This is a genomic window from Pseudomonas sp., assembly GCF_030147005.1.
In the GTDB taxonomy this organism is placed as follows: domain Bacteria; phylum Pseudomonadota; class Gammaproteobacteria; order Pseudomonadales; family Pseudomonadaceae; genus Aquipseudomonas.
In genome coordinates this window covers 1-51,654 of sequence record NZ_JASLAW010000220.1, presented here as the reverse complement: position 1 = coordinate 51,654, position 51,654 = coordinate 1, and the positions used below count along the sequence as shown (strand labels likewise).

The 51,654-nt window shown below is 61.0% G+C and carries 44 protein-coding genes; 20 read left to right on the top strand and 24 right to left on the bottom strand.

The features are described from left to right. Window positions 1-229 precede the first annotated feature (229 nt). A complete protein-coding gene (locus Q1V60_RS20835; RefSeq protein WP_300634162.1) occupies window positions 230-1,693 on the bottom strand; it encodes a glyceraldehyde-3-phosphate dehydrogenase in 1,464 nt (487 codons plus the stop codon). A 340-nt stretch (window positions 1,694-2,033) separates the two neighbouring features. Between Q1V60_RS20835 and mfd the strand changes: the two genes are divergently transcribed. From mfd to Q1V60_RS20820, 3 genes are read left to right on the top strand one after another with little or no spacing between them, the layout of a single operon-like run. Continuing rightward, window positions 2,034-5,483: a transcription-repair coupling factor gene (gene mfd / locus Q1V60_RS20830; protein ID WP_300634159.1), complete on the top strand. Its 3,450-nt coding sequence runs from the start codon at window positions 2,034-2,036 to the stop codon at window positions 5,481-5,483. Window positions 5,484-5,494: 11 nt separating this feature from the next. Beyond that, a complete protein-coding gene (locus Q1V60_RS20825; RefSeq protein WP_300634156.1) occupies window positions 5,495-6,061 on the top strand; it encodes a CsiV family protein in 567 nt (188 codons plus the stop codon). Between the two features lie 9 nt (window positions 6,062-6,070). Further along, complete coding sequence (locus Q1V60_RS20820) at window positions 6,071-8,761, top strand: DEAD/DEAH box helicase (RefSeq protein ID WP_300634153.1); 2,691 nt, start codon at window positions 6,071-6,073, stop codon at window positions 8,759-8,761. A 104-nt stretch (window positions 8,762-8,865) separates the two neighbouring features. On the opposite strand, the gene nagZ is transcribed toward Q1V60_RS20820, so the two are convergent. Beyond that, window positions 8,866-9,876 carry a beta-N-acetylhexosaminidase gene (nagZ, locus tag Q1V60_RS20815; RefSeq protein WP_300634150.1) on the bottom strand — a complete coding sequence of 337 codons (1,011 nt, stop codon included), beginning with the start codon at window positions 9,874-9,876 and terminating at the stop codon, window positions 8,866-8,868. A 135-nt stretch (window positions 9,877-10,011) separates the two neighbouring features. Beyond that, the gene (locus Q1V60_RS20810) at window positions 10,012-10,719 is read right to left on the bottom strand and encodes a TetR/AcrR family transcriptional regulator (protein WP_300634148.1); all 708 of its coding nucleotides are present in this window, start codon (window positions 10,717-10,719) and stop codon (window positions 10,012-10,014) included. Between the two features lie 263 nt (window positions 10,720-10,982). Between Q1V60_RS20810 and lexA the strand changes: the two genes are divergently transcribed. Together lexA and sulA are read left to right on the top strand one after the other, a co-directional pair. Continuing rightward, a complete protein-coding gene (gene lexA, locus Q1V60_RS20805) occupies window positions 10,983-11,591 on the top strand; it encodes a transcriptional repressor LexA (protein ID WP_124403419.1) in 609 nt (202 codons plus the stop codon). A 10-nt stretch (window positions 11,592-11,601) separates the two neighbouring features. Next, window positions 11,602-12,075, top strand: coding sequence for an SOS-induced cell division inhibitor SulA (gene sulA / locus Q1V60_RS20800; protein WP_300634140.1), 474 nt, complete (start codon window positions 11,602-11,604; stop codon window positions 12,073-12,075). Between the two features lie 23 nt (window positions 12,076-12,098). On the opposite strand, the gene Q1V60_RS20795 is transcribed toward sulA, so the two are convergent. From Q1V60_RS20795 to Q1V60_RS20765, 7 genes are all read right to left on the bottom strand, one after another. Beyond that, window positions 12,099-12,332 carry a hypothetical protein gene (locus tag Q1V60_RS20795; protein WP_124361797.1) on the bottom strand — a complete coding sequence of 78 codons (234 nt, stop codon included), beginning with the start codon at window positions 12,330-12,332 and terminating at the stop codon, window positions 12,099-12,101. A 63-nt stretch (window positions 12,333-12,395) separates the two neighbouring features. Beyond that, on the bottom strand, window positions 12,396-12,917 hold the full coding sequence (locus Q1V60_RS20790; protein ID WP_300634135.1) for a DUF6586 family protein: 522 nt from the start codon (window positions 12,915-12,917) through the stop codon (window positions 12,396-12,398). A 191-nt stretch (window positions 12,918-13,108) separates the two neighbouring features. Beyond that, the gene (gene topA / locus Q1V60_RS20785; RefSeq protein ID WP_300634132.1) at window positions 13,109-15,730 is read right to left on the bottom strand and encodes a type I DNA topoisomerase; all 2,622 of its coding nucleotides are present in this window, start codon (window positions 15,728-15,730) and stop codon (window positions 13,109-13,111) included. 114 nt (window positions 15,731-15,844) lie between these two features. Beyond that, on the bottom strand, window positions 15,845-16,081 hold the full coding sequence (locus Q1V60_RS20780; protein WP_300634129.1) for a DUF1653 domain-containing protein: 237 nt from the start codon (window positions 16,079-16,081) through the stop codon (window positions 15,845-15,847). 95 nt (window positions 16,082-16,176) lie between these two features. Then, the gene (gene fadA, locus Q1V60_RS20775) at window positions 16,177-17,352 is read right to left on the bottom strand and encodes an acetyl-CoA C-acyltransferase FadA (protein ID WP_024074080.1); all 1,176 of its coding nucleotides are present in this window, start codon (window positions 17,350-17,352) and stop codon (window positions 16,177-16,179) included. 28 nt (window positions 17,353-17,380) lie between these two features. Then, entirely contained in the window at window positions 17,381-19,528 is a 2,148-nt protein-coding gene (gene fadB, locus Q1V60_RS20770) for a fatty acid oxidation complex subunit alpha FadB (protein WP_300634125.1), read from the bottom strand. Between the two features lie 497 nt (window positions 19,529-20,025). Next, a complete protein-coding gene (locus tag Q1V60_RS20765; protein WP_300634122.1) occupies window positions 20,026-20,463 on the bottom strand; it encodes a hypothetical protein in 438 nt (145 codons plus the stop codon). A 105-nt stretch (window positions 20,464-20,568) separates the two neighbouring features. Here Q1V60_RS20765 and Q1V60_RS20760 point away from each other — a divergent pair, with 105 nt between their 5' ends. Further along, window positions 20,569-21,009: a universal stress protein gene (locus Q1V60_RS20760; protein ID WP_300634119.1), complete on the top strand. Its 441-nt coding sequence runs from the start codon at window positions 20,569-20,571 to the stop codon at window positions 21,007-21,009. A gap of 178 nt (window positions 21,010-21,187) precedes the next feature. On the opposite strand, the gene Q1V60_RS20755 is transcribed toward Q1V60_RS20760, so the two are convergent. Further along, the gene (locus Q1V60_RS20755; RefSeq protein WP_300634116.1) at window positions 21,188-23,107 is read right to left on the bottom strand and encodes an ATP-binding cassette domain-containing protein; all 1,920 of its coding nucleotides are present in this window, start codon (window positions 23,105-23,107) and stop codon (window positions 21,188-21,190) included. 213 nt (window positions 23,108-23,320) lie between these two features. Here Q1V60_RS20755 and Q1V60_RS20750 point away from each other — a divergent pair, with 213 nt between their 5' ends. After that, window positions 23,321-25,249, top strand: coding sequence for a transglycosylase SLT domain-containing protein (locus Q1V60_RS20750; RefSeq protein WP_300634113.1), 1,929 nt, complete (start codon window positions 23,321-23,323; stop codon window positions 25,247-25,249). Window positions 25,250-25,573: 324 nt separating this feature from the next. On the opposite strand, the gene Q1V60_RS20745 is transcribed toward Q1V60_RS20750, so the two are convergent. Continuing rightward, a complete protein-coding gene (locus Q1V60_RS20745; RefSeq protein ID WP_300634111.1) occupies window positions 25,574-27,340 on the bottom strand; it encodes an ABC transporter transmembrane domain-containing protein in 1,767 nt (588 codons plus the stop codon). A gap of 245 nt (window positions 27,341-27,585) precedes the next feature. Between Q1V60_RS20745 and Q1V60_RS20740 the strand changes: the two genes are divergently transcribed. Next, on the top strand, window positions 27,586-27,759 hold the full coding sequence (locus Q1V60_RS20740; protein WP_300634110.1) for a PA1571 family protein: 174 nt from the start codon (window positions 27,586-27,588) through the stop codon (window positions 27,757-27,759). 52 nt (window positions 27,760-27,811) lie between these two features. Here Q1V60_RS20740 and pdxB read toward each other — a convergent pair whose 3' ends face one another. Beyond that, complete coding sequence (gene pdxB, locus Q1V60_RS20735) at window positions 27,812-28,954, bottom strand: 4-phosphoerythronate dehydrogenase PdxB (protein WP_300634107.1); 1,143 nt, start codon at window positions 28,952-28,954, stop codon at window positions 27,812-27,814. A 190-nt stretch (window positions 28,955-29,144) separates the two neighbouring features. Here pdxB and Q1V60_RS20730 point away from each other — a divergent pair, with 190 nt between their 5' ends. Next, on the top strand, window positions 29,145-30,539 hold the full coding sequence (locus tag Q1V60_RS20730) for an MATE family efflux transporter (RefSeq protein ID WP_300634105.1): 1,395 nt from the start codon (window positions 29,145-29,147) through the stop codon (window positions 30,537-30,539). Here the strand turns inward: Q1V60_RS20730 and tusA are convergent. Further along, on the bottom strand, window positions 30,536-30,778 hold the full coding sequence (gene tusA, locus Q1V60_RS20725) for a sulfurtransferase TusA (protein ID WP_300634103.1): 243 nt from the start codon (window positions 30,776-30,778) through the stop codon (window positions 30,536-30,538). The two genes, Q1V60_RS20730 and tusA, sit on opposite strands and share 4 nt — an antisense overlap. Before the next feature lie 126 nt (window positions 30,779-30,904). Then, a complete protein-coding gene (gene rlmM, locus Q1V60_RS20720; protein ID WP_300634101.1) occupies window positions 30,905-31,981 on the bottom strand; it encodes a 23S rRNA (cytidine(2498)-2'-O)-methyltransferase RlmM in 1,077 nt (358 codons plus the stop codon). A 192-nt stretch (window positions 31,982-32,173) separates the two neighbouring features. Between rlmM and acnA the strand changes: the two genes are divergently transcribed. Further along, entirely contained in the window at window positions 32,174-34,915 is a 2,742-nt protein-coding gene (gene acnA, locus Q1V60_RS20715) for an aconitate hydratase AcnA (protein ID WP_300634098.1), read from the top strand. Between the two features lie 63 nt (window positions 34,916-34,978). Here the strand turns inward: acnA and Q1V60_RS20710 are convergent, their stop codons facing one another. Then, complete coding sequence (locus tag Q1V60_RS20710; RefSeq protein WP_300634096.1) at window positions 34,979-35,914, bottom strand: aspartyl/asparaginyl beta-hydroxylase domain-containing protein; 936 nt, start codon at window positions 35,912-35,914, stop codon at window positions 34,979-34,981. 217 nt (window positions 35,915-36,131) lie between these two features. Continuing rightward, a complete protein-coding gene (gene cysK, locus Q1V60_RS20705; protein ID WP_300634093.1) occupies window positions 36,132-37,106 on the bottom strand; it encodes a cysteine synthase A in 975 nt (324 codons plus the stop codon). 124 nt (window positions 37,107-37,230) lie between these two features. On the opposite strand from cysK, the gene Q1V60_RS20700 reads away from it, so the two are divergent. The 3 genes from Q1V60_RS20700 to Q1V60_RS20690 all read left to right on the top strand — a co-directional run bounded on the left by Q1V60_RS20700 (window position 37,231) and on the right by Q1V60_RS20690 (window position 40,561). Continuing rightward, window positions 37,231-38,307 carry a DUF748 domain-containing protein gene (locus Q1V60_RS20700; RefSeq protein ID WP_300634091.1) on the top strand — a complete coding sequence of 359 codons (1,077 nt, stop codon included), beginning with the start codon at window positions 37,231-37,233 and terminating at the stop codon, window positions 38,305-38,307. 230 nt (window positions 38,308-38,537) lie between these two features. Then, window positions 38,538-39,383 carry a MoxR family ATPase gene (locus Q1V60_RS20695; RefSeq protein ID WP_003210690.1) on the top strand — a complete coding sequence of 282 codons (846 nt, stop codon included), beginning with the start codon at window positions 38,538-38,540 and terminating at the stop codon, window positions 39,381-39,383. Beyond that, a complete protein-coding gene (locus Q1V60_RS20690) occupies window positions 39,383-40,561 on the top strand; it encodes a VWA domain-containing protein (RefSeq protein ID WP_300634086.1) in 1,179 nt (392 codons plus the stop codon). Before Q1V60_RS20695 ends, Q1V60_RS20690 begins: the two co-directional genes overlap by 1 nt. 114 nt (window positions 40,562-40,675) lie before the next feature. Here Q1V60_RS20690 and Q1V60_RS20685 read toward each other — a convergent pair whose 3' ends face one another. From Q1V60_RS20685 to Q1V60_RS20675, 3 genes are read right to left on the bottom strand one after another with little or no spacing between them, the layout of a single operon-like run. Continuing rightward, the gene (locus Q1V60_RS20685) at window positions 40,676-41,584 is read right to left on the bottom strand and encodes a biotin-dependent carboxyltransferase family protein (RefSeq protein ID WP_300634083.1); all 909 of its coding nucleotides are present in this window, start codon (window positions 41,582-41,584) and stop codon (window positions 40,676-40,678) included. Next, the gene (locus tag Q1V60_RS20680) at window positions 41,581-42,285 is read right to left on the bottom strand and encodes an allophanate hydrolase subunit 1 (RefSeq protein WP_300634080.1); all 705 of its coding nucleotides are present in this window, start codon (window positions 42,283-42,285) and stop codon (window positions 41,581-41,583) included. Before Q1V60_RS20680 ends, Q1V60_RS20685 begins: the two co-directional genes overlap by 4 nt. Then, complete coding sequence (locus Q1V60_RS20675; RefSeq protein WP_300634078.1) at window positions 42,282-43,022, bottom strand: 5-oxoprolinase subunit PxpA; 741 nt, start codon at window positions 43,020-43,022, stop codon at window positions 42,282-42,284. The genes Q1V60_RS20680 and Q1V60_RS20675 overlap by 4 nt, the downstream gene beginning before the upstream one ends. A 177-nt stretch (window positions 43,023-43,199) precedes the next feature. Here Q1V60_RS20675 and Q1V60_RS20670 point away from each other — a divergent pair, with 177 nt between their 5' ends. Continuing rightward, window positions 43,200-44,120, top strand: coding sequence for a LysR family transcriptional regulator (locus Q1V60_RS20670; protein WP_300634075.1), 921 nt, complete (start codon window positions 43,200-43,202; stop codon window positions 44,118-44,120). A 171-nt stretch (window positions 44,121-44,291) separates the two neighbouring features. Here Q1V60_RS20670 and Q1V60_RS20665 read toward each other — a convergent pair whose 3' ends face one another. The 3 genes from Q1V60_RS20665 to Q1V60_RS20655 are packed head-to-tail and all read right to left on the bottom strand — an operon-like array spanning window position 44,292 to window position 46,179. Beyond that, window positions 44,292-44,834 carry a DUF2937 family protein gene (locus Q1V60_RS20665; RefSeq protein ID WP_300634072.1) on the bottom strand — a complete coding sequence of 181 codons (543 nt, stop codon included), beginning with the start codon at window positions 44,832-44,834 and terminating at the stop codon, window positions 44,292-44,294. Between the two features lie 10 nt (window positions 44,835-44,844). Beyond that, the gene (locus Q1V60_RS20660) at window positions 44,845-45,621 is read right to left on the bottom strand and encodes a class II glutamine amidotransferase (RefSeq protein ID WP_300634070.1); all 777 of its coding nucleotides are present in this window, start codon (window positions 45,619-45,621) and stop codon (window positions 44,845-44,847) included. Between the two features lie 30 nt (window positions 45,622-45,651). Continuing rightward, on the bottom strand, window positions 45,652-46,179 hold the full coding sequence (locus Q1V60_RS20655; protein ID WP_300634068.1) for an MFS transporter: 528 nt from the start codon (window positions 46,177-46,179) through the stop codon (window positions 45,652-45,654). Between the two features lie 24 nt (window positions 46,180-46,203). Between Q1V60_RS20655 and Q1V60_RS20650 the strand changes: the two genes are divergently transcribed. Both Q1V60_RS20650 and Q1V60_RS20645 read left to right on the top strand, forming a co-directional pair. After that, the gene (locus tag Q1V60_RS20650; protein ID WP_300634066.1) at window positions 46,204-48,246 is read left to right on the top strand and encodes a S9 family peptidase; all 2,043 of its coding nucleotides are present in this window, start codon (window positions 46,204-46,206) and stop codon (window positions 48,244-48,246) included. Between the two features lie 67 nt (window positions 48,247-48,313). After that, window positions 48,314-48,787 (top strand): cyclic nucleotide-binding domain-containing protein, encoded by a 474-nt coding sequence (locus tag Q1V60_RS20645; RefSeq protein WP_300634063.1) that lies wholly within the window; start codon window positions 48,314-48,316, stop codon window positions 48,785-48,787. On the opposite strand, the gene Q1V60_RS20640 is transcribed toward Q1V60_RS20645, so the two are convergent. After that, a complete protein-coding gene (locus Q1V60_RS20640; protein ID WP_065950521.1) occupies window positions 48,784-49,062 on the bottom strand; it encodes a hypothetical protein in 279 nt (92 codons plus the stop codon). The genes Q1V60_RS20645 and Q1V60_RS20640 overlap by 4 nt on opposite strands. 78 nt (window positions 49,063-49,140) lie before the next feature. On the opposite strand from Q1V60_RS20640, the gene Q1V60_RS20635 reads away from it, so the two are divergent. From Q1V60_RS20635 to Q1V60_RS20620, 4 genes are all read left to right on the top strand, one after another. Beyond that, complete coding sequence (locus Q1V60_RS20635; protein ID WP_300634058.1) at window positions 49,141-49,827, top strand: hypothetical protein; 687 nt, start codon at window positions 49,141-49,143, stop codon at window positions 49,825-49,827. 59 nt (window positions 49,828-49,886) lie between these two features. Then, on the top strand, window positions 49,887-50,261 hold the full coding sequence (locus Q1V60_RS20630) for a YajD family HNH nuclease (RefSeq protein WP_003210675.1): 375 nt from the start codon (window positions 49,887-49,889) through the stop codon (window positions 50,259-50,261). A 335-nt stretch (window positions 50,262-50,596) separates the two neighbouring features. Next, on the top strand, window positions 50,597-51,064 hold the full coding sequence (locus Q1V60_RS20625) for an RNA methyltransferase (RefSeq protein ID WP_003189607.1): 468 nt from the start codon (window positions 50,597-50,599) through the stop codon (window positions 51,062-51,064). Between the two features lie 67 nt (window positions 51,065-51,131). Further along, entirely contained in the window at window positions 51,132-51,482 is a 351-nt protein-coding gene (locus Q1V60_RS20620; protein ID WP_300634054.1) for a DUF2892 domain-containing protein, read from the top strand. Window positions 51,483-51,654 lie beyond the last annotated feature (172 nt).

Genomic DNA, 51,654 nt, shown 5'->3' with positions numbered 1-51,654 from the left:
GCGAGGGAGCTTGCTCCCGCTGGACTGCGTAGCAGTCCCATTTTTGGGGCCGCTTCGCGCCCCAACGGGAGCAAGCTCCCTCGCCACAGGTCGCAGGTTTTTCTGCTTTAGCGCTTAACTGACCGGCATTAGGGCCAGCCCGCTCCCACATGGAAATGAAGAGCGCCCCAAAACCTGACAGCCATAAAAAAAGCCCCGAACCAGTCGGGGCTTTTTCATTCAGCGAGGCTTAGCGCGGAAACGCCGGCGGGTTGACCCCGGCCATGTCTTCCATCACGCGAACCACCTGGCAGCTGTAGCCGAACTCGTTGTCGTACCACACGTACAGCACAACGCGGTTGTCCTGGCTGATGGTCGCTTCAGCGTCGACCACACCGGCGTGACGCGAGCCGACGAAGTCGGTGGACACCACTTCCTGGGAATTGACGAAGTCGATCTGCTTATGCAAATCGGAGTGCAGCGCCATGTAGCGCAGGTACTCGTTCATCTCTTCACGGGTGGCGGCTTTCTCAAGGTTCAGGTTGAGAATGGCCATCGACACGTTCGGCGTCGGTACACGGATCGCGTTACCGGTCAGCTTGCCGGCCAGTTCCGGCAGGGCCTTGGCGGCGGCAGTGGCGGCGCCGGTCTCAGTGATCACCATGTTCAGCGCGGCGCTGCGGCCACGGCGGTCGCCCTTGTGGAAGTTGTCGATCAGATTCTGGTCGTTGGTGTACGAGTGAACGGTTTCAACGTGGCCGTTGACGATGCCGAACTTGTCATTCACCGCTTTGAGCACCGGCACGATGGCGTTGGTGGTGCAGGACGCGGCGGACACGATCTTGTCGTCAGCGGTAATTTCTGCGTGGTTGATACCGTGCACGATGTTCTTCAGCTTGCCCTTGCCGGGCGCGGTCAGCACCACACGGTCAACACCCGGGCACGCCAGGTGCTGGCCCAGGCCCTCGGCATCACGCCATACGCCGGTGTTGTCCACCAGCAGGGCGTCCTTGATGCCGTACTGGGTGTAGTCCACCTCGGACGGGTTCTTCGCGTAGATCACCTGAATCAGGTTACCGTTGGCGGTGATGGTGTTGTTTTCTTCGTCAATGACGATGGTGCCGTTGAACGGACCGTGTACCGAGTCACGACGCAACAGGCTGGCGCGCTTGGTCAGGTCGTTTTCGGCGCCTTTGCGCACCACGATGGCACGCAGGCGCAGGCCGTCGCCGCCACCGGTTTTTTCGATCAGGATGCGCGCCAGCAGGCGGCCGATACGACCGAAGCCGTACAGCACCACGTCGGTGCCTTTGCGGGCAGCGGCGTTTTGCTGGCCGACGACTTCGCTCATTTCTTCACGCACGAACTGCTCGGCACTGCGACCCGCGCCTTCCTTGCGGAATTTATAGGCCAGCTTGCCCAGGTCGACCGAAGCCGCGCCGAGCTTGAGCTCGCTCATGGCTTTAAGCAGTGGGAATGTTTCGTGGACGGAGAGTTCGCTGTCGTCGGCAGAGCGGTGGCGCGCAAAACGGTGCGCCTTGAGAATCGCGATGACAGACTGATTGATCAGGCTGCGGCCATAGATCGAGCTCACCACATTGTTATTGCGGTACAGCTGGCCGATAAGCGGAATCATCGCTTCTGCGAGTGCTTCACGGTCGATCCATTCACCAAGACACTGGTCGGGCTTCTGAGTCACGGGAACCTTCCACATGTAGGGGCAGAAAAAAGGGGCTACATTATGTCGTCCGACTGCCCGTTGGGCAATGCGCGACAGGCAACAAAAACCCCTTGCAAAAAAATACCACCCCGCTACAGCCCAGGAAATACGCGGGTTCCAGAAGGCCACTAGTTTCGCGAGCAGGCCGACTTGTCCGTAACCCTCCTAAACATTCGCGCATTTTGGCACTACATATTGAGTCAAAACCTACGATTGTTTGTCTTAGCCACTACATTTCCAACAAACCGTAATAGGCACAGTCAGCAACTGACAGGCGGCACCTCTGGCCGCTACAATTACTGACTTTGTCGCAACGCTTGGAGCTCAACCTTCCGTGCCTGTTCTGCGTCTACCGCTACTCCCTGCCGCGGCAGGTAAACAGCACTGGGGCAACCTGCCCGGTGCCGCCCTGAGCCTGGCCATTGCCGAGGCTGCCAGCGCAGCCAAGCGCTTTACCCTGCTGCTCACCGCCGACAGCCAAAGCGCCGAGCGGTTGGAGCAGGAGCTGAGCTTCTTCGCCCCCGATTTGCCGGTGCTGCACTTTCCCGACTGGGAAACCCTGCCCTACGACCTGTTCTCGCCGCACCAGGACATCATTTCCCAGCGCATCGCCAGCCTGTACCGCCTGCCGGAACTGGCCCACGGCGTGCTGGTGGTGCCGATCACAACGGCACTGCACCGCCTGGCGCCGACCAAATTCCTGCTGGGCAGCAGCCTGGTGCTGGACATCGGCCAGAAGCTTGACGTGGAACAGATGCGTACGCGCCTGGAGGCCAGCGGCTACCGTTGCGTCGACACGGTGTACGAGCACGGTGAATTCGCCGTGCGCGGCGCCTTGATCGACCTGTTCCCGATGGGCAGCAAGTTGCCGTATCGCATCGACCTGTTCGATGACGAAATCGAGACGCTGCGCACCTTCGACCCGGAAAACCAGCGTTCCATCGACAAAGTCGAGTCGATCAAGCTGCTGCCGGCGCGGGAGTTCCCGCTGCAAAAAGACGCGGTCACGCGCTTCAAGGCACGCTTTCGGGAACGCTTCGACGTGGACTTCCGCCGCTGCCCGATCTTCCAGGATTTGAGCAGCGGGATTACACCGGCGGGTATCGAGTACTACCTGCCACTGTTCTTCGACGAAACTTCCACCCTCTTCGACTACCTGCCTCAGGACACTCAGGTGTTCTCCCTGCCGGGCATCGAACAGGCTGCGGAAAACTTCTGGAACGACGTGCGCAACCGCTATGAAGAGCGCCGCGTCGATCCGTCCCGGCCTTTATTGCCACCCGCCGAATTGTTCCTCCCGGTGGAAGACTGCTTCGCCCGCCTGAAAAACTGGCCGCGCGTAGTCGCCAGCCAGCAGGATGTGGACGCCGGCAACGGCCGCGAGCGTTTCCCGGCGGGCACGCTACCGGACCTGGCGATTCAGGCCAAGGCCACGCAACCGCTGGAAGCGCTGTCCAACTTCCTCGGCGACTTCCCCGGCCGCGTGCTGTTTACCGCCGAATCCGCCGGGCGCCGCGAAGTGCTGCTGGAACTGCTGGAACGCCTCAAGCTGCGGCCGAAGACCGTCGACAGCTGGCCGGACTTTGTTAACAGCAAAGAGCGCCTGGCGATCACCATCGCGCCCTTGGATGAAGGCTTGTTGCTGGACGACCCGGCCCTGGCCCTGATCGCCGAAAGCCCGTTGTTCGGCCAGCGCGTGATGCAGCGCCGCCGTCGCGAAAAACGCGCCGACGCCAACAACGACGCGGTGATCAAGAACCTCACCGAGCTGCGTGAAGGCGCGCCGGTGGTGCACATCGACCACGGTGTGGGCCGCTACCTCGGATTGCAGACCCTGGAAATCGACAACCAGGCCGCCGAGTTCCTCACCATGGAATACGCCGAGGGCGCCAAGCTCTACGTGCCGGTCGCCAGCCTGCACCTGATCGCGCGCTACACCGGCAGTGATGACGCGCTGGCGCCATTGCACCGCCTGGGTTCCGAGACCTGGCAGAAAGCCAAGCGCAAGGCCGCCGAGCAGGTGCGCGACGTGGCCGCCGAACTCCTCGACATCTATGCCCGGCGTGCGGCGCGCGAAGGTTATGCGTTCGCCGACCCGAAAGCCGACTACGCCACCTTCAGCGCCGGCTTCGCCTTCGAAGAAACCCCGGATCAGCAAACCACCATCGAAGCCGTACGCGCCGACATGCTCGCGCCCAAGCCGATGGACCGCCTGGTGTGTGGCGACGTCGGCTTCGGCAAGACCGAAGTGGCAATGCGCGCCGCGTTCATTGCCGTACACGGTGGCCGTCAGGTGGCTATCCTGGTGCCCACCACCCTGCTCGCCCAGCAGCATTACAACAGCTTCCGCGACCGCTTTGCCGACTGGCCGGTGAGCGTGGAAGTGATGAGCCGCTTCAAGTCCGCCAAGGAAGTGAATGCCGCCATCGCCGACCTCGCCGAAGGCAAGATTGATATCGTGATCGGCACGCACAAGCTGCTGTCGGACGACGTGAAAGTCAAGAACCTGGGCCTGGTCATCATCGACGAAGAGCACCGCTTCGGCGTGCGCCAGAAAGAACAGCTCAAGGCCCTGCGCAGCGAAGTCGACATCCTCACCCTCACCGCCACGCCGATTCCACGTACGCTGAACATGGCGGTGTCAGGCATGCGCGACCTGTCGATCATCGCCACGCCGCCGGCGCGTCGCCTGTCGGTGCGCACGTTCGTGATGGAGCAGAACAAAAGCACGGTCAAGGAGGCGCTGCTGCGCGAATTGCTGCGCGGTGGCCAGGTGTATTACCTGCACAACGACGTGAAGACCATCGAAAAATGCGCCGCCGACCTCGCTGAACTGGTGCCGGAAGCCCGCATCGCCATCGGCCACGGGCAGATGCGCGAGCGCGAACTCGAACAGGTAATGAGCGACTTCTACCACAAGCGCTTCAACGTGCTGATCGCCTCGACCATCATCGAGACCGGTATCGACGTACCCAGCGCCAACACCATCATCATCGAGCGCGCCGACAAGTTCGGCCTGGCCCAACTGCATCAACTGCGCGGCCGGGTCGGGCGCAGCCACCACCAGGCGTATGCCTACCTGCTCACGCCGCCGCGCCAGCAGATCACCTCCGACGCGGAAAAACGCCTTGAGGCGATCGCCAACACCCAGGACCTCGGCGCCGGCTTTGTGCTGGCCACCAACGATCTGGAGATCCGGGGTGCGGGCGAGCTGCTCGGCGACGGCCAAAGCGGGCAGATCCAGGCGGTGGGGTTCACCCTGTACATGGAAATGCTCGAGCGCGCGGTGAAAGCCATCCGCAAGGGCGAGCAGCCGAACCTCGACCAACCGTTGGGCGGTGGCCCGGAAATCAACCTGCGCCTGCCGGCGTTGATCCCCGAAGCCTACCTGCCGGACGTGCACGCGCGGCTGATCCTGTACAAGCGCATCGCCTCCGCCACCGACGAAGAAGGCCTGAAGGATTTGCAGGTGGAAATGATCGACCGCTTCGGCCTGTTGCCGGAGCCGACCAAGAACCTGGTGCGCCTGACCCTGCTCAAATTGCAGGCCGAGCAGTTGGGTATCAAAAAAGTCGACGCCGGGCCGCAAGGTGGGCGTATCGAATTCGAAGCGCAGACGCCGGTTGACCCGTTGGTGCTGATCAAGTTGATCCAGGGCCAGCCCAACCGCTACAAGTTCGAAGGGGCTACGCTGTTCAAGTTCATGGTGCCGATGGAACGCGCCGAAGAACGCTTCAATACCTTGGAGGCGCTGTTTGAGCGCCTCATTCCGAAATCTGCTTGAAGGACGCCTCTATGCGCGTGTTCCGCATTCTGAGCCTGTTGTTGGTGGTACTCGCGCCTTCGGCCTTTGCCGACAGCCTTTACCAGGTGGAAATGATCCTGGTGCGCCAGAATGCAGAGCCGGTGATCAACAGCCGCGCCGCCCCGGAAAACTGGGATGGCGGCGCGCAGCGCCTGGGCGAACGCATGAGCCCGCCGCGCCTGGGCAACATCGTCGACAAGCTGCGCGCCGATTACAATTACACCGTGCTCGCGCACAAGGCCTGGGAACAAAGCCTGGGCGAACAACCGGTGAAGATCGCGATCACCGACGGCCAGGAGCAATTCGGCCAGTTCCCTATCGAAGGCGTATTGAACCTGCAACTGGGTCGTTTCACGAACATCGACGCCGATTTCTGGATCAACCAGTTCGACGGCAACGGCAGCGTGATCGCCAGCGAACACTTGAGCCAGAAGGACGTGCGCACCAAGAACAACCAGCTCAACTATCTGGATGGTGGTCACTTGGCGCTGCTGATCAAGATCACCTCGCTGACCGCCAAGCCCCCCAGCGCACCACCGCCTGACCTGCAGGACTGATCCAGCGCCATGCCCCTGATGTCACCGCTGACCAAACCTCTGGCCCCTTCCTGGGCCAACCGCTTCAAAGAGCAAAGCCTGGAGCGCGGGCGACGTTACGCGCTGGAAAATCGCGTGCGCATCGTCGAATCCGGCGACAGCACCATCACGGCCAGCTGCGAAGGGTCGGGCGGCAACGTTTACCGGCAGACCATCTCGTTGCGCGAATCGGCCAAGGGCATGCTGATTCTAGTAGACAGCCGCTGTACCTGCCCGGTGCACACCAATTGCAAACATATCGCCGCGGTACTGCTCAAGGTTCAGGAAACCCTGGCCTTTCCGGCCGCGGCCCAGGACGCCGAGCTGCTGGGGAAACTTCAGGCGGTGCTGGATCACCGCGTGGTACTGCCGCAGGTGGTCATGGAGGATGTACACCCCGTGCCGCGCCTGTGGCTGGCCAGTGTGGAGTTCAGCGCGTTCGAGCCGCGCAATGGCAAGATGCAGCGCTACATTCAGCATCGCGCGGCGCTGTCGTTCAACTACCTGGGCAATTATGTCAGCGGGCAGAAGAACGCCGATATCATCGTGCGCCAGGAAACCCAAAGCCTGCGCATCAAGCGCCATCCCGAGCTGGAACAGCCCTATCGCGAGCACCTGCGCATGCTCGGCTTCAAGATCGCCACGCGCCAGAGCAAAGCCCTGCCGGAAAGCGCCGGCGAGCTGTTCGAGATGGTCAATGACAGCGCCTGGTTGAATTTCACCCTCAACGCTTCCCCCGCGCTGCGGGCCGAGGGTTGGGAGCTGCAAATCGACGAAGACTTCGGTTTTGACCTCAGCCCGGTGGACGACTGGTACGCCAGTGTCGATGAAGCGCCCGAGCGTGACTGGTTCGACCTGGAGCTGGGGATTATCGTCAACGGCGAACGGCTGAGCCTGCTGCCGATCCTGCTGAACCTGATGCGCTCCCACACCGAAATCCTCTATCCGGAGAAACTCGCACGGCGCCGCGATGATGAACTGATCCTGGTGAATATCCCCGGCCTGCCCAACGGCCATGGTCCGCTGCAAGTGGCGCTGCCCTACGGGCGGTTGAAGCCGGTACTGGCGACCCTCGGCGAGTTCTACCTGCAGGAAACCGGCACCACCACGTTGCGCATGGCCAAGGCCGATGCGATCCGCTTGAACCCGCTGGAAGATCTGCCGCTGCAATGGGAAGGCGGCGAAAAAATCCGCAACTTTGCCCAGCGCCTGCGGGATATCAAGGGTTTTACCTGCGCGGCGCCCGAAGGCTTGAACGCGACCTTGCGCCCTTACCAACTGGAAGGCCTGAGCTGGATGCAGTCGTTGCGCCAACTGGAGGTGGGCGGGATTCTCGCGGACGACATGGGCCTGGGTAAAACCTTGCAGACCCTCGCGCATATTCTTGCGGAAAAAAATGCAGGGCGTCTGGATCGACCGTGCATGGTCGTCATGCCCACCAGTCTGATCCCCAATTGGCTCGATGAAGCCGCGCATTTCACTCCGCAACTGAGGGTGCAGGCGCTGTACGGCGCCGGGCGCAAGAAACATTTCGCCAATCTGTCGGATTATGACCTGCTGTTGACCACCTACGCACTGCTGCCCAAGGACATCGACACGCTCGCCACCCTGCCCTTGCATGTGCTGATCCTCGATGAAGCCCAGTACATCAAAAACCCTACCAGCAAGGCGGCTCAAGCGGCCCGCGAACTGAATGCGCGGCAACGCCTGTGCCTGAGCGGTACGCCGCTGGAAAACCATCTGGGTGAGTTGTGGTCGCTATTCCATTTCCTGCTGCCGGGCTGGCTGGGCGATGTGAAAAGCTTCAACCGAGATTACCGCGTCCCCATCGAAAAACGCGCCAGTGAGGTGCGATTGCAGCACCTCAATGGCCGGATCAAGCCGTTCCTGCTGCGCCGTACCAAGGAACAGGTGGCAACGGAACTGCCGCCCAAGACCGAGATCATCCACTGGGTCGACCTTAATGAAGCACAGCGCGACGTGTACGAAACCATGCGCCTGGCCATGGACAAAAAGGTCCGCGACGAGATTACCCGCAAGGGCGTGGCGCGCAGCCAGATCATCATTCTTGAAGCTCTGCTCAAGCTGCGTCAGGTGTGCTGCGATTTGCGACTGGTCAACGGCGCCGCCCTACCCGCCCGCGGCAGCAGCTCGGGCAAGCTCGACAGCTTGATGCAGATGCTTGAAGAATTGTTTGCCGAGGGGCGCAGGATCCTACTGTTCTCGCAGTTCACCTCGATGCTGAGTTTGATTGAGGCAGAACTGAAGAAACGCGAAATCGCTTACGCACTGCTGACCGGTCAAACCCGTGATCGACGCACTCCCGTGAAGGACTTCCAGAGCGGCAAGCTGCAGATTTTTCTGATCAGCCTGAAGGCCGGCGGCGTCGGCCTGAACCTGACCGAAGCCGATACAGTGATCCACTACGACCCGTGGTGGAACCCGGCCACGGAGAACCAGGCCACCGACCGTGCGTATCGCATCGGGCAAGAGAAGCCGGTGTTCGTGTACAAGATGATTGCGCGAGGCACGGTGGAGGAAAAAATCCAGCACCTGCAAAAGGAGAAGTCCGACTTGGCGGCGGGCGTGCTGGATGGGCGCAGCACCGGGGACTGGCAGTTGGGCAATGAGGATATTGAAGCGTTGTTTGCGCCGTTGCCCAATAAGCAAGAAAAGCGCTGACAGTCAGGCCGCCTTCGCGAGCAAGCCCGCTCCCACACTTGAATGTATTCACAAATCAAATGTGGGAGCGGGCTTGCTCGCGAAGGGTACGCCGCAGCGTTCGCTCAGTCGACCAGCTGCGCATCGCGTAACGCAGTAAGCGCTGTCAGCCAACGCGGATCCTGTTTGTATTCCGTTGAGGCTATCGTCTGAGCCCGCATACGCCCAATGCGCGCCGACGGCGTGACCTTCATGCGCTGCGCTGCGGTGAGCGCCAGCTCGGCCGCCGCGCGGTCATTGCACACCAGCCCCATGTCGCACCCGGCGGTCAGCGCCGCTTCAATGCGACTGGCCGCATCGCCGACCACATGGGCACCGGCCATGGACAGGTCATCGCTGAAGATTACGCCGTCGAACTGCAGCTCACCGCGCAGGATGTCTTGCAACCAGCGGCGTGAGAAGCCGGCCGGCTGGCTGTCGACCTGTGGGTAGATCACGTGCGCGGGCATCACCGCAGCCAATTGCTTGCTCAGGCGTGCGAAAGGCACCAAGTCATTGGCGCGAATCTGTTCAAGGCTGCGCTCGTCATTGGGAATCGCGACGTGGGAATCGGCCTCGGCCCAACCGTGGCCCGGAAAATGTTTACCGGTAGCGGCCATGCCGGCGCTGTTCATCCCACGCATAAAAGCACCGGCGAGTACGGCAGCGCGCTCGGGGTCGCCTTCGAACGCACGGGTACCGACCACGGCGCTACGCTGGTAATCCAGGTCCAACACCGGCGCAAAACTCAGGTCCAGGCCCACGGCCAAAACTTCGGTGGCCATGATCCAGCCGCAGTGTTCGGCCAGGCACTCGGCGTTGGGGTTATCCGCCAGCGCGCGCATGGCCGGCAGGCGCACGAAACCCTGGCGCAGGCGCTGCACGCGTCCGCCTTCCTGGTCGACCGCCAGCAGCAAGTCCGGGCGCACCGCACGGATCGCCGCGCTCAGCTCGCGCACCTGGCGCGGGTGTTCGATATTGCGCGCAAAGATAATCAAGCCGCCCACTTCAGGTTGGCGTAACAGATGGCGATCCTCGGCCGTCAGCCAGGTACCGGCAACGTCGACCATCAAAGAACCTTGCAGGGCAGCAGTCATAAACCTTCCTTAAATAACGCGCACAACCCGTCATCCCTACCAGGCACGGTAAGCACGACGGGTTGTGCGTAAAGAGCTGAAATCGGCATGGCGGCTAGCTTAGCGGATGCAAGCGGCCGCGGACACCCGCTGCGGTCAAACCTTGGCGAGGGGCGGCGTGGATTTGCTGCGCGGGCGCAATTGTGCCGCGACCATCGCCTGATCGGTCACACCGGTTTCAGCGCGCATGCCCGCAGCGAGGAACGGCACCATCAGGCGCATCACCTGCTCGATGGACGTGTTGACGCCGAAATCGGTCTCGGCAATCGCGCGCAACGCTTTGATCCCGGACATGCTGAAGGCAGCCGCGCCGAGCATGAAATGCACGCGCCAGAACAGCTCGATGGGCGGGATACGCGGAGCGGCTTCATTGACCAACAACATATAGCGGCGGAACACCTTGCCGTACATGTCTTCCAGGTAACGGCGCAGGTGGCCCTGGCTCTGGCTGAACGCCAAGCCCAGAAGGCGCATGAAAATAGACAGGTCATTGCCGCTGCGCGGCTGAACCACCAGGGCTTGCTCAACCAGGATTTCCAACAGTTCTTCCAGGCTTGGCTTGTTATCGGCCTTGGCCTGGCGACGCTCCAGCTCGCGATCGAGACTGGCACAGAACGGCCCCAGGAAGCGTGAAAACACCGCCTGAATCAAAGCTTTTTTTGAGCCGAAATGGTAGTTCACGGCGGCGAGGTTAACCCCAGCCTTGCTGGTGATCAGCCGCAATGAAGTTTCAGCAAATCCTTTTTCCGCGAACAATTGCTCGGCAGCATCGAGAATGCGTTCAACGGTTTCCGACTGGGCCATGGCTACTCCGCCTGACAAACACTTGTTTGAAACATACGTTTCAGGGTATGTCTTGTCAAGCCTGCGGGTTTGTTTTCCGGCCGGGCAGTCATCTCATTCGTCGCTATTTAATCACATCCTTCACGGTCTGTAGGCAGCGCTGTCTCTGCCTTGTAGTACAGGTGATAAATGACCGCCCAGCGGAGTCGTGCAAAAGGATGATTGCCAAGCGCGATTCACTGTATATAATCCCAGTCACTGTATAAAAAGACAGAGCGATCAACATGCTAAAACTGACGCCACGCCAAGCTGAGATTCTGGCTTTTATCAAGCGATGCCTTGATGACAACGGTTACCCGCCAACACGCGCCGAAATTGCGCTGGAGCTGGGTTTCAAGTCTCCCAATGCCGCCGAAGAACACCTCAAGGCCCTTGCTCGCAAAGGCGCGATCGAGATGACCCCTGGGGCGTCACGCGGTATCCGCATTCCTGGCTTCGAAGCCAAGGCCGACGAATCGACACTGCCGATCATTGGTCGAGTGGCCGCCGGTGCGCCGATCCTGGCGCAACAGCACGTCGAGGAATCCTGCAATATCAACCCGACCTTCTTTCATCCACGCGCCGATTACCTGTTGCGGGTACATGGCATGAGCATGAAGGACGTGGGTATTTTCGACGGCGACCTGCTGGCCGTTCACACCACCCGAGAAGCCCGCAATGGCCAGATCGTCGTGGCCCGGATCGGCGATGAAGTCACCGTCAAGCGCTTCAAGCGTGAAGGCAGCAAGGTCTGGCTGCTGGCCGAAAACCCCGAGTTCGCGCCGATTGAAGTGAACCTGAAAGACCAGGACCTGATGATCGAAGGCTTGAGTGTCGGCGTCATACGCCGCTAAAGGAGACATCATGCAGCTCGTGCACACCCCACAACACACACAACTGTCGCTGTTCGAGGCCTTCCTGGCTCAGCCCCTTGCGCCCGCCCTCAAGGAAACGGTCGAAGCTCCGTGGAGCTGCGAACCCGAGGTATTCAGTGAATTGTCGTTGCGTGGTGCTGCCGGGAGCTGCTTGAGCCTGCTGGCGCCGATTCTGCGCGAACTGAGCGAGGAGCAGGATGCGCGCTGGTTGACGCTGATCGCCCCGCCCGCCAGCCTGACCCAGGCTTGGCTGCGCGATGCAGGCCTGAACCGTGAACGTATTCTGTTGCTGCAGCCACGGGGGGCGCAAAGTGCCCAGCAATTAACCTGTGAAGCCTTGCGCCTGGGTCGTAGCCATACGGTGGTGAGCTGGCTGAACCCTTTGAATGCGACGGCCAAGCAGCAGCTGATCAGTGCCGCACATACAGGTGATGCGCAGAGCTTGAATATTCGACTGGGATAAGGGGTAAGCGGGTTACACAGGGCTCAGTGAAGAACCTTCGGCCCGTCTTCCTTTTCCGGCTCGCCTTCAGCCAGGCGACCGGCCATTTGCACCCCAACACTCAACATGGCTTTAGCCACTTCAACATGCTGGCCTTGCAGGAACGCTTTCGCGTCTTCGGAAAAGTCCAGGATGACCAGAGAACCTTCGTCCTCAGCCCGACGCAGCTCGATTCGGCCGTCAGGCAGTTCAACAATTTCCAGAAAGGACGTTGGCATAAAAGTCTGTTCTCCACGAAAGCGAGGGATTATATCAGTGTTGTCGCGCGCAGACTTGCCCGCTCAGCACTCGCTCAAGCCTTCACGAAAGCGCAGTGCCAGCTTTTTCAGCTCCTGACGCCAGCTTTCCAGCTCTTCCCGGCTCAGAGGCTTGGGTTCATCCGCTTCCAATGTAACCGCCACGATCAATGGCTGCGTCACATCCCCCTTGGGTACATGGGGAACGCGAGGCGGCTGGAACATGTCGGCATGCGCCTTGAGCAGGCGTGCCACCCAACTGTCCGGGCTCTGGGCCATTTCCACCAGTTCGGCCAACTCCGGGATCGCCATGGTTTCCAGCACTTCCCGAGCCATGATCATTTCCGCACGGGGCGAACCTGCCTGGGGCAAACGATAGAACCCGGCGATTTCATGGCATAGCCCCAACAAGGCGCCGTACAGGTGAAACAGAGCGGCTTCACGCCCCGCCTGGACCAGCCCGATGGCATTCAGCTCCTTGCCCGCCTCGGCACGGCCAAGAGCCTCCAGGGACAAACCCGCAAAGTAAATTTTCTGATTGGTACGGGTATAGAGTTCGTTGGCCATGACGGCAATCTCCACAACGAATTAGGCCTGATGCTGGCTTGCAGGAGCGAGCTTGCTCACGAAAAACGTTAGAGCACCACTGTGTATCAGATTTCTCGCGTCATCGTTAACGACCTTCGCGAGCGAGCTCGCTCCTGCACCAAGAAAAGGCCGCCTGAAAAGGCGGCCTTTGTGTTTCCAGGATTAGTCGATCAAGCGCCCTGACGCTTGTCCTCGACCTTCCACTTGCCGCCGTCGTAGAAGGCTTTCCAGCCGGTAGGCTTGCCGTCGACTTCGGTCTGCACGTACTGCTCCTTGGTTTTGCGGCTGTAGCGGATCACGGCTGGGCGACCATCCGGGTCCTTCTTCGGCGCTTCGCACAGGAAGTGGTACTTCGGATCGATCTCGTCCTTGTGCGGCACGATTTCCATCACCAGCGGTGCACGAGTCTCGCGGTTTTTCGGGAACTGGCTGGCGGCCAGGAACAGGCCCGAAGCACCGTCGCGCAGGATGTAAGTGTCGTTGACCTTCTCGCACTTGAGCTCGGGCATCTTCACCGGGTCCATCTTCGGCGGCGCCGCATCACCGCTTTTCAGCAGTTTGCGGGTGTTCTTGCACGTCGGGTTGGTGCAACCGAAGAACTTGCCGAAACGGCCGGTCTTGAGCTGCATCTCGCTGCCGCACTTGTCGCACTCCAGGCTCGGACCTTCGTAACCCTTGATGCGGTAGGTGCCCTCTTCAATCTCGTAGCCGTTGCAATCCGGGTTGTTACCGCAGATGTGCAGCTTGTGCTTTTCATCCAGCAGATAAGCGTCCATCGCCGTGCTGCAAATCGGGCAACGGTGCTTGCCACGCAATACCAGCGACTCGGATTCACCCTCGTCATCGGCCGCGATTTCATCGCCCGGCACCAGGTTAACGGTGGCCTTGCAGCGCTCTTTGGGTGGCAGGCTGTACCCCGAGCAACCCAGGAACACGCCGGTGGACGCTGTACGAATCTGCATCGGCCGGCCGCAGGTGAGGCACGGAATGTCGGTCATTACCGGCTGGTTGGCACGCATGCCGCTCTCAGGGCTCTCGGCCACTTCGAGTTTTTTCTTGAAGTCGCCGTAGAACTCGTCCAGCACGCTCTTCCAGTCGCGCTCGCCCTGCGCCACGTCATCGAGGTTCTCTTCCATGCCGGCGGTGAAGCCGTAGTCCATCAGGTTGGAGAAGCTCTCGGACAGGCGCTCGGTAACGATGTCACCCATTTTTTCCGAATAGAAACGACGGTTGTGCAGCGCTACGTAGCCACGGTCCTGAATGGTGGAGATGATCGCCGCATAGGTCGAAGGACGACCGATACCGCGCTTCTCCATCTCTTTGACCAAACTGGCTTCCGAATAACGCGCCGGTGGCTTGGTGAAGTGTTGGGACGGGTCAAGCTTGATCAGCTTCAACGTATCGCCCTGAGCCATATCCGGCAGCACATCGTCGTCGCCCGGCTTGGCGATTTGCGGCATCACACGGGTATAACCGTCGAACTTGAGGATGCGGCCCTTGGCACGCAGCTCGAAGTCACCCGCCCCCACGCTGACGGTGGTGGACAGGTATTGCGCCGGCAGCATCTGGCAGGCCAGGAACTGGCGCCAGATCAGCTCGTAGAGGCGCTCGGCGTCGCGCTCCATGCCGCTCAGCTTGCTTGGCTCGGTGTTGGCGTCAGACGGACGAATCGCTTCGTGAGCCTCCTGCGCGCCTTCCTTGCTGCTGTAGACGTTTGGCTTTTCCGGCAGGTACTTCTTGCCGAATTCGCTTTCAATATAAGTACGCGCCATCGCCACCGCGTCTTGCGACAGGTTGGTGGAGTCGGTACGCATGTAAGTGATGTAGCCGGCTTCGTACAGACGCTGGGCCATCATCATGGTTTTCTTCACACCAAAGCCCAGGCGGTTACTCGCGGCCTGCTGCAGGGTGGAGGTGATGAACGGCGCCGACGGTTTGCTGCTGGTCGGCTTGTCTTCACGCTTGACGATGCTGTAGCTGGAGGCCTTGAGCTTCTCCAGCGCGGCCATGGCCTGGGCTTCATTCAGCGGCTTGAAGGCCTCGCCTTTTTCGCGGGCCACTTCAAAGCGCACGTTGGCGCCCTTGGCGGTGCCCAGATCGGCGTGGACTTCCCAGTATTCTTCAGGGTTGAACGCACGAATCTCGCGCTCACGCTCCACCACCAGCTTTACCGCTACCGATTGCACACGGCCGGCGGACAGGCCACGGGCGATTTTCGCCCACAGCAGTGGCGAAACCATGTAACCCACCACGCGATCGAGGAAACGCCTGGCCTGCTGGGCGTTGACGCGATCGATGTCCAGTTCGCCCGGCTTGGAGAAGGCTTCCTGAATGGCTTTCTTGGTGATTTCGTTGAACACCACACGCTTGTAGCGGCTGTCATCACCGCCGATGGCTTCCCGCAGGTGCCAGGCAATGGCTTCCCCTTCGCGGTCCAAGTCCGTTGCGAGATAGATGGTGTCGGCATCTTTGGCGAGCCGGCGCAGCTCTTCGATGACCTTTTCCTTGCCCGGAAGGATTTCGTACTTGGCCTTCCAGCCATGGTCCGGGTCTACCCCCATGCGTGAGACCAGCTGCTTGCGCGCTTTCTCTTTAGGGGTGAGCACCGGACCTTCGCCCGCGGCCGCCTTGCCGCGCTTGGCGGCAGGCTCCTTGCTGGCGCTAGCCGAACCGCTGGTGGGCAGGTCTCGGATATGGCCGATACTCGACTTCACCACGTACTCATTGCCCAAGTACTTGTTGATGGTCTTGGCCTTAGCCGGGGATTCCACAATGACCAGCGATTTGCCCATGGATCGGAAAATTCCTGAATTCGAGAAGTGAGAGGCAGTTGGCGCCTGTCGCGGCAACGCTATATATAGTGGCAACCGGGTGAGGTCAAGCGCAGCATTCTGCGCGACCTGCCGTTATTGCCCTTTAAAAAGACTGGGTTCGGCCTGGACCAAAGCAAAGCGCGGGACGTGCTCGCCGTCAACTTCGACGGTCTCCAGGAACATGCTCAAGGGGCGCACCCAAAAGCCGTAATCGCCATACAGTGCTTGGTAAAACACTACTTCTTCTTCGGTCTCGGAGTGCCGCGCCACACTGAAAACGCGGTACTGCGGACCTTTGTAATGCTGGTAGAGCCCTGGTTCGACTTTCATGTTCTGGCCCTCTTACAAAATTTGTTGAAAAAAAATTAAAAATTCCAAAAAACAAAAACCGGGGCACTGGGCCCCGGCTTCCGTCAACTCAGCGCTTAGACGCGTTCGAAGACGGTGGAAATGCCTTGGCCGAGACCAATGCACATGGTTGCAACCCCAAGGTTGCCACCATTTTGCTTCATCACGTTAAGCAATGTGCCGGAGATGCGTGCACCGGAGCAACCGAATGGGTGGCCCAGGGCAATCGCGCCGCCGTGCAGGTTAACCTTCTCATTCATCTTGTCGAGTACTTTCAGATCTTTCAGCACTGGCAAGGCCTGTGCGGCGAAAGCTTCGTTGAGCTCGAAGAAGTCGATATCGGAGATGGTCAGGCCCGCGCGCTTCAAGGCTTTTTGTGTGGCCGGTACTGGACCATAGCCCATGATCGCCGGGTCCACACCCGCCACGGCCATCGAACGGATCACCGCCAGCGGCTGGATACCGAGGTCCTGGGCACGCTGCGCCGACATCACGATCATGCACGAAGCACCGTCGGTGATTTGCGACGACGTACCGGCAGTCACGGTGCCGCCCTTTGGATTGAAGGCCGGCTTGAGCGCCGCCAGGCTTTCCAGGGTAGTGTCCGGACGAATGGTTTCGTCGTAGTCGAACAGTTTCAGGAAACCGTTCTCGTCGTAGCCGTTCATCGGGATAATTTCATCCTTGAACTTGCCTTCCACGGTCGCTTTGTGAGCGAGCTGGTGGGAGCGCAGGCCGAACGCGTCCTGGGCTTCACGGGTGATGCCGTGCATCTTGCCGAGCATTTCCGCGGTCAGGCCCATCATGCCGGAAGCTTTTGCCGCGTACAGCGACATATGCGGGTTAGGGTCGACGCCGTGCATCATGCTGACGTGGCCCATGTGCTCCACGCCACCGACCACGAACACATCGCCGTTACCGGTCATGATCGCCTGGGCGGCGGTGTGCAGCGCGCTCATCGACGAACCGCACAGGCGGCTTACGGTCTGGCCGGCCGCGGTGTGCGGGATCTGGGTCATCAACGACGCCATGCGCGCAATGTTCCAGCCCTGCTCCAGGGTCTGGTTAACGCAGCCCCAGATCACGTCTTCGACTTCGTTCGGGTCAACCTTGACGTTGCGTTCCAGCAGCTTGCTGATCAGGTGCGCCGACATATCTTCGGCGCGGGTGTTGCGGTGCATGCCGCCCTTGGAGCGGCCCATCGGCGTACGACCGAAGTCGACAATCACGACGTCTCTTGGATTCAAGCTCATAAATATTCTCGCTCTAGTCGATGGGCGCTTAACCGAAGAAGCTCTGGCCGTTCTTGGCCATTTCACGCAGCTTCGCGGTCGGGTGGTACAGCGGGCCCAAATCAGCGTATTTGTCAGCCAGGGCAACGAACTCGGCAACACCGATCGAATCGATGTAACGCAGCGCACCGCCACGGAATGGAGGGAAACCAATACCGTACACCAGGCCCATATCGGCTTCGGCGGCGGTCTCGACGATGCCGTCTTCGAGGCAACGTACGGTTTCCAGGCACAGGGCGATCATCATCCAGTTGATGATGTCCTCGTCGGATACCTCACGCTGTTCGTAGACGATCGGCTTGAGCACTTCCAGTACCGACGGGTCGGCGACTTTCTTTTGCTTGCCCTTCTTATCGGTCTCGTAGGCGTAGAAGCCTTTGCCGTTCTTCTGGCCCAGGCGCTTGGCTTCGTAGAGTGCGTCGACGGCCGAGCGACGGTCGTCTTTCATGCGGTCCGGGAAGCCTTCAGCCATGACGTCGCGACCGTGGTGGCCGGTGTCGATGCCGACCACGTCCATCAGGTACGCCGGGCCCATCGGCCAGCCGAACTTTTCCATCACCTTGTCGATGCGCACGAAGTCCACACCGGCGCTGACCAGCTTGGCGAAACCGCCGAAGTAAGGGAACAGCACGCGGTTGACCAAGAAGCCCGGGCAGTCATTGACCACGATCGGGTTCTTGCCCATTTTCTTGGCGTAGGCAACGGTGGTGGCCACGGCCAGCTCGCTGGACTTCTCACCACGGATCACTTCCACCAGCGGCATCATGTGCACCGGGTTGAAAAAGTGCATGCCGACAAAATTTTCCGGACGCTTGAGGGCTTTAGCCAGCAAGCTGATGGAAATGGTCGAGGTGTTGGACGCCAGGATGGTGTCGTCTTTGACCTGGGCTTCGACTTCAGCCAGTACCGCCTGCTTGACCTTCGGGTTCTCGACAACGGCTTCAACCACCAGGTCGACATGGCCGAAATCACCGTAGGACAGCGTAGGACGAATGCCGTTAAGCACTTCAGCCATTTTCGCAGCGGTCATACGACCTTTATCAACGCGGCCCACCAGCAGTTTGGCGGCTTCAGCCAGCCCCTGCTCGATACCGTGCTCGTTGATGTCTTTCATCAGGATCGGCGTGCCTTTGGACGCCGACTGATAAGCGATACCGCCGCCCATGATACCGGCGCCCAGTACGGCGGCCTGTTTCACGTCCTTGGCGATTTCGTCGTAAGCCTTGGCCTTTTTCTTGAGTTCCTGATCGTTCAGGAACAAGCCGATCAGGCTCTGGGCCGCCGAGGTTTTCGCCAGTTTGACGAAGCCTGCCGCTTCCACTTCCAGGGCTTTGTCGCGACCGAAGTTCGCGGCCTTCTGGATGGTCTTGATCGCTTCGACCGGCGCCGGGTAGTTCGGGCCGGCCTGGCCCGCCACGAAACCTTTGGCGGTTTCGAACGACATCATTTGTTCGATGGCGTTGAGCTTGAGTTTTTCCAGCTTCGGCTGACGCTTGGCCTTGTAGTCAAATTCGCCGCTGATGGCGCCCTTGATCAGGTTGAGCGCGGCTTCGGCCAGTTTGTCCAGAGCAACCACAGCGTCGACGGCACCGACTTTCAGCGCGTCTTCAGCGCTGTTTTCCTTGCCGGCGGCGATCCACTCGATGGCGTTGTCGGCACCGATCAGGCGCGGCAGACGCACAGTGCCGCCAAAACCCGGGTAGATGCCCAGCTTGACTTCAGGCAGGCCGACCTTGGCGGAAGCGGCCATGACACGGAAGTCTGCCGCCAGGCACATTTCCAGGCCGCCGCCCAGGGCGATGCCGTTGATCGCAGCAACGGTGGGTACGTTGAGGTCTTCGAAATCGCTGAAAATCTTGTTGGCTTCGAGGTTGCCAGCCACCAGCTCGGCATCGGGCAGCTTGAAGTTGTCGACGAATTCGGTGATGTCAGCGCCGACGATAAACACGTCCTTGCCGCTGGAGACGATCACGCCCTTGACCGAAGCATCTGCTTTGATGGTGTCTACGGCCTGACGCAGTTCGTTCAGGGTTAGACGGTTGAACTTGTTGACGGACTCACCCTTGAGGTCGAATTTCAATTCGACGATGCCACTTTCAAGAGCCTTAACCGTGATGGCTTTACCTTCGTAAATCATCAACTGATCTCCACGATATGGAAGCTGAACAGTACACACCGGACGCTGGCCTCTGGCTGGACATTGATAGCTGCATCAATGCTCACACCAATCCGCCAGGCACACCCGCCAGTGCGAGAGTCGGGGTTATGTCAGAGTCGCCTGTAGGACAAACGCTCAATTCATACGCCCGTTTGATTTGGGTACGCCACCTTCATCCAATTCCGGGCAATTGTCAATCGCTCCAAAGGCTAGGAAAAACGCGACTTTCCAGTCATTTCAGAACCCCAACCCTAAGCCCGCCAGCCGTCAATATTCAACTATTCACAAGATCAATAATGAACAAGCGTAGGGAAAGGACTGCACAGGAAGGAATAAGCGGCCAGGCTCGCTGCAACACTAATGCCTTGCGAAGAATACCTGCGGCGGGATATATCGAGTTACCGGCCTGCCTGGCCAACTCCAGCCCGATGCTATGTCGGGCTTTTTATTGGCGGTGATTTTGTAGAAGCGAGCCGTCAGGCCAATGCCTTGAGCAGCGCATCAATATCCTTCAACACGCTCGCCTCGCCCTTCTCCCCCCAATACAAGGCGATCATTTGTTTGTCGGCCTCAACCTTGTAGACGTTGGCAGGCAGCGTTGAAAAATGCGGCAACAACTTCTCATCCACGCACACCTCGCGCCATTGATTGACCCATACTCCCGGCTCCAACTGCCAGTAACTCCAGATGGCCGGCGTGCTGCCGCGTCGTGGCCGGCAGTATTGCGCGCAGGGGCTGGGCGGCTCCTGTTTGAGCCAGTGCGGCCATTCCTGGGGCGCCAGCTGCATCGCCAGCCCGATGCGGCGCGCCTCCATGCGCAGGGCCATGCGCCCGCTCTGATGGCGCGAAGGGCGCAGCCATGCCAGAGGGCTCAGAACCACAACAAGGATTGACACCACTATCCAGACCGTCATATGTGTACTCCCGAATTTCCTGATGAGCGGTTTTGATCTGACGCAAGCCGATCCGCTTGAAAGCAGCCATACTGAATCTATTGCAGTCCCCTGGAGGAACGCCCCATGTCCTACGAACATATTCTGGTCGCCGTCGACCTGACCGAAGAGTGCGACCCAGTGATCAAGCGCGCGAGGGACTCTGCGGTAGCCAATGGCGCCAAACTGTCACTGGTGCATATCGTCGAGCCCATGGCCATGGCCTTTGGTGGCGACGTGCCGATGGACCTTTCCCAGTTGCAGCAACAGCAATTTGACCAGGCCAAAGAGCGCCTTGACCGATTGATCCTCAAATACCCTGAAGTGAGCAAGGAAAACTCCCACCTTACCTACGGCCAACCGCGCCAGGAAATCCATCATCTGGCCAAGGAACAAGGCTGCGACCTGATCGTGGTCGGCAGCCATGGCCGACATGGGCTGGCGCTGCTGCTGGGTTCTACCGCCAATGACGTCCTGCATGGCGCGCCGTGCGATGTGTTGGCCGTGAAGCTGGTAAAGGCTCCGTAAGGCACTGAGGGTCAAATGTGGGAGCTGGATTGCGATAGTAATCGGTCAGTTGATGCATCCGGTGGCTGATACGCCGCTATCGCAGGCAAGCCAGTTCCTACATTTTGAATCGCGTTTTCTATAAAAAAGCCCGGCGCTCATAAAACGAGCGCCGGGCTTTTTATTGTCCCCGAATCAATCAGCCATCCAACTCGGCCCAACGCTCAACCAGCACTTCCAGCTCATGGTTCAGCTTCTCGAGGGAAGCAATAACCTTGGCCGTCTCCGCTGCCGGGCGCTGGTAGAAACCCGCGTCTGCCATTTCCGCTTCTACCGCGGCGATCTGCTGTTCCTTGGCGTCGATATCACCCGGCAAGGCTTCCAACTCGCGCTGCAGCTTGTAGCTGAGTTTTTTCTTGGTGGAGGGTGCGGCTTCCTGTACCGGAGCAGCGGCGGCCACGGGGGCGACGACTGCGGAGGTCAGGTCGGCCTTGCCGGACTTGCTCTCGGTCACGCCCAACAGACGCGGCGAGCCGCCCTGGCGCAGCCAGTCCTGATAACCACCAACGTACTCGCGCACCTTGCCTTCGCCTTCGAAGACCAGGGTGCTGGTAACCACGTTGTCGAGGAATGCCCGGTCGTGGCTGACCATCAGTACGGTGCCGTTGAAGGTCAGCAAGACCTCTTCAAGCAGCTCGAGGGTTTCCACGTCGAGGTCGTTGGTCGGTTCGTCGAGCACCAGCAGGTTTGCCGGTTTGCTGAACAACTTGGCCAGCAGCAGGCGGGCGCGCTCGCCACCGGACAAGGCTTTTACCGGCGTACGTGCACGTTGCGGGCTGAACAGGAAGTCGCCCAGGTAGCTGAGGACGTGGCGGCTCTGGCCGTCGATGTCGATAAAGTCGCGGCCTTCGGCGACGTTGTCGATCACGGTTTTTTCCAGGTCCAACTGGTGGCGCAGCTGATCGAAGTAGGCCACGTCGATACGCGTGCCCTCTTCCACCGTGCCGCTGGTCGGCTGCAAACCGCCAAGCATCAGCTTGAGCAAAGTGGTCTTGCCGGTGCCGTTGGCGCCCAGCAGGCCGATACGGTCGCCTCGCGCCAGGACCATGGAGAAGTCCTTGATCAGGAACGGGCCGTCCGGGTGATGGAAGCTGACGTTCTCCAGCACCATCACCTGCTTGCCCGACTTGTCAGCGGTGTCCAGCTGGATATTGGCCTTGCCGGTGCGTTCGCGACGTTCGCTGCGCTCAACGCGCAACGCTTTCAACGCACGCACACGGCCTTCGTTACGGGTGCGACGTGCCTTGATGCCCTGGCGGATCCAGACTTCTTCCTGGGCCAGTTTCTTGTCGAACAGGGCATTGGCGGTCTCTTCAGCCGAGAGCGCGGCTTCCTTGTGCACCAGGAAGCTGGCGTAGTCGCCGTTCCAGTCGATCAGGCCGCCACGGTCCAGTTCGAGGATGCGGGTGGCCAGGTTTTGCAGGAAGGAGCGGTCGTGCGTGATGAACAACACGGCGCCCTGGAAATCCTTGAGGGCTTCTTCCAGCCAGGCGATGGCGCCGATATCCAGGTGGTTGGTCGGCTCGTCGAGCAGCAGCAGATCCGGCTCGGACACCAGGGCCTGGGCCAGCAGCACGCGTCGACGCCAGCCGCCGGACAACTGGGCGAGGGTCTTGTCGGCCGGCAGTTGCAGGCGGCTCAGGGTGCTGTCGACCAGTTGCTGCAAGCGCCAGCCGTCGCGGGCTTCGAGGTCTTGCTGGACGTGCATCAGCTTGTCCAGATCTTCCTCGGTGACACAGTTCTGCGCCAGGTGATGGTATTGCGCAAGCAATTCGCCAACGCCGTCCAGGCCTTCGGCAACCACGTCGAACACTGTCCGCTCGTCGGCCACCGGCAATTCCTGGGGCAATTCGCCAATCTTGAGGCCCGGGGCGCGCCAAACAGAGCCTTCGTCGGGCTTCTGGTCGCCCTTGACCAACTTCATCATGCTGGATTTGCCGGTACCGTTGCGGCCGATGATGCACACCCGCTCACCACGGGCGATCTGCCAGGACACCTTGTCCAACAACGGCATAGCGCCGAAAGCAAGGGACACATCGCTGAATTTGAGCAGGGTCATACGCTTCTCCAAAAACTGGGCGCGCATTCTACCTGAGTTGAGAGTGGGATGCGGCCAGCATTTTCGCTGCAGGCACGTTCTTCAAGACATTTTCCGCGAACTTGAACCAACCGGCCGGCAAAGCTTTCGCCGGCCGCTGGCAAAAGGCTAAGCTAGGGGCAATCAGTGTCGGCGATGCCGGTGCTAGTCGTGATTTCTCTGCACGGACGTCTCATGCGCAGTCGCCTTTTCAACTTTTTATCCTGCCTGCTTCTCTCCGCCACCGCCGTTCAATCTGCCCAGGCCGTGGACCTCACCACCCAACGTCAATATTACGATGAAGCCAAGCGCGCCCTGGCCAGGGGTGACAGCGGCCCGTACATGCAATACAGCCAGGCGCTGGCCGACTACCCGTTGACGCCGTACCTGGCCTATGACGAACTGACCGCGCGCCTTAAAACCGCGAGCAACCAGGAAATCGAGCAGTTTCTCGCCAAAAACGGCGACCTGCCCCAGGCCAACTGGATGAAGCTGCGCTGGTTGCGCTGGCTGGCCGAGCGGGGTGACTGGCAGACCTTTGAAAAGTACTACGATACCAAGCTCAATTTCGTCGAGCTGGACTGCCTGCACGGCCAGTTCCAATTGGCCCACAACCTCAAGGCCGAAGGCTACAAGACCAGCGAAAAGCTGTGGATGACCGGTAAATCCCAGCCGGCCGCCTGTGACACGACCTTCAGCCAGTGGGCGGCTGACGGCCAGCTGACCGAACAAAAAATCTGGGACCGCACCAAGCTCGCCGCCGAAGCACGCAACTACGCACTGGCCAACAGCCTGGTAAAAACCCTGCCAACGCTCGGCGCCCAGGGCCGCCTGATGATCGACGTGGCGCAAAAGCCCGATATGCTCAGCGACCCGTCGCGCTTTTTGCCGGCCACCGAGGCCATGTCTGACGCCGTGGGCCTGGGCCTGCGCCGGCTGGCACGCCAGGACCCTGACAAGGCCATGGCCCTGCTCGACGGCTACGCGAGCAGCATGCGCTTCTCCCGCGACGAAAAAGTGTCGATCGCCCGGGAAATCGGCCTGACCCTGGCACGTCGCTACGACCCTCGCGCCTTGGACGTGATGACGAAGTACGACCCGGAGCTACGTGACAATACCGTCTCCGAATGGCGCCTGCGCCTGCTGTTGCGCCTGGCACGCTGGGAAGATGCGTACCAGTTGACCCGCAAGCTGCCGCAGGATTTGGCCACCACCAACCGCTGGCGCTACTGGCAGGCGCGCAGCCTGGAGCTGGCCGAACCGAAAAACCCTCAAGCGTTGGTGCTGTATAAAAACGTGGCCAAGGAGCGCGACTTCTATGGCTTCCTCGCCGCTGACCGCTCCAAGACCCCTTACCAGTTGAACAACAAGCCGCTGGTGATGAGCCAGGCGCTGCTCAATAAAGTGCGCAATACCCCAGGCGTACGCCGTGCCCTGGAGTTCTATGCCCGTGGCCAGATTGTCGATGGCCGCCGCGAGTGGTACCACGTCAGCCGTCACTTCAACCGCGATGAAATGGTCGCGCAGGCGAAGCTGGCCTACGACATGAAGTGGTACTTCCCGGCGATCCGCACCATCAGCCAGGCGCAATACTGGGACGACCTGGACATCCGCTTCCCGATGGCCCATCGCGACACCCTCGTGCGCGAAGCCAAGGTACGCGGCCTGCATTCAAGCTGGGTGTTCGCGATTACCCGCCAGGAAAGCGCCTTCATGGACGACGCCCGCTCCGGCGTCGGCGCCAGCGGCCTGATGCAACTGATGCCCGGCACCGCCAAGGAAACCGCGCGCAAGTTCAGCATTCCCCTGGCCTCCCCGGCTCAGGTGCTGGACCCGGACAAAAACATCCAGCTCGGCGCAGCCTACCTGAGCCAGGTGCACAGCCAGTTCAACGGCAACCGCGTGCTTGCCTCCGCCGCTTACAACGCCGGCCCCGGTCGCGTGCGCCAGTGGCTACGCGGCGCCGACCACCTGAGTTTCGACGTGTGGGTGGAAAGCATCCCGTTCGACGAAACCCGTCAGTATGTGCAGAACGTGCTGTCTTACTCGGTGATCTACGGGCAAAAGCTCAATTCACCGCAGCCGCTGGTGGATTGGCATGAGCGGTACTTTGATGATCAATAAGCAAAGAGGCTTCAAGCGGCAAGTGTGAAGCGAAAAAATGCCCGCATTGAAAAATGCGGGCATTTTTTATGAGGTCAGCAGCGGCTAATGCCGGTCAGTTAAGCGCTAAAGCAGAAAAACCTGCGACCTGTGGCGAGGGAGCTTGCTCCCGTTGGACTGCGTAGCAGTCCCATTTTTGGGGCCGCTTCGCGCCCCAGCGGGAGCAAGCTCCCTCGCCACAGGGATCGGTTCTGTCTTAACTGACTGCATTAGTCAGCAGCGGCTTTATTTTTACACTGCCTCGGCCAACGCCAGACTGCCCTGACGCACAGGCACACCGCAGCTTCATTCCACGTTATCCCCATCACTGAACTGCAACGCCGCCAACCGCGCATACAGCGGATTGCTCGCAATCAACTGCTGATGCGTGCCCACCGCCACCAGCTTGCCCTGGTCCATCACCGCAATCCGATCGGCGTTTTTCACTGTGGCCAGGCGATGCGCAATCACCAGGGTGGTACGGCCTTGCATCAACTGCGGCAGGGCTTGCTGGATCAGGTGTTCGCTCTGGGCATCGAGGGCGCTGGTGGCTTCGTCCAGCAGCAGGATGGGCGCGTCTACCAGCAACGCGCGGGCGATGGCCAGGCGTTGACGCTGACCACCGGAGAGGCCCAGGCCACCGTCGCCCAGGTGGGTCTGGTAGCCGTCGGGCATTTGCAGGATGAAGTCGTGGGCATGGGCGATGCGCGCCGCGGCTTCGACCTGCTCGCGGGAGGCCGTCGGGTTACCGTAGCGGATGTTGTCTTCGACACTGCCGAAAAACAGCGCCGGGCTCTGGGATACCAGAGCAAAATGGCGGCGCAGGTCGAGCGGGTCGAGGTCGGTCAGCGGTTGGCCTTCGAGCAGGATACGGCCTTGCCGGGGGTCGTAGAAGCGCAGCAGCAGGTCGAAGATCGTCGACTTGCCCGCGCCGGAAGGCCCCACCAACGCGAGGGTTTCACCGGGGTTGACGGTCAGGTTCAGGCCGTCGATGGCGTAGCTGTCGGGCCGTGACGGGTAGGAAAAGCGCAGGTCCTGAAGTTCCATGCGCCCGCTGACACGCTCCGGCAAGCGCACGCCGCCGCTGGCCGGCGCCGTGATTTCGTTGCTCGACTGCAACAGCTCGCCGATCCGCTCCGCCGCACCGGCGGCCCGCTGCAACTCGCCGAGCACTTCGCTCAAGGTGCCGACAGCGCTGCCGACGATCAGGCTGTAGAACACAAACGCCGCCAGCTCGCCGCCGGAAATGCGCCCGCTGATCACGTCCATCCCGCCGACCCACAGCATCACGCCCACGGCACCGAGCACCAGCATGATCACCAGGGTAATCAGCCAGGAACGTTGCAGGATGCGTTTGCGCGCGGTGGTGAACGCTTCTTCCACGGTCACGGCGAAACGTTGTTCGTCCTGGACCTGATGGTTATAGGCCTGCACCGTCTTGATCTGGCCCAATGTCTCGGACACATAGCTGCCGACATCGGCGATGCGGTCCTGGCTCTGGCGCGACAGGCTGCGCACGCGTCGGCCAAAAATGAGGATCGGCGCCAGCACCAGAGGCAACGCCACCACGACAATGCTGGTGAGCTTGGGGTTGGTGATGAACAGCAGCACGATACCGCCGATGACCATCAAGGCATTGCGCAGGAACAGCGACAGCGATGAACCGATCACCGATTGCAGCAAAGTGGTATCGGTGGTCAGGCGTGACTGGATTTCCGAGCTGCGGTTGTTCTCGTAGAAGCCTGGGTGCAGGTAGATCAGGTGGTTGAACACCTGCCGGCGAATGTCCGCCACCACCCGCTCGCCAATCCACGACACCAGGTAGAAACGCGTGAACGTGCCCACCGCCAGGCCCAGCACCAGCACCATGAACAGTGCGATGGACTGATTGAGCAGGTGCGGCGACTGGGTCATGAAACCCTGGTCGACCAGCAGGCGGATCCCCTGCCCCATGGACAAGGTGATGCCGGCGGTAACGATCAGCGCCAACAGGGCACCCAGCGCCTGCCAGCGGTAGGGCGCGATAAAGCGGCTGGCCAAGCGGATTGCGCGGCGTTGACGGGTTGAGAACATAAGGGATTCACCACTGACGGAGTCTATCCATCAACATTGGGGGAACTTGGGAGAATAACAATGAGTCAGGTTAATTATGCCCGCCGATAGATGCCGCTAGAGGCTATCGGTCTAAGACTGATCTGGAAATATGTGCCGGTTTCTGGTGGACTGGGTGTTCGAACCGATGATCGTGTAAGGAGTTGTAACAGCTCGGTCACGCGGGGGAATTAAAGTAGGTACACAACCTGAGGAGGAGACAGGCCATGACCTTGCAACACAGCAGCAGTGCCCAGATTGAAGTGATCCGCCAACCGCAGCAGCTGCCTTGCTCTTACATAGATGCCAAGGGCCGCGAAGTGCAGATTACCGAAGACATGATCCAGCAAGCGTGCAGCGAACTGGAACAGCGCCTGGTCAAGCCTGCACAGCAAGGCTGAAGCGCCGACGCTCTTGCAAACCCGGCCCAGGTGGCCGGGTTTTTTATGGGTGCTAAACCGCTTCGGCGCCAAGGGCGGCGACAATGCGGGAAAGGGCTGCGGACTCGCCATGGATCCGCACTTTCAAACCATCAATTTCACGACGCTCCGGGTAATGCTTGCGCAACAGGTCAAAAGCCTTGCGCTGCTCTTCTACCGTTCCCACCAGGCTGCGACGGAAATCCGCATCGTCCCGGCGCGGGTCGTACACGCTGCGGCATAGCGTCGCCAACGCCCAGGCCGGGTCGGTCGAGGCGTTCAGGTGCACCTCGGCCAGCCACGGCGCGGGCAACAAATCGCTCAACTGAATGCTCGGTTCCTGGCCCAGGTGCGCACAAAAGGCTTGATAGATCTGCGCGGTGCCGCGCTGCTTGCCGTCCAGGCTGTAGCCGGCGATATGCGGCGTGGCCAGCACGCACAGGTCAGCCAGGTCGGCATCCACCTGCGGCTCGCCCTCCCACACATCCAGTACCGCTTGCAGGTCTTCGCGCTCCAGCAACACTTCGCGCAGGGCGGCGTTGTCCACTACCGCGCCTCGGCTGGCGTTGATCAGCCAGGTGCCGGGCTTGAGCCGCTCAAGGCGCTGGCGATCGAACAGATGCCAGGTGGAACCATTGCCGGACTTGGTCAGCGGCGTGTGCACGCTGATGACATCGCATTGTTCGATGATCTGCGGCAGGCTCACGTAATCGCCGTCTTCAGCGATCTGCCGTGGCGGGTCACACACCAGCACGTTCCAACCCAGGCCCTTGAGCACCTTGACCAGCCGCCCACCGACCTCGCCGGCGCCAACGATGCCATAGGTGCGCCGGGCGAGGTCGGCGCCTTCGATTTCGGCCAGCGTCTGCAAGCTGCCCAGCACGTAATCCACCACGCCCCGAGCATTGCAGCCGGGTGCGCTGGCCCACTGGATACCGGCCTGCCTGAAATAATCGAGGTCCAGATGATCGGTGCCGATGGTGCAAGTGCCGACAAAACCCACCTTCGTACCTTCGAGCAAGGCCCGGTTGACGTTGGTTACCGAGCGCACCAGCAGCACATCGGCCTGCTCGACCGTGGCGCGGTCAATGGAACGGCCGGGCACGCGGCGAATCTCGCCAAATCCCTGGAAGAATGCATCGAGCAGCGGAATATTTTCGTCGGCAACAATCAGCATGGCAGGCTCCTTTGGCGGACCAGCAGTGTACAGAAGATCCGGACGACACCGCAGAGCCAATGTTGGAGCGGGCTGCCACAAGGGATAGGAGTGTTGCTTACAAATCCCCAACACAGGTTTTTTCCTGACCACTGTGTCAAGGCGTAGAATCCGCGGTCCTTGTGATTGCCTCTTTACGGGACACCTGTACGTGAACACTGCCACCGCTACCCTCACCCGCCCCGCCCGCATCAGCCGGGAAGTGCGCGGCCTGCTGACACTCGCCCTGCCGATCATCATCGGCCAACTGGCGACCACCGCGATGAGCTTCGTCGATGCGGTGATGGCCGGACGCGTCAGCCCCAAAGACCTGGCGGCGGTCGGCCTGGGTAACTCGATCTGGATCCCGGTATACCTGTTGATGACCGGCACCCTGCTGGCCACCACGCCGAAAGTCGCGCAGCGCTACGGCGCGGGCAAGTACAACGAAATCGGGCCATTGGTGCGCCAGTCACTGTGGTTGGCCGTGGTGGTCGGCCTGTGCGGCGCACTGTTGCTGCTTTGCGCAGAGCCGGTGCTGCACGCGATGAAAGTCGAGCCCGACTTGATCGAGCCTTCCATGGGCTACCTGTACGGCATCGCAGCCGGGATGCCGGCCGTTGCGCTGTATTACGTGTTTCGCTGCTTCAGTGATGGCCTGGGCCGTACGCGGCCGAGCATGGTCATGGGGTTGTGCGGGTTAGCGCTGAACATTCCGCTGAACTACATCTTCATCTACGGTCACCTCGGCCTGCCGGCCATGGGCGGCGCAGGCTGCGGCTGGGCCACGGCGATCGCGATGTGGGTGATGATGCTCGGCATGGCCGGGTGGACGCGCTGGGGGCAGGCCTATCAGAGCAGTGAATTGTTCAAGCGCTTCGACTGGCCGCAATGGGCGGTGATCAAGCGTGTGCTGGGGATCGGCCTGCCGATTGGCGTGGCGATCTTTGCCGAGTCGAGCATCTTTGCGGTGATCGCCCTGCTGCTCGGCAGCCTGGGGGCCACCGTGGTGTCCGGCCATCAGATCGCGCTGAATGTCAGCTCACTGGTATTCATGATCCCCTACTCCCTGAGCATGGCCGTCACCGTGCGCGTCGGCCAGGCCCTGGGCCGCGGCGAACCGCGTGAAGCCCGCTTCGCCGCCGGGGTCGGCATGGGCACCGCGCTGGCCTATGCCTGCTTCTCCTGCAGCCTGATGCTGATGTTTCGCGAGCAGATTGCGGCGATCTACACCCCTGACCCTGTGGTCATCCACCTGGCATCGATGCTGATCGTGTTTTCGGCGTTGTTCCAGTTCTCCGACTCGATCCAGGTGACAGCCGCCGGCGCGCTGCGCGGCTATCAGGACACCCGGGTCACCATGCTGCTGACCCTGCTTGCCTACTGGGGCGTGGGCTTGCCGGTGGGTTATGCCCTGGGGCTTACCGACTGGCTGGGCGAACCCAGCGGCCCAAGCGGTTTGTGGCAAGGCCTGATCGTAGGCCTGAGCTGCGCGGCAGGCATGCTGCTGGTGCGCCTGGCGCGCAGTGCGCGCCGGCGTATCCACGCCGACAAGGCACGGGGTTAATCGGCTTTCTTGCGAATCCAGTACAGGTACGTACCGGCCTGCTCCTGCTGATCCACCAGTTCATGGTCCAGGAACACGCAGAATTTGGGAATATCGCGGCGGGTCGACGGGTCGGTCGCGATCACCTTGAGCAGGCCGCCCGCAGGCAGGTCGCGGATGTGCTGGTGCAGCATCATCACCGGTTCGGGGCAGTTGAGGCCGGTGGCATCAAGGGTGCCGTCGACGGGTAAGTCACTCATACTTCACTCCTGAGAAACACCCGCCCCAGTGCGGAAGCGGGCGTGCTCGCGAAGACGCGGGCACATTCAACATACATTTCGACTGTTACACCGCGTTCGCGAGCAAGCCCGCTCCCACAGTTGATATCAGTGTCTTTTGGGTTTCTTTACATCTACCAGCCGGCGCAAGTGGCACGTCACTTCCTCGCGGTCGTGATACAGCTGCTTGCAGCCGATCTCCACACGAATGCCGCGTGCCTTGAAGCCTTCCTCGATCCGCTCCAGCAAACGCTTCACTTCGGCGTAACGCTGCTTCATCGGCAGCTTGAGGTTGACCACCGCCTCGCGGCAATGCCCCTCGCCGATCCAGGTTTCCAGCAAGGCTGCGTTGCGCGCGGGTTTCTCGACGATGTCGCACACCATCCAGTCCACGGGCTGCTTGGGCACGAAGGTGAAACCGTCGGCCATCAGGTGTTGCACCAGGCCAGTGTCCATCAGGCTCTCGGCCATGGGGCCGTTATCGATGGCGGTCACCAGCATGCCCCGGTTGACCAACTGCCACGTCCAGCCACCGGGGGCCGCGCCGAGGTCGACACCGGTCATGTCGCCGTGCAGGCGCTCGTCCCACTGCTCGCGGGGGATGAAGTGGTGCCAGGCCTCTTCCAGCTTCAAGGTTGAGCGGCTCGGCGCGTCGCGCGGGAATTTCAAGCGCGGGATGCCCATGGGCCACATCGCCGAGTTGTTCGACTCGGCCAGGCCCATGAACACTTCGCGGCCGCTCTTGAACGTCAGCAGCAGGCGCGGCTTGCTCGGGTCGTCCACCAGCTTGCCGGCGTTAAGCAAGGCTTTGCGCAGGTGCACTTCGAATTTCTTGCAGAAGTTCGACAGTTCCTTGCCGTCGTTGGTATCCACCATCTCCAGCCACAGGCTGCCGCACACCGGGAATTCACGCAGGTGGGCGAGGATCACGCTGATGCGGTCGGTTTCCGGCAGGTCGATAAACACCCCGCGCGCCCACTGCCTTGGGAAGATCAGCTCGGCGAAGCGCTGGCCGTGCATCAGGCGCTGCGCGCCGTCTTCCTCAGTGCAGACAAATTCGGCGCAAGCGCTGCCGGTCTTGGCCTTGGCGTAGCCGGAAACGTTCAAGCGCGCGGCGTGTTCCGCGATCTCGGAACAGACTTCGCCTTCAAAACCCGGGCGGCAGTGCATAAAAAGGGTGTTCAATTGAATCTCCTGGCAACTGGATTGCTCTATCGCAATACCTGTCATGAAAACGCGCGCATGATAGCCGAGTTCGGAACCTTGGACTTAGCGATAGAGTCCAGTTATTAGCCTGCTAATGAAAACAGCGCTAAGTTGAACGCTCTGTTCGTCCCGTCAGGTCCGTGGCCGTGCGGATCCAAAAGGAGTCATGTAATGTCATCCCTCGATAGCCTGAGAACCCTTAAGACACTGCAAATAGACAGCAAAACCTACCACTACTTCAGCCTGCCCGAAGCCGCCAAGAGCCTGGGTGACCTGGACAAGCTGCCGATGTCGCTCAAAGTGCTGCTGGAAAACCTGCTGCGCTGGGAGGACAACAAAACCGTCACGGGCACCGACCTCAAGGCCATTGCCGCCTGGCTCAAAGAACGCCAGTCCGATCGTGAGATCCAATACCGCCCCGCCCGCGTGCTGATGCAGGACTTCACCGGCGTGCCCGCCGTGGTCGACCTGGCCGCCATGCGCGCCGCCGTGGCCAAGGCCGGGGGCGACCCGCAGCGCATCAACCCGCTGTCGCCGGTCGACCTGGTGATCGACCACTCGGTGATGGTCGACAAGTTCGGCAACGCCGACGCCTTCGAGCAGAACGTCGACATCGAAATGCAGCGCAACGGCGAACGCTACGCCTTCCTGCGCTGGGGCCAAAGCGCCTTTGACAACTTCAGCGTCGTGCCGCCCGGCACCGGCATCTGCCACCAGGTCAATCTGGAATACCTTGGCCGCACCGTGTGGACCAAGGATGAAGACGGCCGCACCTACGCCTTCCCCGATACGTTGGTAGGCACCGATTCCCACACCACCATGATCAACGGCCTCGGCGTGCTCGGCTGGGGCGTGGGCGGAATCGAAGCGGAAGCGGCGATGCTCGGCCAACCGGTGTCGATGCTGATCCCGGAAGTGATCGGCTTCAAGCTAACGGGTAAATTGAAAGAAGGCATCACCGCCACCGACCTGGTGCTGACCGTGACCCAGATGCTGCGCAAAAAAGGCGTGGTGGGTAAATTCGTCGAATTTTATGGCGACGGCCTGGCCGATCTGCCCCTGGCCGACCGCGCCACCATCGCCAACATGGCGCCTGAATACGGCGCCACCTGCGGTTTTTTCCCGGTAGACGAGGTGACGCTGGATTACCTGCGCCTGTCCGGTCGCCCGGCAGAAACCGTCAAACTGGTCGAGGCCTACACCAAGGCCCAGGGCCTATGGCGCAACGCTGGCCAGGAGCCGATATTCACCGACACCCTGGCCCTGGACATGGGCAGCGTCGAAGCCAGCCTCGCCGGGCCGAAACGCCCACAAGACCGCGTCGCCCTGCCCAACGTAGGCCAGGCGTTCAGTGACTTCCTCGACCTGCAATTCAAACCCACCAGCAAGGAAGAAGGCCGCCTGGAAAGCGAAGGCGGTGGCGGCGTCGCCGTGGGCAATGCCGACCTGGTGGGCGAAACCGATTACGAATACGAAGGCAGCACCTATCGCCTGAAAAACGGGGCCGTGGTGATCGCCGCCATTACCTCCTGCACCAACACGTCCAACCCCAGCGTGATGATGGCGGCCGGGCTGTTGGCGAAGAAGGCCGTTGAGAAAGGCCTGACGCGCAAACCGTGGGTCAAAAGCTCGCTGGCGCCAGGTTCGAAAGTGGTCACCGACTATTACAAGGCGGCCGACCTCACCCAATACCTGGACAAACTTGGCTTCGACCTGGTGGGCTACGGCTGCACCACCTGCATCGGCAACTCCGGGCCGTTGCCCGAACCGATTGAAAAAGCCATCCAGAAAGCCGACCTCACCGTCGCATCGGTGCTGTCCGGCAACCGCAACTTCGAAGGCCGCGTGCATCCGCTGGTGAAAACCAACTGGCTGGCCTCGCCGCCCCTGGTTGTGGCCTACGCGCTGGCCGGTACGGTGCGTATCGATATCAGCAGCGAGCCGCTGGGTAACGATCAGCAAGGCAACCCGGTGTACCTCAGAGACATCTGGCCAAGCAGCCAGGAGATCGCCGACGCGGTGGCCCAGGTCAGCACAGGCATGTTCCACAAGGAATACGCCGAGGTATTTGCCGGCGACGAACAGTGGCAAGCGATTGAAGTGCCGCAGGCGGCAACCTATGTGTGGCAGGAAGATTCCACTTATATCCAGCATCCGCCATTCTTTGACGACATTGCCGGCCCGCTGCCGGTGATCGAAGACGTCAAGGGCGCCAATGTGCTGGCCCTGCTGGGCGACTCGGTGACCACCGACCACATCTCCCCCGCCGGCAACATCAAGACCGACAGCCCCGCCGGCCGCTACCTGCGCGAGCAAGGCGTGGACCCACGGGACTTCAACTCCTACGGCTCACGCCGGGGCAACCATGAAGTGATGATGCGCGGCACCTTTGCCAATATCCGTATCCGCAATGAAATGCTCGGCGGCGAAGAAGGCGGCAATACGCTGTACATCCCGACTGGCGAAAAGATGGCGATTTACGATGCCGCCATGAAATATCAGGCGTCGGGCACCCCGTTGGTGGTGATCGCCGGCCAAGAGTACGGCACCGGCTCAAGCCGCGACTGGGCGGCCAAGGGCACCAACCTGTTGGGGGTCAAGGCGGTAATCGCCGAAAGCTTCGAGCGCATCCACCGTTCCAACCTGGTGGGCATGGGCGTGCTGCCCTTGCAGTTCAAGCTGGACCAGAACCGCAAATCACTCAAGCTCACCGGCAAGGAAAAGATCGATATCCTCGGGCTGACCGATGCCCAGATCGAGCCAAGGATGAGCCTGACGCTGGTGATTACCCGGGAAGATGGCAGCAACGAGAAGCTCGAGGTGCTGTGCCGGATTGATACGTTGAACGAAGTGGAGTACTTCAAGGCGGGCGGCATTCTGCACTATGTATTGCGCCAGCTGATCGCCTCTTAAAAACGACGTAGAGCAAAAGTGGGAGCGGGCTTGCTCGCTCCCACAATTTCTATCGTGTTCGGATCAGAACAACCACTTCCACAGCAACACCAGCACCACCACCGCCAATACCGGCCGCGCAATGCGGTAGGCCTTGGGATGCTTGCGCTTCCATTGCTTGACCTGGCCGCTGAATTTGTCGCTGAAGGTCTTGCTCCAGGCATACGCCTGGTTGATCCCACCCACGCGCTCATCGTCCAGGTTCTGCGGCGCGGTAGCACGCCCCAACTGCTTGCTGACCCAGCGGTTGATGCCGGTCATCAGGCGATTGCTCAGCGGGCGTTCAATGTCGCAGAACAGAATCACACGGGTCTTTTCAGTCTCGTTTTTCACCCAGTGCACGTAGGTTTCGTCGAACATCACGTCCTCACCGTCGCGCCAGGCATAGACCTGACCGTCGACGAAGATGCGGCAGTCGTCGGAGTTCGGCGTGGACAGCCCCAGGTGATAACGAAGGGAGCCGGCGAACGGGTCGCGGTGCGGGTTCAAATGGCTGCCGCCCGGCAACAGCGCGAACATCGCGCCCTTGACGTTAGGGATGCTGCTGACCAGCGCCACGGTTTTCGGGCACAGGGCTTCGGCCGATGGCAGGGGTTTGTCGTACCACTTGAGGTAGAAACGCTTCCAGCCTTTTTTGAAGAACGAGCCGAAACCCGCATCATTGTTCTTTTCGGCGGCGCGGATGTAGCCCTCGTCGAACAGGTGCATGGCCTCTTCGCGGATCACTTCCCAGTTGTCCTTGAGCACGTCCAGTTCCGGGAACTTGCTGCGGTCCAGGTAGGGCTTGGACGGTACCGCGGAGAACAGGTACATCAAGGCGTTATAAGGGGCGAACAGCGCCGAATGGTTGACGAACTGGCGCAGCATCGGCAAGCGGGCCTTGCCGCGCAGGTGCACATACAGCGTGCTGCCGATAAACAGCAGCAACACCGACAGTTTGGCGGCCAAAGAAAAGGTCATGCAGCAACTCCTGGAAATAAGCGCCTGGCCAACAGCAGACGTAGCAGCCGGCCATGATAAACATTTGGGCCATTATGCAGAAGGCCTTGGCCGATCATCTGACACATATCAAGCCTGTGGCGAGGGAGCTTGCTCCCATTGGGCCGCGCCGCAGCCCTGAAAAAACGGGAGCGCTACGCACTCCAGCGGGAGCCGGCTCCCTCGCCACATGGCTTCATCAAGCCTGGGTTTCGTGCTCGGTGAACAAATCGCTGAACAGCATGCTCGACAGGTAGCGCTCACCCGAATCCGGCAGGATCACCACGATGGTCTTGCCCTGCATTTCCGGTTTCTCGGCCAGGCGCACCGCCACCGCCATGGCGGCACCGCATGAGATGCCGCACAAAATGCCTTCTTCCTGCATCAAGCGCCGGGCCATGGCCTTGGATTCTTCGTCGGTGACCAACTCCACGCGGTCGACCATCGACAGGTCGAGGTTTTTCGGCACGAAACCGGCACCAATGCCCTGGATCTTGTGCGGGCTGGGCTTGATCTCTTCGCCGGCCAGCGCCTGAGTGATCACCGGCGACACGGCCGGCTCCACTGCCACCGACAGGATCGGTTTGCCCGCGGTGTTCTTGATATAACGCGACACGCCGGTGAGGGTGCCGCCGGTGCCCACGCCCGCCACCAGCACGTCCACCGCGCCATCGGTGTCGTTCCAGATTTCCGGGCCGGTGGTTTTTTCGTGGATGGCAGGGTTGGCCGGGTTTTCGAACTGGGCCGGCATAAAGTAGGTGCCCGGGTCACCGGCAACGATTTCCCCGGCTTTCTCAATGGCGCCTTTCATGCCCTTGGCCGGTTCGGTCAGCACCAGCTCGGCGCCCAGAGCCTTGAGCACTTTACGGCGCTCGATGCTCATCGACGCGGGCATGGTCAGCAGCAGTTTGTAGCCCCGCGCCGCCGCCACGAACGCCAGGCCGATACCGGTATTGCCGGAGGTGGGTTCGACAATGGTCATGCCCGGCTTGAGTTTGCCGCTGCTTTCCGCGTCCCAGATCATGTTGGCGCCAATGCGGCACTTCACCGAGTAGCCGGGGTTACGCCCTTCAATTTTGGCGAGGATGGTGACCCCGCGCGGCGCGATGCGGTTGATCTGCACCAGGGGCGTATTACCGATGGAGTGCGCGTTGTCTGCAAAAATGCGGCTCATGACGGGTCCTGTTTGGCAATGTTCAGAAAGGTCCCAAGGGTATGCCTCGTGCCACAAGGCGTCCAGTCGGGAACGTTGCGCCTCTTGCCGCAGTCAATCTCCTACGAGCAAGGAGAACTGCCCCATGAAACGTCGCTACAGCTGGCCGCTCTGGACCATCGCCGGGTTGGTGCTGGTGCTGGTTGCCGTACACATCGCGCTGCCTTACCTGGTGCGTAATTACCTGAATGAAAAGCTCGCCGACATGGGCGATTACCGTGGCGAAATCGCCGATGTGGACCTGGCCTTGTGGCGCGGCGCCTACCGGATCAACGGTCTGCAAATCGTCAAGGTGGACGGCAAGGTACCGGTGCCGTTCGTCAAGGCGCCGCTGATCGAGTTCGCGGTAAGCTGGCATTCACTGTGGTACGACCATGCCGTCGTGGCCGAAGGGCATTTCGTACGGCCAGAGATAAACTTCGTCGACGGCGGCGCCAACAAGCAGGCGTCCCAGACCGGTAAAGGCACCGACTGGCAGGCACAACTGAGCAAGCTGCTGCCGATCACCCTCAACGAAGTGCGCATCGAAGACGGCAAGATCGCCTTTCATAACTTCAGTTCCAAGCCTGAGGTGAATATCAACGCCACCGAGGTCAACGCCAGTTTATACAACCTGACCAACGTGGTGGACGTCCAGGGCAAGCGCGACGCGCGCTTCGAGGGCAAGGCGCTGCTGCAAGGCCAGGCGCCGCTGGAAGCCAGCGCCACCTTTGACCCGCTGAGTGATTTCGAAGAGTTCGAGTTCCGCTTCCGCGCCCGCGACCTGCAACTCAAGCGCATGAATGACTTTGCCTCGGCCTACGGCAAGTTCGACTTCAAGGCCGGCACCGGCGACGTGGTGGTCGAAGCCCAGGCGGAAAAAGGCCAGCTGAGCGGCTATATCAAGCCGCTGCTGCGCGATGTCGAGGTATTCGACTGGCAGCAGGACGTGGAAAACAAAGACAAGAACATCTTCCGCTCGATCTGGGAGGCCGTGGTCGGCGCCAGCGAGACGGTGTTGAAGAACCAACGGAAAAACCAGTTCGCCACCCGCGTGGAGCTGAGCGGCAGCGTGCATCAGCAAAACGTCAGTGCGTTTTCAGCGGTTATCGCGATTTTGCGCAACGGCTTCATCCAGGCCTTCAATGCCCGCTACGAACAACCCAAGCCTAGCGCCGATTGAACCTGCTCCCTGTTGAACCTGCTCCCTGTAGGAGCGAGCTTGCTCGCGAAAAACTCGAAGACGCCGCGTTAAATCATGATGAGCGCGTTATCGTTGACGTTTTTCGCGAGCAAGCTCGCGCCTACAGCGGGATCGTGACCGGCCATTCAGAGACTGAATAACCCGTCTGCGTTCACAGTCGCCGGGGCTGCGCGGTATAGTCGGGCATTGATGAATTCGAGGAATGACCGATGAAGTTCGAAGGCACCCAGGCCTATGTGGCTACCGATGACCTGAAACTGGCCGTCAACGCCGCCATCACCCTGGAGCGGCCACTGCTGGTCAAGGGCGAACCGGGCACCGGCAAGACCATGCTCGCCGAGCAACTGGCCGAGTCCTTCGGCGCCAAGTTGATCACTTGGCACATCAAGTCGACCACCAAGGCTCACCAGGGCCTCTACGAGTATGACGCGGTCAGCCGTCTGCGCGACTCGCAGCTGGGTGTGGACAAGGTGCACGATGTGCGCAACTACCTGAAGAAGGGCAAGCTCTGGGAAGCCTTCGAGTCTGAAGAGCGGGTGATCCTGCTGATCGACGAAATCGACAAGGCTGACATCGAGTTCCCCAACGACCTGTTGCAAGAACTCGACAAGATGGAGTTCTACGTCTACGAAATCGACGAGACCATCAAGGCCAAAAAACGCCCGATCATCATCATTACTTCCAACAACGAGAAAGAGTTGCCGGACGCGTTCCTGCGTCGTTGCTTCTTCCACTACATCGCCTTCCCCGACCGCACTACCCTGCAAAAAATTGTCGATGTGCACTATCCGGACATCAAGAAAGACCTGGTCAGCGAAGCGCTGGACGTGTTCTTCGACGTGCGCAAGGTGCCGGGCTTGAAGAAAAAACCCTCCACCTCCGAGCTGGTGGACTGGCTCAAGTTGCTGATGGCCGACAATATCGGCGAAGCCGTGCTGCGCGAGCGTGACCCGACTAAAGCCATCCCGCCGCTGGCCGGTGCGCTGGTCAAGAACGAGCAAGACGTCCAACTGCTGGAACGTCTGGCATTCATGAGCCGTCGCGGTAATCGATAATGTTGCTCAACCTGTTCAATGAAATGCGTGCCGCCAAGGTGCCGGTGTCGGTGCGTGAGCTGCTCGACCTGATCAACGCGCTGAAACAGCGCGTGACCTTCGCCGACATGGACGAGTTCTACTATTTGGCGCGGGCGATCCTGGTCAAGGACGAACGGCATTTCGACAAGTTCGACCGAGCCTTCGGCGCCTACTTCAACGGCCTGGAAAAGCTCGACGACCATCTGCAGGCGTTGATCCCCGAAGAGTGGCTGCGCAAGGAATTCGAACGCTCGCTGAGCGAGGAAGAACGCGCGCAGATCCAGTCCCTCGGCGGCCTCGATAAACTGATCGAGGAATTCAAGAAACGCCTGGAAGAACAGAAAGAACGCCACGCCGGGGGCAACAAGTGGATCGGCACCGGCGGCACCAGCCCCTTCGGTTCCGGCGGCTACAACCCGGAAGGCATCCGCGTCGGCGATGCGGGCAAGCGCCAGGGCAAGGCGGTGAAAGTTTGGGACCAACGCGAGTACAAGAACCTCGACGATCAAGTGGAACTGGGCACGCGCAATATCAAGATCGCCCTGCGCCGCCTGCGCAAGTTTGCCCGCCAGGGCGCGGCCGAAGAGCTGGACATTGACGGCACCATCGACCACACCGCCCGCGACGCCGGGCTGCTGAATATCCAGATGCGCCCCGAGCGGCGCAACACCATCAAGCTGTTGCTGCTGTTCGATATCGGCGGCTCGATGGACGCCCATGTGAAGATCTGCGAAGAACTGTTCTCTGCGTGCAAGACCGAGTTCAAGCACCTGGAGTACTTCTACTTCCATAACTTCGTGTACGAGTCGGTCTGGAAGAACAACCAGCGCCGCACCTCGGAGCGCACCTCCACCCAGGATTTACTGCACAAGTACGGCGCCGACTACAAAGTGATCTTTATCGGCGATGCGTCCATGGCACCCTATGAAATCACCCAGGCCGGCGGCAGCGTCGAGCACTGGAACGAGGAGCCTGGGTATGTGTGGATGCAGCGGTTCATGGCCAAGTACAAGAAGCTGATCTGGATAAACCCGTACCCCAGGGATACCTGGGGGTACACGGCGTCGACGGGAATCGTGCGGGAGTTGGTGGAGGATCAGATGTATCCGCTGACCTTGCGCGGCCTGGAAGAAGGCATGCGCTTTCTCTCCAAATAAAAACCCATGTGGGAGCGGGCTTGCTCACGAATGCGGTGTACCGGTCGCCGAATTGGCAGACTGAAGCACCGCCTTCGCGAGCAAGCCCGCTCCCACACTTTTTGGACTGCGGCGTTATTTGAACCGGCGCAAATACTCGACATGCTGCCGATGCGCCGTCTCCTGCACCACCGGAGCCAGGCGCACCTTCTCCCCTGGCAGGCACTGCGCCAAGCGCGCCAGCGATAACGGCGTCAACGCTCCTAAGCGTGGATAGCCACCGATGGTCTGCCGATCATTGAGCAATACGATCGGCTGCCCATCCGGTGGCACCTGGACGGCGCCCAGGGGAATGCCTTCGGAAATCAACGACGGGCCCTGGTACTGCAACGGCGTGCCCAGCAGGCGCATGCCCATGCGGTCGGCGCGGCTGTCGAGGGCCCAGTCGGTATTGAATGCGTCGAACAGGCTTTGGCCGCTGAACTGGCCGATCTGTGCGCCGACGATCACGTCCAGCGAGGCAGCGGATTGCAAACCCGGCTCACTCAGCACTTTCATCGCCCCGCCCGTCCCGGAATAGGCCAAGCGCCCGCCTTCGGCCAACGCCTTGCCGAAACCATCCACGCCGCCCAGTTCCTCGCGCACCACCGTCGCACAACTGCCGAGCACCTGCGGCGCGTCAAAGCCACCCGGCGCCGCGAGGTAAGCCCGCGCGCCCTTGAACGGTTGGGTAAAGCGCAAGCGCTGGCCTTTTTGCAGGATAAAGCTGCGCCCTGGGCTGATTGCACGCTCATCGATACAGGCGCCCAGGTCGGCGCCGGCCAGGGCCAACAGGCAATAGTCCTCGGCCTGCACGGTAAAGCCGCCCAGGGTGATTTCCACCACGGGCGCATCCAGCGCATTGCCCAGCAGCCAGTTGGCCCACGACATCGACACCCAATCCAACGCACCGCCCTGGGTTACGCCCAGGTGGCGTACGCCAAAACGCCCGGCATCCTGCAACAGGCACAGCGGCGTGCTGGCCTCGATCATCAAGCGACTCATGCCTGTGCCTCCAATGGCGTGTCATCGCCCCCCAGGTTGACGAACTCAGCGTGGTCGACCGCCTCGAAGCGCACCGTGTCGCCCGGCTGCATCAGGCTGTAGCCGTCGCGTTCGCGGTCGAACAGTTTGGCCGGGGTGCGCCCGATCAGGTTCCAGCCACCGGGGGACATCACCGGGTAGGCGGCGGTTTGCCGCTCGGCAATGCCCACGCTGCCGGCCGTCACGCGTTTACGCGGGGTGCCGAGGCGCGGCGTGGCAAGGCTTTCGTCCACCAGCCCCATAAAGGCAAAGCCGGGGGCGAAACCGAGGGCGAACACTTGATAAGGATGGGTGCTGTGGCGACGAATCACCTCAGCCACCGCAAGCCCACTGCGCTGTGACAGCAAGCTCAGTTCCGGCCCGACGCTCAGGTCGTACCATACCGGCAGCACATGGCAGCGGCCGCCGCCCTGAGCCTGGGGCTGCAGGTCGGTCAGGGCCTGGTCGATCAGTGCCCGTGCCTGGGCCGGGGCCAGCGTGGCGAGGTCGTAATGCACCATCAAGGTGGTATAGGACGGCACCAGATCAACCAATGCACTGCCGAACCCGCTGCGCAAACGCTGGGTGGCGGCGAGCATCCATGGCATGTTGGCTTCGGCAATCACATCGAACAGCCGCACCATCAAGCAGTCGATGGCCACCACTTCAATCCGTGGCTTCATGCTGGCTTCAACGCCTCGCGGATACGCTGCACCGCGGCCACCGAGCTGGCGTTATCACCGTGCACACACAGCGTGTTGGCCTGCAAGACCAGGGCGCTGCCGTCGCTGGCGGTCAGGGGCTCGCCTCGGGAGAGGGTCATCGCCTGATTGAGGATGGTGTCGGTGTCGTGGTGCACCGCACCGGGCAATTGGCGGGAAACCAGATGGCCCTGGCTGTCATAGGCGCGGTCGGCAAAAGCTTCGAACCACAGGGTCACGCCGTATTCGTCACCCAAGGCCTGGGCCGCGCTGTTGTCGCGAGTGGCCAGCACCATCAGCGGCAGGTCGCCGTACGCGGCCACGGCCTGAACCACCGCGCGCAGCTGGGCGGGGTTGGCCATCATGTCGTTGTACATCGCGCCATGGGGTTTGACGTAACTGACGCGGCCACCCTGTGCCCGGCAGATCCCATCCAGCGCACCGATCTGGTAATGCAACAGGTCCTGGATTTCCTGGGCCGTGTACTGCATGGAGCGCCGGCCGAAGCCTTGCAGGTCCTGATAAGCCGGGTGTGCGCCCACTTGCACGCCGTGCTTGAGCGCCAGGCTGACGGTTTTGCGCATGATGCTCGGGTCGCCGGCATGGAAACCGCAGGCCACGTTGGCGCAATCGATGAACGGCATGACTTCGGCGTCCAGACCCAGGGTCCAGTTGCCGAAGCTTTCGCCGATGTCGCAATTCAATAGCAGGCGGCTCACGGGGTCGCTCCTGTAGGCTTTGTTTTTTTGTAGTGTGGGATCTTTTACCAACATCTCGCAACGATGTTGTCCTGAAACCCAACGACGCTTATCGTGGAACGGCTCGATTTTTGGCGCCGGCACGGTGCGGCGTCCAACTAATAAAAACCGATCCATGCATAAGAAAAAGTTGATCCCATGAATTTGAAGTTCCTCGAAACCTTCGTCTGGGTGGCCAAGCTCAAGAGTTTCCGCCTGACCGCCGAAAAGCTGTTCACCACCCAGGCGTCGATCTCCAGCCGCATCGCCGTGTTGGAAAGCGAGTTGGGGGTGAAGCTGTTCCTGCGCGATTCGCGTGGCGTGAGCCTGACCCCCGAAGGCGTGAAGGTGCTCGATTATGCCGAGCAGATGATGGTGACCATGCAGGGCTTGAAGCAGTCCCTGGAAACCACCAGCAGCAAAGTCGGACGGATTCGAATCGGCGCGATGGACACGGTGATCCACACATGGCTCAGTCCGTTGGTGGCTGAGCTGATGGAGCTCTTCCCGCGAGTGGAAATCGAGCTGGTCGCCGATACCGCGCTGAACCTCAGCGATCAACTGCAAAAAGGCTTCCTCGACCTGATCCTGCAAACCGACCTGCTGCGCCATGAAACCGTACGCAGCCTGGAATTGGGCAGCCACCCCATGGCCTGGATTGTCGCCAGCCACTCGATCTACAACCGCGACTACGCCTCCCTCGCCGAATTGGCTCAGGAGCGCATCATCACCTACTCGAAAAACTCCTGCCCCCATCAGGATGTGTTGAGTTTGATGCAGGCCAATGGCGTCGCCGCACCGCGCATGAACTGTGTGAATTCGGTATCGGCGATCACTCGCTTATTGCGCGATGGGTTTGGCATCGGCGCGCTGCCGCCGGTGCTGGTCAGCGAAGAGCTGGCACGGGGGGAGCTGGTGATGCTGCCGATGGCGCAGCAACTGCCGAATCTGCAGGTGGTGGTGTCGTGGCGGGTGGGGGTGGAGCTGGTGGAGGAAATTGTGGGATTGTGTCAGAAGGTGGTTGCCAGGTATGCCGAGGAAGTCGGCAAAGAGCACATGGTTCTCAGCCGGACCGATTAACCTGGCTGCCAGGCCGCCTTTGCAGGCAGGCCACATTTGGATTGCGGGGTGTCAGGCAGATAGTTATGGGCTGTAAGGCCGACACGGGAGCAAGCTCCCTCGCCACAGGTTCAGCGTCGCTTCCAGGGTTGTGTAGAAACCTATGGCCTCTCACAGTTGCCCGAGCCCGTTTTAGAGGCCTTTCAAGTCGCGCTCTTCAATCGGCCGGCTCTGGCGCAAGCGCCGGCCGCCCAGCACCACCCAGTCAATCAGTCGGAACAGGCATTCGATGCCGAACGACAACAGCATCGCCCCACCCAGGCCCCAGCCCATGGCTTCGGGCGTCAGCAGGATCTGGTAGCTGTAGCCATTCCAGGTTTCCAGGCGGATATCCGGATCGGCGGCCACCGCCACTTGCAGGGCGCGGATGTACCAGGGGCCTTGCATGGCCTGGAATTGCTTGTCCAACGCCAACTGGCGATCGAGCATCGCGCCCAGGCTGCTGGCGTCGCTCTGGAACACCGGGTCATCGCTGGCCCGGTAATGCGCCACCAGGGCTTGCATGTCACCGTTGAAGAACTGCTGCGCGGTGGACTCAAACCCGCGCAGGCCCGTCCCGGCCTCGATCAGGTGGGCTTCGACGCGCTTGGCGTAATCGTTGATAAACCCCGGCACTTGCACGCCGACCAACAAGCCAATGGCAAACAGCACCAACCGCAGATAGCTGAGCAACATGGTCGATTCCTTACTTGGTAACGCCCTGGCTGACGCATTCACCGCGTCGCCACAGGCTCCATTGGCCCGGTTCGTAGCGGGTCCAGTTTTCGTTGTCGGTCAGCGGCTCGGTGGCGATCACCGTTACCACGTCGTTGGGGGTGGTTTCGGCCTGAAAATCGACGATCACGTCGACATCTTTCAAGCGGGCCGGGCCAAACGGCGCGCGCCGGGTAATCTGTGCCAGTTTGGTCGAGCAATAGCAAAACAGCCAGTCGCCATCGCTGAGCAGGCAGTTGAACACGCCTTTGCTGCGGTATTCGGCACAGGCGGCGATCAGGTCCGGCAGCATCTGCTCGATGTCCACCGGCTCCGGGAAGGCTTCGCGCACGCGGTTGAGCAGGTCGCAAAACGCCGCTTCGCTGTCGGTGTCGCCGACCGGTCGATAGAAGATGGCGCGGGGGTTGAAGTCCGCCAGTTGGCCATTGTGCGCAAAACACCAGTTGCGGCCCCACAGTTCGCGCACGAACGGGTGGGTATTGGCCAGGCTGACCTTGCCCACATTGGCCTGGCGGATATGGCCGATCACCACTTCGCTCTTGATGGGATAACGCTGCACCAGCAGCGCGACTTCCGACTCGCTGCTCGCGGCCGGGTCCTGGAACAGTCGCAGGCCACGGCCTTCGTAGAAGGCGATGCCCCAACCGTCGCGGTGGGGGCCGGTACGCCCGCCCCGCTGCATCAGCCCGGTGAAGCTGAACACGATATCGGTGGGGACGTTGGCACTCATGCCCAATAATTCACACATGCCAGGGCTCTCGCAGCAGGACGGACAACGTTAAAGGCGCGGTTCGACCCGCATGCCACCCACAGGCGCCGGGCGACGGAACGGTTCGTCTTCTTCCGGTTCGACGGCCAACGCGGCATCCCTGGCGGCCTCGCGTTCGCGGCGGGCCTTGGCGCCGCGCTCGATGGGCCAGCGGATCAGCACGAACACGATGTACAGCGCGAACACGATCATCGTGTACATGAACAGATCGGAGATGGCGCGCCAGGCGTTGTTGCCGACCTTGAGCAGCAGGTCCAGGGCGGTGATCGCCACGGCCGGCGCGAACTGGGTCTTGATCGGGTCGACGATGGTGGGGCTGAGCAACAGCACCGCCATCAGCAACTGCAACGGCTCACGCAGCCAGCGCCAGATCCAGCGGGTCATGCGCCACCACACCAACAGGCAGCCCAAAGCGGCGAAGGCGTAAAGGCCCCAAGCGGTCAGATAGTCGTTCTCGGTCATGGTGTCCATGGCAAGGCTGGCAAAGAGGCGGCTATGATAACGGCTTTTGCGTGTGGCGGCTGCAATGCCGGCCACCGTCCGCCAGATAGAGAATTATCCATGCCTATTTCATCCGCACCGATTGCCCGCAAAGCCCCAGGCCCAGACCCATACGCCTGGCTGCAAGAACGAGACAGCACAGAGGTGCTCGATTACCTCAAGGCGGAAAATGCCTGGCAGCAAGCGCAGCTCGCCGACCAGCAGGCGCTGCGCGAGACCCTGTTCGAAGAGATCAAGGGCCGTATCCTGGAAACCGACTTGTCCCTGCCCTCCCCCTGGGGCCCGTATCTGTACTACACCCGCACCACCGCCGGTGACGAATACGCGCGTCACTACCGCTGCCGCCGCCCGGCCGATGACAGCAACCAGGTGGATGACAGCAGCGAAGAGCTGCTGCTGGACCCGAACGTGCTGGCCAATGGCGGCTTTTTTTCCCTCGGCGCGTTCAGCATCAGCCCCGACCACCAGCGCCTGGCCTACAGCCTCGACACCAGCGGTGAAGAGATCTACACCCTGTACGTGAAGGAATTGGCGACCGACAAGGTCAGTGAACTGGTATTCGACAATTGCGACGGCAGCATGACCTGGGCCAATGACAGCCTCACGCTGTTCTTCGGCGAACTGGACGACACCCACCGCCCGCACAAACTCTACCGTTACCGCCTGGATGGTACGGCGGCGCAGGAAGTGTTCCACGAACCCGACGGACGCTTCTTCCTGCATTGCTACCGCTCCAGCTCCGAGCGCCAGTTGCTGCTGGCCCTGGGCAGCAAGACCACCAGCGAAATCTGGGCGCTGGACGCCGACCAGCCGCACCTGGGCTTCACCTGCCTGGCGCCGCGGGTGGAAGACCATGAATACGATGTCGACCACGGCCAATTGAACGGCCAGTGGACCTGGTTTATCCGCAGCAACCGCGACGGTATCAACTACGCGCTGTTCGTCGCCCCTGACACCGGCACGGTACCCACCGAAGCCGACTGGCAGAACCTGATCCCTCACAGCGACGAAGTGATGCTTGACGGCGTCAGCCTGAATGCCAGCGCCATGACCTTGAGCCTGCGCATGGGTGGCCTGCCGGTGATCGAAGTGCACCCCCAGGGCGTACCGGCCTATCGCGTGGAACTGCCTGACGCGGCTTACAGCCTTTACGTACAAAACAGCCTGGAATTTGCCAGCGACAAGATTCGCCTGCGCTATGAAGCACTCAACCGTCCGGCCCAGGTGCGTCAGTTGGAACTGGCCAGCGGTGCACAGCAGGTGCTCAAGGAGACCCCGGTACTCGGTGTGTTCAACGCCGACGATTATGTCAGCCAGCGTCTGTGGGCCACGTCCGCCGACGGCACCCAGGTGCCGATCAGCCTGGTGGTCAAGCGTGACCAGCTCGGCAAGCCGACGCCGCTGTACCTGTATGGCTACGGCGCGTACGGATCGAGCCTTGACCCTTGGTTCTCCCATGCGCGCCTGAGCCTGCTCGACCGGGGCGTGGCATTTGCCATCGCGCATGTACGCGGCGGCGGCGAACTGGGCGAAGCCTGGTACCGCAATGGCAAGCAGGAACACAAACAGAACACCTTCAGCGATTTTATTGCCTGCGCCGAACACCTCATCGCCCAGGGCCTGACCACGTCGCGTCAACTGGTCATCAGCGGCGGCAGCGCCGGCGGCCTGTTGATCGGCGCCGTGCTCAATCAGCGCCCGGAGCTGTTCCAGGCGGCGATTGCCGAAGTGCCGTTTGTGGATGTGCTCAACACCATGCTCGACCCGGAACTGCCACTGACCGTCACCGAATACGACGAGTGGGGCAACCCGCAGGAGCCAGAAGTGCATGCGCGCATCAAAGCGTATGCGCCATACGAAAACGTGCGAGCCCAGGCCTACCCGCACATGCTGGTGATCGCCGGTTACAACGACAGCCGCGTGCAGTACTGGGAAGCAGCCAAATGGGTGGCCAAACTGCGCGACACGAAGACGGACGATAACCTGCTGCTGCTCAAGACCGAGCTGGGCGCCGGTCACGGGGGCATGAGCGGTCGTTACCAGGGATTACGTGACGTAGCGCTCGAATATGCATTTGTGTTCAAGGCGCTGGGCTTGATTTGAGAACTTAGTGGCGCGGCCCTGTCTGAACACAGGACCGCCTACCTTTTGATGGACCAAGATTGCAGCTATGTCACAACCTACCCTGCTTAACGACGAAATCCGCGACATGCTGATGGACTGCGGCCTGTTCGACCCGCTGCTGCCAGAAGATTTTCATATCGCCGCGGGCTACTTCAATATCAGCAGCATTGCCCAGGATGAGGTGATTTTCCTCGAGGGCGATGCCGGCACCTTCATGTGCATCCTCCACAGCGGCCAGGTGGCGGTGCAGAAAACCAACCACACAGGGCAACCCTTGACCATCGCCACCCTGCGCAGCGGCCGGGCCTTTGGCGAAATGGCGGTGCTCGACGGCGAACGGCGTTCAGCCAGCTGCATTGCGGCCACCGACTGCGTGCTGCTGAACCTGGGCAAGGACGCCCTGGAGAAAATGCTCAACGAAGCGCCCAGGGTGGCGGCCAAGATCATCCGCGCAATTGCCATCGCCCTGTCCAAGCGCCTGCGCATGGCTGATGGGCAATTACTCGCGCAGCAGTTCTAACCGCCTGGGGTCTTCGGCTTGCTGTCGTTCTGTTGCAAGCCGGGGACGGTCTGGTCCTTTGGCGGCGCCGGCAGCACGATGGGCGCCAGCGGCGGCGAACCGTTGGTTTTGGGCACGACGGGCGGAGTGACCTGCGGGTACAACGTCGGCGTCGGCGTGCCCGGCGCACCGGGGGTTGGCGCGGGTGCGACCGGCACGGTTTGCAACTCCTGCGCCTGCGCCGCGCCCAATGTGAGCGCGCCAAGCACAATGACCGTTAGAATGCTGCACTTCATCGATGGCTCCATGGCCTGACCGTAATGTCGTAAGGCTACTCCCAACCGCGCAAGAATGCCCTTCCCAATGAGATTTCCATGAAACGTTTCGTTCTGCTGGACACCACCCCGATCCCCGACAACGGCGGTGCCTTGTGCCTGTTCGAATACGGCGAGGATTTTGTCATCAAGATCCAGGGCGGTGACGGTGGCCAGTTGATGAACACGCGCATGCACGGCTCCGAAGACGCCCTGGCGGAAATTCCGTGCCGCAAAGTCGCCGGTCGGCCCGGCTCGCGGGTGTTGATTGGCGGCTTGGGCATGGGGTTTACCCTGACCTCGGCGCTCAAGCATTTGGGCAAGAGCGCCGAAGTGGTGGTGGCCGAATTGGTGCCGGGCGTGGTGGAGTGGAATCGTGGGCCGCTGGGTGAAAAGTCCGGCCGCCCCTTGCTCGACCCGCGCACGGTGATCCGCCTGGAAGACGTGGCCAAGGTGCTGCAGGCCGAGCCCCAGGGGTTTGATGCGATCATGCTCGATGTCGATAACGGCCCTGAGGGCCTTACGCAAAAAGCCAACAGCTGGTTGTATTCCGCCGGTGGCCTGGCCGCCTGCGCCAAGGCCCTGCGCCCCAAGGGCGTGCTTGCCGTGTGGTCAGCCAGCGCCGACAAACTGTTCAGCGACAAACTGCGCAAGGCCGGTTTCAAGGCTGAAGAAGTGCAGGTGTTTGCCCATGGCAACAAAGGCACGCGACACACCATCTGGATTGCGGAAAAGCTCAAGGGCTAATTGCGCTGTGATTAGCTAGAATCAACCTGACCGTGACCACCCAATAGCCAGGAGCCATGATGAGCTCGACTAACCCGCCCTCCCACACCGCCAAGCTGGACCGCATCCTCGCCGATGCCCAGCGCGACCGGGAAATGGGCTACCGCGACAAAGCCCTGAAAATGTACCCCCATGTGTGCGGCCGCTGCGCCCGTGAATTCGCCGGCAAGCGCCTGAGCGAACTGACCGTGCATCACCGCAACCACAATCATGACGACAATCCCCAGGACGGCTCCAACTGGGAATTGCTCTGCCTGTACTGCCATGACAACGAGCATTCGCGCTATACCGACCAGCAGTATTTCGGCGAAGGCTCCACCAGCAGCCCGACGATTGCCAAGGCCACGCACAACCCGTTTGCTGCGTTGGCCGGGTTGATGAAGAAAGACGACTGAAGATTTTGTTGTCAGTACCCGCTCATCGGCGGCAAGCCCCTCCCACCTTTGCAATCCATCATCCCGTGGGAGGGGGCTTGCCCCAATGCCGGTCAGTTAAGCGCTAAAGCAGAAAAACCTGCGACCTGTGGCGAGGGAGCTTGCTCCAGTTGGGGCGCGAAGCGGCCCCAAAAATGGGACTGCTACGCAGTCCAGCGGGAGCAAGCTCCCTCGCCACAGGGACCGGTTCTGTCTTAACTGACTGGCATTAGGGCTTGCCCCCGATAGCGATCGCCCAAGCACCACAGTGCCCGAGACCGTATAATCCCGGTTTTTCCTGCAAGGCACCTTTCCCCGTGGGCAATAAACGTTACAGCTGCATCGGTCTGTATAACCCAAAATCCCCGGAAAACGTCGGTTCGGTAATGCGCGCCGCCGGCTGCTACGGCGTGGCTTCGGTGTTCTATACCGGCGTGCGTTACGAGCGCGCGCGGGATTTCATCACCGACACCAAGAAGGTTCACCACGACATTCCGCTGATCGGCATCGATGACCTGAAAAAGATCCTGCCCCTGGGCTGCATCCCTGTCGCCGTGGAACTGGTGGAAGGCGCCCGCCCGCTGCCCGAATACACCCACCCCGACCGCGCCCTGTATATCTTCGGCCCCGAAGACGGCTCGCTGGATAAAGAGATTCGCGACTGGTGCGAAGACGTGGTCTACATCCCAACCACCGGCTGCATGAACCTCGCCGCCACCGTCAACGTGGTGCTTTACGACCGCCTGGCCAAGGGCAACAACACCCGCTCCGGCCCCAAGTACTGAAATATCGGGAACATCCGGCCCTCGGGAACAGTCAGCTATTTACACTTGCCTCTGTTGGAGACCGATCATGAGCGACAGCAAAACCCTGCGACCTGTCATTGAACACCTGCAACCAGACACCCAGCGCACGCAGAATGTGCACGGTTGGGAACGCATCGGCTCGGTAGCCGGTGGCGCGATGATGGTAGGCAAAGGCCTGCGCCGTGGCGGGATTTTTGGGCTGATCCAGGTGGCAATTGGTGGCGTGGCGCTGGTACGTGGCTTCACCGGGCACAGTTCACTCAAGGACAAGCTGGAGCAAGGCCGCCAGGAAATGAACAGCGTGCGCACGAAGATCGAGCGGGCGGGCGAAGAGCTGAAGAACTTGAAGACCAAGGCCGAAGTGGCGGCTGAAAATGCGGTAAAAACCACAGGCTAAGCCAGGTTATCGGGCTGCCGGTGATTCAAATGTGGGGTGGGGCTTGCCCTAATGCCGGTCAGTTAAGCGTTAAAGCCGACACCAGTAACCTGTGGCGAGGGAGCTTGCTCCCGCCGGGTCGCGATGCGGCCCCAGAAAATGGGACTGCTACGCAGTCCAGCGGGAGCAAGCT

What these genes read in the sequence shown, in the direction of transcription:
- lexA (WP_124403419.1), top strand. Translation starts at nt 10,983, where the DNA reads ATGCTAAAACTGACGCCACGCCAAGCTGAGATTCTGGCTTTTATCAAG.
- Q1V60_RS20760 (WP_300634119.1), top strand. Translation starts at nt 20,569, where the DNA reads ATGTCCTACGAACATATTCTGGTCGCCGTCGACCTGACCGAAGAGTGC.
- topA (WP_300634132.1), bottom strand. Translation starts at nt 15,730, where the DNA reads ATGGGCAAATCGCTGGTCATTGTGGAATCCCCGGCTAAGGCCAAGACC.
- Q1V60_RS20745 (WP_300634111.1), bottom strand. Translation starts at nt 27,340, where the DNA reads ATGTTCTCAACCCGTCAACGCCGCGCAATCCGCTTGGCCAGCCGCTTT.
- tusA (WP_300634103.1), bottom strand. Translation starts at nt 30,778, where the DNA reads ATGAGTGACTTACCCGTCGACGGCACCCTTGATGCCACCGGCCTCAAC.
- Q1V60_RS20660 (WP_300634070.1), bottom strand. Translation starts at nt 45,621, where the DNA reads ATGTGTGAATTATTGGGCATGAGTGCCAACGTCCCCACCGATATCGTG.
- Q1V60_RS20670 (WP_300634075.1), top strand. Translation starts at nt 43,200, where the DNA reads ATGAATTTGAAGTTCCTCGAAACCTTCGTCTGGGTGGCCAAGCTCAAG.
- Q1V60_RS20765 (WP_300634122.1), bottom strand. Translation starts at nt 20,463, where the DNA reads ATGACGGTCTGGATAGTGGTGTCAATCCTTGTTGTGGTTCTGAGCCCT.
- fadB (WP_300634125.1), bottom strand. Translation starts at nt 19,528, where the DNA reads ATGATTTACGAAGGTAAAGCCATCACGGTTAAGGCTCTTGAAAGTGGC.
- Q1V60_RS20695 (WP_003210690.1), top strand. Translation starts at nt 38,538, where the DNA reads ATGAAGTTCGAAGGCACCCAGGCCTATGTGGCTACCGATGACCTGAAA.
- Q1V60_RS20780 (WP_300634129.1), bottom strand. Translation starts at nt 16,081, where the DNA reads ATGAAAGTCGAACCAGGGCTCTACCAGCATTACAAAGGTCCGCAGTAC.
- Q1V60_RS20710 (WP_300634096.1), bottom strand. Translation starts at nt 35,914, where the DNA reads ATGACCTTTTCTTTGGCCGCCAAACTGTCGGTGTTGCTGCTGTTTATC.
- Q1V60_RS20620 (WP_300634054.1), top strand. Translation starts at nt 51,132, where the DNA reads ATGAGCGACAGCAAAACCCTGCGACCTGTCATTGAACACCTGCAACCA.
- sulA (WP_300634140.1), top strand. Translation starts at nt 11,602, where the DNA reads ATGCAGCTCGTGCACACCCCACAACACACACAACTGTCGCTGTTCGAG.
- fadA (WP_024074080.1), bottom strand. Translation starts at nt 17,352, where the DNA reads ATGAGCTTGAATCCAAGAGACGTCGTGATTGTCGACTTCGGTCGTACG.
- Q1V60_RS20740 (WP_300634110.1), top strand. Translation starts at nt 27,586, where the DNA reads ATGACCTTGCAACACAGCAGCAGTGCCCAGATTGAAGTGATCCGCCAA.
- Q1V60_RS20755 (WP_300634116.1), bottom strand. Translation starts at nt 23,107, where the DNA reads ATGACCCTGCTCAAATTCAGCGATGTGTCCCTTGCTTTCGGCGCTATG.
- Q1V60_RS20700 (WP_300634091.1), top strand. Translation starts at nt 37,231, where the DNA reads ATGAAACGTCGCTACAGCTGGCCGCTCTGGACCATCGCCGGGTTGGTG.
- nagZ (WP_300634150.1), bottom strand. Translation starts at nt 9,876, where the DNA reads ATGACTGCTGCCCTGCAAGGTTCTTTGATGGTCGACGTTGCCGGTACC.
- Q1V60_RS20690 (WP_300634086.1), top strand. Translation starts at nt 39,383, where the DNA reads ATGTTGCTCAACCTGTTCAATGAAATGCGTGCCGCCAAGGTGCCGGTG.
- Q1V60_RS20650 (WP_300634066.1), top strand. Translation starts at nt 46,204, where the DNA reads ATGCCTATTTCATCCGCACCGATTGCCCGCAAAGCCCCAGGCCCAGAC.
- Q1V60_RS20630 (WP_003210675.1), top strand. Translation starts at nt 49,887, where the DNA reads ATGAGCTCGACTAACCCGCCCTCCCACACCGCCAAGCTGGACCGCATC.
- Q1V60_RS20790 (WP_300634135.1), bottom strand. Translation starts at nt 12,917, where the DNA reads ATGGCCAACGAACTCTATACCCGTACCAATCAGAAAATTTACTTTGCG.
- Q1V60_RS20795 (WP_124361797.1), bottom strand. Translation starts at nt 12,332, where the DNA reads ATGCCAACGTCCTTTCTGGAAATTGTTGAACTGCCTGACGGCCGAATC.
- Q1V60_RS20810 (WP_300634148.1), bottom strand. Translation starts at nt 10,719, where the DNA reads ATGGCCCAGTCGGAAACCGTTGAACGCATTCTCGATGCTGCCGAGCAA.
- Q1V60_RS20645 (WP_300634063.1), top strand. Translation starts at nt 48,314, where the DNA reads ATGTCACAACCTACCCTGCTTAACGACGAAATCCGCGACATGCTGATG.
- Q1V60_RS20820 (WP_300634153.1), top strand. Translation starts at nt 6,071, where the DNA reads ATGCCCCTGATGTCACCGCTGACCAAACCTCTGGCCCCTTCCTGGGCC.
- cysK (WP_300634093.1), bottom strand. Translation starts at nt 37,106, where the DNA reads ATGAGCCGCATTTTTGCAGACAACGCGCACTCCATCGGTAATACGCCC.
- Q1V60_RS20635 (WP_300634058.1), top strand. Translation starts at nt 49,141, where the DNA reads ATGAAACGTTTCGTTCTGCTGGACACCACCCCGATCCCCGACAACGGC.
- Q1V60_RS20640 (WP_065950521.1), bottom strand. Translation starts at nt 49,062, where the DNA reads ATGAAGTGCAGCATTCTAACGGTCATTGTGCTTGGCGCGCTCACATTG.
- Q1V60_RS20825 (WP_300634156.1), top strand. Translation starts at nt 5,495, where the DNA reads ATGCGCGTGTTCCGCATTCTGAGCCTGTTGTTGGTGGTACTCGCGCCT.
- Q1V60_RS20680 (WP_300634080.1), bottom strand. Translation starts at nt 42,285, where the DNA reads ATGAAGCCACGGATTGAAGTGGTGGCCATCGACTGCTTGATGGTGCGG.
- Q1V60_RS20835 (WP_300634162.1), bottom strand. Translation starts at nt 1,693, where the DNA reads ATGTGGAAGGTTCCCGTGACTCAGAAGCCCGACCAGTGTCTTGGTGAA.
- acnA (WP_300634098.1), top strand. Translation starts at nt 32,174, where the DNA reads ATGTCATCCCTCGATAGCCTGAGAACCCTTAAGACACTGCAAATAGAC.
- Q1V60_RS20750 (WP_300634113.1), top strand. Translation starts at nt 23,321, where the DNA reads ATGCGCAGTCGCCTTTTCAACTTTTTATCCTGCCTGCTTCTCTCCGCC.
- Q1V60_RS20665 (WP_300634072.1), bottom strand. Translation starts at nt 44,834, where the DNA reads ATGTTGCTCAGCTATCTGCGGTTGGTGCTGTTTGCCATTGGCTTGTTG.
- Q1V60_RS20685 (WP_300634083.1), bottom strand. Translation starts at nt 41,584, where the DNA reads ATGAGTCGCTTGATGATCGAGGCCAGCACGCCGCTGTGCCTGTTGCAG.
- pdxB (WP_300634107.1), bottom strand. Translation starts at nt 28,954, where the DNA reads ATGCTGATTGTTGCCGACGAAAATATTCCGCTGCTCGATGCATTCTTC.